This is a genomic window from Mesorhizobium silamurunense, assembly GCF_014843905.1.
GTDB lineage: Bacteria > Pseudomonadota > Alphaproteobacteria > Rhizobiales > Rhizobiaceae > Mesorhizobium > Mesorhizobium silamurunense.
The window spans coordinates 1-57,083 of the sequence record NZ_LPVS01000047.1; the positions used below are offsets into that span (position 1 = coordinate 1).

Annotated in this window: 49 protein-coding genes and 3 pseudogenes (1 of these 52 running past the window's edge); 31 read left to right on the top strand and 21 right to left on the bottom strand. The window is 64.2% G+C overall.

What is annotated here, in order from left to right:
* Nucleotides 1–398: 398 nt before the first annotated feature.
* Both AU465_RS12920 and AU465_RS12925 read right to left on the bottom strand, forming a co-directional pair.
* Nucleotides 399–1,052 (bottom strand): annotated as a pseudogene (locus AU465_RS12920) (site-specific integrase); the annotation flags it as partial.
* Nucleotides 962–1,291, bottom strand: coding sequence for a hypothetical protein (locus tag AU465_RS12925; protein ID WP_192247608.1), 330 nt, complete (start codon nucleotides 1,289–1,291; stop codon nucleotides 962–964). The gene AU465_RS12925 and the pseudogene AU465_RS12920, both read right to left, overlap by 91 nt.
* 109 nt (nucleotides 1,292–1,400) lie before the next feature.
* Between AU465_RS12925 and AU465_RS12930 the strand changes: the two genes are divergently transcribed.
* On the top strand, nucleotides 1,401–1,754 hold the full coding sequence (locus tag AU465_RS12930; protein WP_192247611.1) for a hypothetical protein: 354 nt from the start codon (nucleotides 1,401–1,403) through the stop codon (nucleotides 1,752–1,754).
* Nucleotides 1,751–1,876 carry a hypothetical protein gene (locus AU465_RS37135; protein ID WP_281396756.1) on the top strand — a complete coding sequence of 42 codons (126 nt, stop codon included), beginning with the start codon at nucleotides 1,751–1,753 and terminating at the stop codon, nucleotides 1,874–1,876. The genes AU465_RS12930 and AU465_RS37135 overlap by 4 nt, the downstream gene beginning before the upstream one ends.
* Before the next feature lie 103 nt (nucleotides 1,877–1,979).
* Here the strand turns inward: AU465_RS37135 and AU465_RS12935 are convergent, their stop codons facing one another.
* Nucleotides 1,980–2,159 (bottom strand): hypothetical protein, encoded by a 180-nt coding sequence (locus AU465_RS12935; protein ID WP_192247614.1) that lies wholly within the window; start codon nucleotides 2,157–2,159, stop codon nucleotides 1,980–1,982.
* Between the two features lie 1,009 nt (nucleotides 2,160–3,168).
* Entirely contained in the window at nucleotides 3,169–3,630 is a 462-nt protein-coding gene (locus tag AU465_RS12940; RefSeq protein WP_376774852.1) for a phasin, read from the bottom strand.
* Nucleotides 3,631–3,888: 258 nt separating this feature from the next.
* Between AU465_RS12940 and AU465_RS12945 the strand changes: the two are divergent.
* The 4 genes and pseudogenes from AU465_RS12945 to AU465_RS12960 all read left to right on the top strand — a co-directional run.
* A pseudogene (locus tag AU465_RS12945) lies at nucleotides 3,889–4,212 on the top strand (GYD domain-containing protein); the annotation flags it as partial.
* Nucleotides 4,213–4,347: 135 nt separating this feature from the next.
* On the top strand, nucleotides 4,348–4,770 hold the full coding sequence (locus AU465_RS12950; protein ID WP_192247852.1) for a CBS domain-containing protein: 423 nt from the start codon (nucleotides 4,348–4,350) through the stop codon (nucleotides 4,768–4,770).
* A 567-nt stretch (nucleotides 4,771–5,337) separates the two neighbouring features.
* A complete protein-coding gene (locus tag AU465_RS12955; protein WP_192247619.1) occupies nucleotides 5,338–5,571 on the top strand; it encodes a hypothetical protein in 234 nt (77 codons plus the stop codon).
* 258 nt (nucleotides 5,572–5,829) lie between these two features.
* The gene (locus AU465_RS12960; protein ID WP_192247621.1) at nucleotides 5,830–6,345 is read left to right on the top strand and encodes a hypothetical protein; all 516 of its coding nucleotides are present in this window, start codon (nucleotides 5,830–5,832) and stop codon (nucleotides 6,343–6,345) included.
* A 115-nt stretch (nucleotides 6,346–6,460) separates the two neighbouring features.
* Here AU465_RS12960 and AU465_RS12965 read toward each other — a convergent pair whose 3' ends face one another.
* A complete protein-coding gene (locus AU465_RS12965) occupies nucleotides 6,461–7,894 on the bottom strand; it encodes an aldehyde dehydrogenase family protein (RefSeq protein ID WP_192247623.1) in 1,434 nt (477 codons plus the stop codon).
* A gap of 340 nt (nucleotides 7,895–8,234) precedes the next feature.
* Nucleotides 8,235–8,585, bottom strand: coding sequence for a GNAT family N-acetyltransferase (locus AU465_RS12970; RefSeq protein ID WP_246506060.1), 351 nt, complete (start codon nucleotides 8,583–8,585; stop codon nucleotides 8,235–8,237).
* A gap of 427 nt (nucleotides 8,586–9,012) precedes the next feature.
* Here AU465_RS12970 and AU465_RS12975 point away from each other — a divergent pair, with 427 nt between their 5' ends.
* Nucleotides 9,013–9,987 (top strand): YeiH family protein, encoded by a 975-nt coding sequence (locus AU465_RS12975; RefSeq protein ID WP_192247854.1) that lies wholly within the window; start codon nucleotides 9,013–9,015, stop codon nucleotides 9,985–9,987.
* Here the strand turns inward: AU465_RS12975 and msrC are convergent.
* Complete coding sequence (msrC, locus tag AU465_RS12980) at nucleotides 9,984–10,481, bottom strand: free L-methionine (R)-S-oxide reductase MsrC (protein WP_192247625.1); 498 nt, start codon at nucleotides 10,479–10,481, stop codon at nucleotides 9,984–9,986. The two genes, AU465_RS12975 and msrC, sit on opposite strands and share 4 nt — an antisense overlap.
* A 91-nt stretch (nucleotides 10,482–10,572) precedes the next feature.
* Between msrC and AU465_RS12985 the strand changes: the two genes are divergently transcribed.
* The 6 genes from AU465_RS12985 to AU465_RS13010 all read left to right on the top strand — a co-directional run bounded on the left by AU465_RS12985 (nucleotide 10,573) and on the right by AU465_RS13010 (nucleotide 17,162).
* Nucleotides 10,573–11,001, top strand: coding sequence for an NUDIX hydrolase (locus AU465_RS12985; RefSeq protein WP_192247627.1), 429 nt, complete (start codon nucleotides 10,573–10,575; stop codon nucleotides 10,999–11,001).
* Entirely contained in the window at nucleotides 10,998–11,975 is a 978-nt protein-coding gene (locus tag AU465_RS12990; RefSeq protein WP_192247629.1) for a GlxA family transcriptional regulator, read from the top strand. The genes AU465_RS12985 and AU465_RS12990 overlap by 4 nt, the downstream gene beginning before the upstream one ends.
* 171 nt (nucleotides 11,976–12,146) lie before the next feature.
* On the top strand, nucleotides 12,147–13,445 hold the full coding sequence (locus tag AU465_RS12995; RefSeq protein ID WP_192247631.1) for a M24 family metallopeptidase: 1,299 nt from the start codon (nucleotides 12,147–12,149) through the stop codon (nucleotides 13,443–13,445).
* Nucleotides 13,446–13,471: 26 nt separating this feature from the next.
* On the top strand, nucleotides 13,472–14,149 hold the full coding sequence (locus AU465_RS13000) for an isochorismatase family protein (protein WP_192247633.1): 678 nt from the start codon (nucleotides 13,472–13,474) through the stop codon (nucleotides 14,147–14,149).
* Between the two features lie 6 nt (nucleotides 14,150–14,155).
* Nucleotides 14,156–15,214 carry an alpha/beta hydrolase gene (locus tag AU465_RS13005; protein ID WP_192247635.1) on the top strand — a complete coding sequence of 353 codons (1,059 nt, stop codon included), beginning with the start codon at nucleotides 14,156–14,158 and terminating at the stop codon, nucleotides 15,212–15,214.
* A gap of 307 nt (nucleotides 15,215–15,521) precedes the next feature.
* Nucleotides 15,522–17,162, top strand: a complete 1,641-nt coding sequence (locus AU465_RS13010; RefSeq protein ID WP_192247637.1) for an ABC transporter substrate-binding protein — start codon at nucleotides 15,522–15,524, stop codon at nucleotides 17,160–17,162.
* Between the two features lie 76 nt (nucleotides 17,163–17,238).
* Here the strand turns inward: AU465_RS13010 and AU465_RS13015 are convergent, their stop codons facing one another.
* Nucleotides 17,239–18,324 (bottom strand): LacI family DNA-binding transcriptional regulator, encoded by a 1,086-nt coding sequence (locus AU465_RS13015; RefSeq protein ID WP_192247639.1) that lies wholly within the window; start codon nucleotides 18,322–18,324, stop codon nucleotides 17,239–17,241.
* Nucleotides 18,325–18,559: 235 nt separating this feature from the next.
* On the opposite strand from AU465_RS13015, the gene AU465_RS13020 reads away from it, so the two are divergent.
* The 4 genes and pseudogenes from AU465_RS13020 to AU465_RS13035 form a co-directional block, all read left to right on the top strand.
* On the top strand, nucleotides 18,560–19,354 hold the full coding sequence (locus AU465_RS13020; protein ID WP_312891250.1) for an ABC transporter substrate-binding protein: 795 nt from the start codon (nucleotides 18,560–18,562) through the stop codon (nucleotides 19,352–19,354).
* 99 nt (nucleotides 19,355–19,453) lie between these two features.
* A complete protein-coding gene (locus AU465_RS37140; RefSeq protein ID WP_192247641.1) occupies nucleotides 19,454–20,977 on the top strand; it encodes an amino acid ABC transporter permease/ATP-binding protein in 1,524 nt (507 codons plus the stop codon).
* Nucleotides 20,978–21,052: 75 nt separating this feature from the next.
* Nucleotides 21,053–22,201, top strand: a complete 1,149-nt coding sequence (locus AU465_RS13030) for an NAD(P)/FAD-dependent oxidoreductase (RefSeq protein ID WP_192247643.1) — start codon at nucleotides 21,053–21,055, stop codon at nucleotides 22,199–22,201.
* A pseudogene (locus AU465_RS13035) lies at nucleotides 22,171–22,811 on the top strand (hypothetical protein); the annotation flags it as partial. The gene AU465_RS13030 and the pseudogene AU465_RS13035, both read left to right, overlap by 31 nt.
* Before the next feature lie 41 nt (nucleotides 22,812–22,852).
* Here AU465_RS13035 and AU465_RS13040 read toward each other — a convergent pair.
* Nucleotides 22,853–23,644: a DUF7847 domain-containing protein gene (locus AU465_RS13040; RefSeq protein ID WP_192247645.1), complete on the bottom strand. Its 792-nt coding sequence runs from the start codon at nucleotides 23,642–23,644 to the stop codon at nucleotides 22,853–22,855.
* Nucleotides 23,645–23,792: 148 nt separating this feature from the next.
* Here AU465_RS13040 and AU465_RS13045 point away from each other — a divergent pair, with 148 nt between their 5' ends.
* Genes AU465_RS13045 through AU465_RS13070 form a run of 6 tightly spaced genes read left to right on the top strand, consistent with a single transcriptional unit; the run spans nucleotide 23,793 to nucleotide 29,746 of the window.
* Nucleotides 23,793–24,425 (top strand): DUF4129 domain-containing protein, encoded by a 633-nt coding sequence (locus AU465_RS13045; RefSeq protein WP_192247647.1) that lies wholly within the window; start codon nucleotides 23,793–23,795, stop codon nucleotides 24,423–24,425.
* Nucleotides 24,422–25,636, top strand: a complete 1,215-nt coding sequence (locus AU465_RS13050; RefSeq protein WP_192247650.1) for a DUF4350 domain-containing protein — start codon at nucleotides 24,422–24,424, stop codon at nucleotides 25,634–25,636. The genes AU465_RS13045 and AU465_RS13050 overlap by 4 nt, the downstream gene beginning before the upstream one ends.
* A complete protein-coding gene (locus AU465_RS13055; RefSeq protein WP_192247653.1) occupies nucleotides 25,623–26,579 on the top strand; it encodes an AAA family ATPase in 957 nt (318 codons plus the stop codon). The genes AU465_RS13050 and AU465_RS13055 overlap by 14 nt, the downstream gene beginning before the upstream one ends.
* Complete coding sequence (locus AU465_RS13060; RefSeq protein ID WP_192247656.1) at nucleotides 26,576–27,880, top strand: DUF58 domain-containing protein; 1,305 nt, start codon at nucleotides 26,576–26,578, stop codon at nucleotides 27,878–27,880. The genes AU465_RS13055 and AU465_RS13060 overlap by 4 nt, the downstream gene beginning before the upstream one ends.
* On the top strand, nucleotides 27,877–28,896 hold the full coding sequence (locus AU465_RS13065) for a stage II sporulation protein M (protein WP_192247661.1): 1,020 nt from the start codon (nucleotides 27,877–27,879) through the stop codon (nucleotides 28,894–28,896). The genes AU465_RS13060 and AU465_RS13065 overlap by 4 nt, the downstream gene beginning before the upstream one ends.
* The gene (locus AU465_RS13070; protein WP_192247664.1) at nucleotides 28,883–29,746 is read left to right on the top strand and encodes an RDD family protein; all 864 of its coding nucleotides are present in this window, start codon (nucleotides 28,883–28,885) and stop codon (nucleotides 29,744–29,746) included. The genes AU465_RS13065 and AU465_RS13070 overlap by 14 nt, the downstream gene beginning before the upstream one ends.
* A gap of 21 nt (nucleotides 29,747–29,767) precedes the next feature.
* Here the strand turns inward: AU465_RS13070 and AU465_RS13075 are convergent, their stop codons facing one another.
* On the bottom strand, nucleotides 29,768–30,154 hold the full coding sequence (locus AU465_RS13075; protein WP_192247667.1) for a hypothetical protein: 387 nt from the start codon (nucleotides 30,152–30,154) through the stop codon (nucleotides 29,768–29,770).
* Nucleotides 30,155–30,187: 33 nt separating this feature from the next.
* Nucleotides 30,188–30,874, bottom strand: coding sequence for a D-lyxose/D-mannose family sugar isomerase (locus AU465_RS13080; protein WP_192247670.1), 687 nt, complete (start codon nucleotides 30,872–30,874; stop codon nucleotides 30,188–30,190).
* A gap of 207 nt (nucleotides 30,875–31,081) precedes the next feature.
* Here AU465_RS13080 and AU465_RS13085 point away from each other — a divergent pair, with 207 nt between their 5' ends.
* On the top strand, nucleotides 31,082–32,140 hold the full coding sequence (locus tag AU465_RS13085) for a D-TA family PLP-dependent enzyme (protein WP_192247673.1): 1,059 nt from the start codon (nucleotides 31,082–31,084) through the stop codon (nucleotides 32,138–32,140).
* Nucleotides 32,141–32,143: 3 nt separating this feature from the next.
* On the opposite strand, the gene AU465_RS13090 is transcribed toward AU465_RS13085, so the two are convergent.
* The 8 genes from AU465_RS13090 to hutI all read right to left on the bottom strand — a co-directional run bounded on the left by AU465_RS13090 (nucleotide 32,144) and on the right by hutI (nucleotide 49,838).
* Nucleotides 32,144–32,902: a heme ABC transporter permease gene (locus tag AU465_RS13090; RefSeq protein ID WP_192247676.1), complete on the bottom strand. Its 759-nt coding sequence runs from the start codon at nucleotides 32,900–32,902 to the stop codon at nucleotides 32,144–32,146.
* Between the two features lie 59 nt (nucleotides 32,903–32,961).
* The gene (locus AU465_RS13095) at nucleotides 32,962–34,731 is read right to left on the bottom strand and encodes a glucan ABC transporter ATP-binding protein/ permease (RefSeq protein WP_192247679.1); all 1,770 of its coding nucleotides are present in this window, start codon (nucleotides 34,729–34,731) and stop codon (nucleotides 32,962–32,964) included.
* Nucleotides 34,732–35,102: 371 nt separating this feature from the next.
* Nucleotides 35,103–43,682, bottom strand: coding sequence for a glycoside hydrolase family 94 protein (locus tag AU465_RS13100; RefSeq protein ID WP_192247681.1), 8,580 nt, complete (start codon nucleotides 43,680–43,682; stop codon nucleotides 35,103–35,105).
* 270 nt (nucleotides 43,683–43,952) lie between these two features.
* On the bottom strand, nucleotides 43,953–44,540 hold the full coding sequence (locus tag AU465_RS13105) for a HutD/Ves family protein (RefSeq protein WP_192247683.1): 588 nt from the start codon (nucleotides 44,538–44,540) through the stop codon (nucleotides 43,953–43,955).
* A 4-nt stretch (nucleotides 44,541–44,544) separates the two neighbouring features.
* The gene (gene hutU / locus AU465_RS13110) at nucleotides 44,545–46,215 is read right to left on the bottom strand and encodes a urocanate hydratase (RefSeq protein WP_192247684.1); all 1,671 of its coding nucleotides are present in this window, start codon (nucleotides 46,213–46,215) and stop codon (nucleotides 44,545–44,547) included.
* A 37-nt stretch (nucleotides 46,216–46,252) separates the two neighbouring features.
* A complete protein-coding gene (gene hutG / locus AU465_RS13115; protein WP_192247687.1) occupies nucleotides 46,253–47,071 on the bottom strand; it encodes an N-formylglutamate deformylase in 819 nt (272 codons plus the stop codon).
* Entirely contained in the window at nucleotides 47,071–48,612 is a 1,542-nt protein-coding gene (gene hutH, locus AU465_RS13120; RefSeq protein ID WP_192247689.1) for a histidine ammonia-lyase, read from the bottom strand. The genes hutG and hutH overlap by 1 nt, the downstream gene beginning before the upstream one ends.
* Nucleotides 48,609–49,838: an imidazolonepropionase gene (gene hutI / locus AU465_RS13125; RefSeq protein WP_192247691.1), complete on the bottom strand. Its 1,230-nt coding sequence runs from the start codon at nucleotides 49,836–49,838 to the stop codon at nucleotides 48,609–48,611. The genes hutH and hutI overlap by 4 nt, the downstream gene beginning before the upstream one ends.
* 99 nt (nucleotides 49,839–49,937) lie before the next feature.
* On the opposite strand from hutI, the gene AU465_RS13130 reads away from it, so the two are divergent.
* Both AU465_RS13130 and hutC read left to right on the top strand, forming a co-directional pair.
* Complete coding sequence (locus AU465_RS13130; RefSeq protein ID WP_192247694.1) at nucleotides 49,938–51,293, top strand: formimidoylglutamate deiminase; 1,356 nt, start codon at nucleotides 49,938–49,940, stop codon at nucleotides 51,291–51,293.
* A 14-nt stretch (nucleotides 51,294–51,307) separates the two neighbouring features.
* Nucleotides 51,308–52,054 (top strand): histidine utilization transcriptional repressor HutC, encoded by a 747-nt coding sequence (gene hutC, locus AU465_RS13135; protein ID WP_192247696.1) that lies wholly within the window; start codon nucleotides 51,308–51,310, stop codon nucleotides 52,052–52,054.
* A 47-nt stretch (nucleotides 52,055–52,101) separates the two neighbouring features.
* On the opposite strand, the gene AU465_RS13140 is transcribed toward hutC, so the two are convergent.
* A complete protein-coding gene (locus tag AU465_RS13140; protein WP_192247699.1) occupies nucleotides 52,102–52,446 on the bottom strand; it encodes a RidA family protein in 345 nt (114 codons plus the stop codon).
* Between the two features lie 226 nt (nucleotides 52,447–52,672).
* Between AU465_RS13140 and aztA the strand changes: the two genes are divergently transcribed.
* The 4 genes from aztA (at nucleotide 52,673) to AU465_RS13160 (ending at nucleotide 55,812) form a co-directional block, all read left to right on the top strand.
* Nucleotides 52,673–53,497 carry a zinc ABC transporter ATP-binding protein AztA gene (gene aztA, locus AU465_RS13145; RefSeq protein WP_192247702.1) on the top strand — a complete coding sequence of 275 codons (825 nt, stop codon included), beginning with the start codon at nucleotides 52,673–52,675 and terminating at the stop codon, nucleotides 53,495–53,497.
* Complete coding sequence (aztB, locus tag AU465_RS13150) at nucleotides 53,497–54,372, top strand: zinc ABC transporter permease AztB (protein WP_192247705.1); 876 nt, start codon at nucleotides 53,497–53,499, stop codon at nucleotides 54,370–54,372. Before aztA ends, aztB begins: the two co-directional genes overlap by 1 nt.
* Nucleotides 54,373–54,395: 23 nt before the next feature.
* Entirely contained in the window at nucleotides 54,396–55,325 is a 930-nt protein-coding gene (aztC, locus tag AU465_RS13155; protein ID WP_192247708.1) for a zinc ABC transporter substrate-binding protein AztC, read from the top strand.
* Between the two features lie 148 nt (nucleotides 55,326–55,473).
* Nucleotides 55,474–55,812: a protein tyrosine phosphatase family protein gene (locus AU465_RS13160; RefSeq protein ID WP_192247711.1), complete on the top strand. Its 339-nt coding sequence runs from the start codon at nucleotides 55,474–55,476 to the stop codon at nucleotides 55,810–55,812.
* A gap of 245 nt (nucleotides 55,813–56,057) precedes the next feature.
* Here AU465_RS13160 and AU465_RS13165 read toward each other — a convergent pair whose 3' ends face one another.
* Nucleotides 56,058–56,525, bottom strand: a complete 468-nt coding sequence (locus AU465_RS13165) for an Lrp/AsnC family transcriptional regulator (RefSeq protein WP_192247714.1) — start codon at nucleotides 56,523–56,525, stop codon at nucleotides 56,058–56,060.
* Nucleotides 56,526–56,664: 139 nt separating this feature from the next.
* On the opposite strand from AU465_RS13165, the gene hppD reads away from it, so the two are divergent.
* A protein-coding gene (hppD, locus tag AU465_RS13170; RefSeq protein ID WP_192247717.1) for a 4-hydroxyphenylpyruvate dioxygenase crosses the window boundary here: on the top strand, nucleotides 56,665–57,083 show its beginning. It continues 697 nt past the right edge of the window; only the first 419 of its 1,116 coding nucleotides appear in the window; its start codon is at nucleotides 56,665–56,667; its stop codon lies off the right edge, out of view.

Consider the following 57,083-nt stretch of genomic DNA (forward strand, 5'->3'; position numbering starts at 1 on the left):
ACAAACCGCACACCTCGAAACCCGCGCCCTCCCGCACGAGCGGGTTCGTTCTCTGGCGCAAAACGCGCCGCCTCGGCTGTTCGCTCGGACGTCCGCTTTTGGGATGCGGCTAGGATCTGCTCAACGACTGACATGAGGCGCAAAGCAGCCGTTCAAAAGATAGCACGCTTGGAAGTTTGTGCTGACGCGCTATCTGGCGCATGTACCAGAAGTCGATGCCCTCAAAACTATCCAAAAACCGAATCTAGTGTCCCACTTTGTCCATCAGCAACCGCAATTCGGGCTGAGGCGCGACCCAGAAAGTTCGAAAAGCTTCCAGGAACCCCAGCCAAGTAAAATCAACCACTTAGCGAAATTTAAATGGGCTCTCCAAGCCTCCATGTCGCGTTTGTGTCGCGTCAGGCGCCCAGCAACGACTTTTCCGCCGCCGCCAGTTCCTCCTGATCGTTGGTGCCGGGGAACAGATGGCCGTAGGTGTCGGCCGTCATGACGATGCTGGAGTGGCCCATGCGCGCCTGCACTGTCTTAATGTCCTTGCCCTGCCCGCCGGCATCCTTGGGGTTGATCAGCCAGCTTGCATAGAAATGCCGCAAGGCATGAAGGCCGGTGTATTTCGCGGCCATGATCGGATTGCCTTCCTTGTCGGCCTTCGGCTTTCCATTCCTGTCGAGCGCTGGAACCGTCAGGCCGGCCGCGATCTGTGGCGGGTGTAGGCCGCGTGTCACGATGTTGGCGTGAAACTCGATGTTGCCTTCCCCGTTTGGGAAAACCAGATCGAGCTGGCCTTTCGGGCACTTCAGCTTCCATTCTCGCAAGGTGTTGACGACCATCGGCGCCAGCGGGATCGTACGATCTTCGCCGGCCTCCGATTTGGGCAGGCCGATCGGGTTGTAGCCCTCATTCGTGTATTTCTTCGCGTGGTAGCGATCAGCACGTTGACGGACGTGAAGCTCGCCCGCTTTCAGATCCACATCGCTCCACCGCAGGCCGCGCAATTCGGACGAGCGAAGCCCGGTGAAGATGGCGGTGACAATGAGCGGGCGGTGCCAGCCCTTGCACTGTCCAGATCCGCCAACACGCTCTGTTCATCGCCGTAGAGCTTCTTCACCATTTCCGATTCCGCCATGTCGAGTACGTCGGATGGGATGTCGACGAGGACGCGGGGAGCGGAAAGCACGGCGTCCAGGATTGAGGGATCGAGGCTGTGGACCGCAGCAATCCGCTTCTCCTTCGGCATCGCATTGAGACGCTCGCGGACTTCACGGCGCTGCATCTCGCCGGGTGCGGTCATGAACGCTCAGATGCCTATCCTACAGCCCGTGGGGATGCCTAAGGGCATGGACCCGCGCCAGTGGCGCCAGTCGGTCGAGAAGCGCCTCAACGATCTCCTAGACCGTGCGATGTCGCTGATCACCGCGCTTGACCTGATGGAAGCGGACAGCATCGACTTGGAAGAAGGCGGCGACCTCGAACCGTTGCTAGGCTGGACCGAACGCGGCCCGGTTGCCGGCGGCTCGGATGACGACCGCGAAGGGGATGGTTCCGACCTGGAGGATAGCGGGGACGAGCATGAGGCCTCGCTGGGTTGGACAAACAAGATGGACCAGGACGTTGCGCTGTTTGACGCCCGCTGCGATGACACGTTCTTCGATGGCGAGCGGGACGCGGGCGACGAGCCAGAGCTTGTCCACGATGGCGAAACGATCATGTGGAGCGATGATCTCCAGTCGCAGGAAGCGCTGGTGTCGCTATGAATGACGCTATGAGGGTGACCGAGTTTCTGAAGCTCCTTGCCGCCATGTCGGCCGAGGACAAAAAATGGCTGATCGCCGAATTGAAACGGCTCATAGCGGAGCAAGAGAAGAAGACTGCCTGATGTTAATTGTTCCGCACAAAGAATAGCCCGGCCACCGAAGCAGCCGGGTCAACATGGTGGGCAAGTTGTCCATGACATACGTGCGGACCGCCACCGGGCCATTTTATTTTCTGAGAGGGGAGGAAATCCCGAGTCGTGCGCTTTCCTTGCTGGCGAAGGAGCTAGCTTCTGCCTGAGAATGAAATCCCTTGATGCTTACCACGCCATCTTCGATGACGCGCACATAGTGCCTGTCTCCGATCTCTTCGGTTTCGACGGCAGTCATCCACGGCTGCATGTTCATCAGCCCCGCCCCTTACCCATGGCCCATTGGCAATTGAACATCGTCGCTCGGCAATATTCAACCTAAAAGTGCGTATTGCAATTTCTGCGCCCCGGCACTGATCGACACCTACCGAGTGTGCAACTTGTCCACAGGGCCCGGCGGCTTCGGCTTCCGGGCCTTTTCGTTAGCCCACTCTCCGACTGGACCGCCAGCGCTGTCTCGATGTCGTCACGGGAAATCCCCATGTCGCTTGTCGTCCGGTGAGTCGCCCAGATCGTCCGTTGTCTTCAGCAGCGCCTTCTGATCGGCTCGGCGACCGAACCAATCGACAACGGGACCAGCTACGACAAGAGGAAGGTTCACAAGCATAGGAAGGTTCACAAGCATCGGGGTACTCCCTTCACCGCTGCAGGAAACTGCAGGCAAGCTAGGCCGATGCGTCGATCCGTCTGTGACAAAGCTCACAGACCCGTAGTCTCCTCGTGTCGGGTTCGGCAAAAACTGCCCGGCCACATCGCAGCAGCCGGGCTTTTCCATGTCGCGGCCATGTCGCGTGGAGTTGCCGATAGCGGTTTGTAATCCTTGGAAATCAAGGGAAATCATTTGCAGCATGGCGCGACATGATATGCGTCCCTACCCTGCCATAAGCGTTTGATTTTCAATGATTAAAATCGCTATTTTGGCTGGAGAAATTGCGGACTCTGACTCCGTTAGTCCTGGTTCGAATCCAGGAACCCCAGCCAAAACCGGATGTCCCTTAGACAACGTGGCTCCATGACTTTCATCCGTTGCCGCAGCTGCCGCCGTTTCAGAAAATAAATCAAAAGGTTGCCTGAATTCTGCTCGAAAGTTGCCTTGCTGCCACCCACAGTTCGACAGGATGATAGCGAAGGGCGAACACGAGACTCGCATCATCCAACCGCCACGCGTCCTATGAAATGGACGAAGGCCGGCGCGAGGCGCCGGCCTTCCCTGTGGCGGTCAGCGGAGGAGGTACTGACCTTCGGTCTCCGGTCTCGTGAAGCAGTCAGGCCGCCCTGAGCTCCTTCAAAGCCTTCTCGAAGGCGGACTTGATCGGTTTGGATACGTCCTCAACGGCTTTGGTCGTGACGGCTTGGAGTTCCTTGGCCTGTTCGACGGCCGTTTCAACCTGCTTGCGGACGAAGGCGGTCTGCAGTTCGACGAATTCGGAAGGCGACTTAACGGCAACTAGGGCTTCAAAGTGCGAGAAGGCGGCTTCAGTATTGGCGCGCAGAACGGCAATTGCCTTCAGCGACACATCGCTGCCAACGGCTTTGGCGGTTTCGAAGCTCGACTCGAGAGCCTTCTGGGCGTCTTCAGAGCCCGCCTTGAATTTGGCAAGAACTTCTTTTGACTGTTCGACGCCCTTTTCAGCGGCAGCGCGGAACTCGGCCGTAGCCTTGGACGGATCGAAGGTCGGCAAGGCGGTGCCTTCGACGGCATCAGAGGTTTTTTCAGCGCTCGACATGGTTTCCATCCTTCAGTGGGCAGCCCCCAAAACGCCTCGTTAATTTATGAAACCGACTCTACCCGATAGCAACATTTTTGTGCGCTGCACCATGAATTTCTTCCCGTGCGGTAACCAAGCGCTGAAGGCAGGGCGGCGCCTACGATCGCTGGCTGCTGCTCGCTGGCATGGGCGTCTTTTTTGAACCTGACGCGGCGCTCGTCGTAGAACATCCACATCGTCGACGAGACGGCCCGCCGTGTTCGGCCGCCAGTAGCTATGCCCATGTACCTCTCGCGCTTCAACTATACGGCCGAGACCTGGGCGCGGATGATCAAAAACCCCGAGGATCGACGCAAGGCCACCCGTTCATACATCGAGTCGGTGGGCGGAAAGCTGCACGGGTTCTGGTACGCCTTCGGAGAGCACGGTGGCTGGAATCTGTGGGAGGCCAGATAAACGTGTCGATGACGCGTCTGTCGTGCTTGCCATCGGTGCGGGAGGAGCGCTCAGCTCTTACGAGACCACCGTCCTGCTAGATGTCAAAGAGACATTGGAACCCCTGGGAAGGCGAAGTCGATTCGGTATCGCCCGCCGGGATCGTCAGGCCGCCTTCTCATGTTTCCAGAATCATGTTTCCAGAAAGTGCGTCTGGATGACGACCTCTGGCAGCCAAACCCCATCCGCGGTAACATGAGGCAGAGGGACATTCACCAACCCCAGCAAGGGAGGTCCGTCATGAAAGTCAAAGACGCAATGCATAGGGGTGTCGACTGGGTCAGCCCCGAAACCGCTGTCACCGAACTGGCGAAAATGATGCGAGCCCAGGATATTGGGTCGATTCCCATCGGAGAGAACGACCGGCTGATCGGAATGGTGACCGACCGCGACATCGTCTGCAAAGGACTGGCGGAGGATGGTTTCGACAGCCGCACCGCGACGGCGCGCGATGTCATGACGGCCGGCATTCACTGTTGCCGCGAAGACGACGATCTGGCCAAGGCCGTGCGGCACATGGAGGAACTGAAAATCCGCAGGTTGCCGGTGATCAACAAGAACATGCGGATGGTTGGCATCCTCAGCGTCGGCGACGTCAGTCAGTCGGCGCCTAGGGAACTGGTGTCCGAATACGTCAAGAGCGTTTCCGCCCATCACCACTGAATGGCGGCTCGCTCGTGCTCTCGAGCGAAGGCCTCAACGTGCCGCCGCGCTGGCCACAGCGCGGCGGCAGAAATGTCCGGTCGTCGAGCCCGCCGGCTTCGCCCACGCGATCATATATTAGCGAATTAACGAATCGTAGACCGCGCTGTCCTATTCTGGGACAGCGCGGAGACTACCCATCGGCCGCGCAGGCGGCTCCGGCTTTCAGGCAACCCTACCCCTAGCCGGAGCCGCCACTTTGTACATACCAGTAAAGGTTGAATCAACCCTTACCAAGCACCGTTAATGGTGCATTCCGCCGATCATTAGATTTCGAAGTATCGACCGACCGAGCAGTATTCGTAACGCCAGCGAAGTCGTCATCCGGTTTGGTTTGCCACGCTCGGCCACGATTTGCTTCCGCCTCCAGCGGTGAACCCGCTTGGAGGATTCGTCGGTCATATTAGCAATCAACGATATATTAACAGCTAAGGCGCAACCTTTCCGGATCGGGGACGAGACCCGTCCCCTGATCGACGATCCGGCACTTCATGTGCCGAGACGTTCGACCGATGCGGAGCAAAACGCATGAGCGTCGAAACAGCGCTGGCGCAGCTATTGCGCATGCTTCACCGTCGAGCCTTGAATTTGGCAACCTTGCCAGACGATGAAAGAGACCCGCACTACGACCGCATCCGCCGCTCATGCTGCGGAGCGGCCGAACATATCGGCCAGAGCCCCGACAATGCAGCCATCACGGCCAACAGCATGGTCGAATTCACCCGGGCCATGGTCGGCATCATCGAGGCAAGGCGCGGGTAAGCCGGCGGCGAAGAAGAGCCGGTTGGGCTCTGATGACCCTTCGCAGGGTGGCGGTCGGATCCAGCCAGCGTGCCCAACACCTTTGCCTTACAGGCGGGAAGGAAGGATGACCTGCCCGCCGGCTGGCCTCGCCATTATCTCGTCCATGGCGCCATTACAGCAATTTTTCCCAAGACCTCGAACCCGCCACGCTGCAACGATTGTGGCGGCAATATTCCAGCGTCTTGTCGCAGCTCGCTCATCCCTTGGAGAAAAATCATGACGAGCACAATCTCCTCGTTTCTCGCGGCTCTCGGGTCTGACGGTCCTCCAGCAGACCGAGCCAAAGACATGGACCTGTATGGGTGGCTGGTCGGAAGCTGGGAAATGGACTCGCTCCACCATCTCGACGACGGCACAATCCGGAAATGGGATGGAGAATGCCATTTTGGCTGGGTGCTCGAAGGCCGCGCGATTCAGGACATCTGGATCAGGCCCAAGCGCCCTGCGCCGTCAACCATGTATGGCACGACTTTGCGCGTCTTCGATCCTGGGATCGGTGGCTGGCACATCATCTGGAGTGATCCGCTCAATCAGGATTACTCGCGCCAGATCGGGCGAGCCGAGGGCAAGGACATCGTCCAGATCGGCGATGACTCGCGCGGTCTGCAAACGCGATGGCGGTTCACCGAGATCACCGCCGACAGCTTCCATTGGATCGGCGAGGAAAGATCTGCCAAGAGCGACCCTTGGCAAGTGACGTATGAACATTTCGCCCGGCGGATCAATTCCTGAGCTGGTCGGCTGTGAGTCTGCTGGAACGGCCCAAATAGCGAGGGCGCGGTCGGGACCGCGCCCTCGTCAAATCGTATTGTGGCCGAGGCTTGGCGTCAGCTCTAACGCCTGAACCCTACTCCGCCGCCTCATACCCGGCGATGCCCTTGATCTCGAGGAAATCCTCCAGCCCGTATTCGGCGTATTCGCGGCCGTTGCCGGACTGCTTGTAGCCGCCGAAGGGCAGGCCGGCGTCCCAGGTCGGATAGTTGATGTAGACATTGCCGGAGCGCATGCGGGCAGCGGCCTGGCGTGCCTTCTCGATGTCCTTGGCCTGGATATAGGAGGCAAGGCCGAAGACGGTGTCGTTGGCCTGCTCGATCGCCTGCTCGACCGTGTCGTAAGGCATGATCGACAACACCGGCCCAAAAATCTCTTCCTTCGCGATGCGCATGTCGTGCGTCACGTTGGCGAAGACGGTCGGCCGGACATAATAGCCCCGGTTGAGCTCGGCCGGGCGGCCTGGGCCGCCGGCGACCAGCGTGGCGCCCTCCTCGATGCCGCTCTGGATCAAACCTTGAATCTTGTCGAACTGCAGCTGGCCGACCACCGGGCCGAGTTTCGATCCGGGCGCATCGGCCGGGCCGACGGTGAATTTTTCCGCCGCCGTCCTGGCGTAGCCGGCAGCCTCGTCATGACGGTCGCGCGGCACGAACATGCGGGTCGGTGCGTTGCAGGACTGGCCACTGTTGCCGAAGCAGCCCGCGACGCCCTTGGCGACCGCCTTTGCGAGGTCGACATCCGGGAACAGGATGTTGGCCGACTTGCCGCCGAGTTCCTGGTGCACACGTTTGACCGTATCGGCCGCGGCCTTGGCGACCAGGATGCCGGCCCGCGTCGAGCCGGTGAAGGACATCATGTCGACATCTGGGTGGCTGGCCAAAGCCTGGCCGACGGTCGGACCGTCGCCATTGACGAGGTTGAAGACGCCCTTCGGCACGCCGGCCTCGTCGAAGATCTCGGCGAAGATGATAGCGTCAAGCGGCGCGATCTCCGACGGCTTCAACACCATGGTGCAGCCGGCGGCGAGAGCAGGACCGACCTTGCAGGTGATCTGGTTGAGCGGCCAGTTCCACGGCGTGATCAGGCCGACGACGCCGATCGGCTCCTTGACGATGAGCGAGGAGCCTTTCACGTGGCGGAACTGAAAAGTCTTCAGCACCTCGGCCATCTTTTCCAGATGCGCCTGGCCGACGCCGACCTGGCTGTCCAGCGCCATCTGGCGCGGCGCGCCCATCTCGCGCGAAACGGCGAGCGCAAGGTCCTTGCTGCGCTTCTTATAGATTTCGATGACGCGGTTGAGGATATCGAGACGCTCCTCGACTTCAGTGAAGCCGAATGTGGCGAAGGCGCGCTTGGCGGCGGCCACCGCCTTGTCGACATCGGCTTTGCTGCCCAGCGAGATCTGCGCGAAGACGTCCTCATTCGATGGATCGATGACATCGAAATTGTTGGGCACCACCGGATCGACCCAGGCGCCGTCGATATAGAACTGCAGATTGTGCGACATGCTTTCGCTCCCTGTGGGCCACCCGGCTTCGATTGTGGTGAGGCGATCGTCGTATATCGCCAGAGATAACGATGCGGCAACCGCCCTGTCAAACGCAAGCGGATGTGTGTGTTGAATTCCCGATGCATACCGCTCAAAACTGTGCAGCGGTTTCGGGAAAACGACATCCATCAAGACAGGACTTAAAGCGCGGCGCCTGAATCCGTTTCAGGCAGCGCGATCTAAGGCGCCAACCTCTTGCTCAAATAGACGGTTGTCCCGTTCATGAACGGCTCTTCGCGGTCGATCGCGTAGCCATGTTTGCGATAGAGCCGCACATTGGCTTCGAAGGCGCCGTTGGTCAGCAGCCTGAGCTCCCGACAGCCGGTGCTTCGATAGCCTTGAGCTCGGTCCTGTCGAGCAACAGCTGTCCAATACCCCTGCCCTGCACTTCCGGCGCCACGGCGACATTCTCGATCCAGATATGATCGTCATGCGCCATGGTCTCGATCAGGCCGACGATGCGGCCGTCCTCGATGGCGAGCTCGAACCGGTGCTCATTCAGCGCCTTGTTGTAGTCGGCGCGCATCGGCAGGGGCTCGCGGCCGATCACCGGCACCCATTTGGCATAGGCCGCGCGCACGATGGCCTTGATGGCGGCGGAATCCGCCGGCGCGGCCGGCCGAAACTCGATGGAAGAAACGACGCTCATTCAGACACTCCAAAATGCAAAAAACCCGCCGATCGTTGCGATGGGCGGGCTGGGATGGACGAGCCGGGTGACTTGCTAGCCGGCCCTTGTCTTCACGCAATCAGCTTGCCGCTCCTTCGAACGGCGGCGTCGCTGCGGATTTGCGAAAAAGGCGGCCATGGCGCGAAGCTGGACCGGGAACCGAGACGCTGTCAAGCCGGTCGCGTCGACACGACAGCCGTATCGCCCCGCCTCGGCAATCCGATCGCCCATCCGATCGTTCGTAATAATCGATCATTATAACTCGAATAATTCGTTGGAAAGATCGGTTCTGGAATGGCATTTCCCCGGTACAGTTACCTGGAGAATTCGATTGTCTTTTCTGCCCGTCGCCGCGAACGATCTTCCAAACAGCCTGAATTCGGCCAATTCAGGAAGCAAGAGCCCGATCTGGGCCGGCATCATGCCGGGAATCGTACTGGTGGCGATGATCACCAGCGTGGCCTATTCGGCGCGCAACCTCTCCGGCCTCACGCTGTTCAGTCCGATGATCCTCGCCGTCGTCACCGGCATGATCTATTCCAACGTTCTCGGCACGCCAGCCCATGCCAAGGCCGGCATTGCGTTGGCGCAGCGCCGGCTGCTGCGCTTCGCAATCGTGCTGCTAGGCTTCCAGCTCACGCTCGGCCAGGTGGCCGGCATCGGACTCGGCGGCGTCGGCATCGTCGCAGCAACGCTCGGCGCCACCTTCCTGTTCACCGTCACGCTGGGCCGGCTGATCGGCGTCGACGCCAAGCTCGCGCAACTGATCGCGGCCGGCACCTCGATCTGCGGCGCTTCGGCCATCGTCGCCACCAACATCGTCACCGATGCGCGCGACGAGGACGTCACCTACGCCGTCGCCGCGATCACCCTGTTCGGCACTGTCGCCATGCTCGGCTTCCCGCTGCTGACGCCGTTCTTCGGCCTCAACCAGCACGCGTTCGGCCTGTGGGCAGGCGCCTCGATCCATGAGGTGGCGCAAGTGATCGGCGCCGGCTTCCAGAACGGCACGCTAGCCGGCGAAACGGCGACCGTCGCCAAGCTGACGCGCGTCGCCATGCTGGCGCCGATGGTTATCGCGCTCGGCCTGATGGCGCGCCGCGGCAGCGATGACGCGTCCCCCGCAAAGCCGCCCATGCCGTGGTTCGTGCTCGCCTTCGTCGCGGTCGTGGCGCTCAACAGCTCGGTGGCGATCCCGGCGCAAGTCCATTCGGCGATCGCTTTGGCCGCGCAGGTCATGCTGACCATGGGGCTCGCCGCCATGGGCCTTCAGGCCGACATTTCGGAGTTGCGCTCGCGCGGCCTGCGCCCGCTGATGCTGGCCTTCTCGGCTTTTCTGTTTATCGCCTGCTTCAGCCTGGTGCTAGTGAAGTTCGCCTAATCCTCGAAAGAACTCGCCGCCACATAGATCGCGGCGAGCTTCTCGATGCCGGCCTGGTCTTCCTTGTCGAAGCGGCCAGGCAGCGGGCTGTCGAGGTCGAGCACGCCGAACACGCCGTCGGCATCGCGCAACAACACGACCAGTTCCGAGCGCGAGTCGGCATCGCAGGCGATGTGGCCGGGAAAATCGTGCACGTCCTTGATCAGCATCGACATGCCGAGATCGACCGCCGTGCCGCAGACGCCTTTGCCCACCGCGATGCGCACGCAGGCCGGCTTGCCCTGGAAGGGGCCGAGCACCAGCTCGTCGTCGGACTGCAGAAAATAGAAGCCCGCCCAGTTGAGGTCGGGCACCATCTGGTAGATCAGCGCCGAGGTGTTGGCGGCGTTGGCGATGGAATCGCCCTCGCCCTCCAGCAGGGCTTTCAATTGCGTGGCCAACTCATTGTAAAAGGCCGGCTTATTGCTCGTGTCGATGGCGGTTGCCGCAAACATGCTGGTCGTTTCTCCGTTGCAAGGGCGCTGACGCGCCCGCTACAGTCCCGCCCTCTCTGCCACCAAAGCCGCCGTCGGGAAACAGCCTATCGTGACTTCCAGCCATGCCAAGACGGTCGAGGCCAGAACGATCCGGATCGCCGCCGCCGTGATCCGGGATGACAGCGGCAAGCTGCTTCTGGTGCGCAAGCGTGGCACCAGCACCTTCATGCAGGCCGGCGGCAAGATCGAGCCGGGCGAGGTGCCCGCCGCCGCTCTTGCGCGCGAATTGCGGGAGGAATTGGGCATCGTCGTCGATCCGGCGACGGCCTTCCACCTCGGCTCGTTTTCGGCGCCCGCCGCCAACGAACCGGATGCCCGCGTCGAGGCCGAGCTTTTCGAATTGTCGATCGCCGGCGAACCGATCCCGGCGGCCGAAATCGAGGAGATGATCTGGCTGAACCCGGAGCTGGCGCGCGGCATCGAGCTCGCGCCGCTCACCGCCGACATCGTGCTGCCGCGCTACTGGCGCGAGCCATGACTGCGCGGAACCAGGCAAAACCGTCGGTGGGCGAAGCTCCCCTCACCTTTGCGGTGCTGGTCTTTGCCGGCTTTCCGATGATGGCGTTTTCCTCCATCATCGAGCCGCTGCGCGCCGCCAATATCCTAGCCAAGCGCGAATGCTACCGCTGGATGATCGTCGGCGCGGATCCCGGCACGGTCGAGGCCTCCAACGGCGTCGTCATCCAGCCCGGTTTTTCGGCCGCCGATGCCCCGAAGGCCGACCGCATCGTCGTCTGTTCCGGCGGCGACGCCGACCATGTCGTGGCCGACGAGGCGATGAGCTGGATCCGCAAGAGCCTGCGCGGCGGCGCGCATATCGGTGCCGTGGCGGATGCGGCGTTCTTCCTCGCCCGTGCCGGCCTGCTCGACGGCCATGCCTGCACCTTGCACTGGACCAGCCAGGCCGCCTTCACCGAGGCTTTTCCGGAGATCGAGCTCAGGCGCGATCTCTTCGTCATCGACCGCAAGCGTTTTACGTCCGCCGGCGGCGTCGGCAGCCTCGACATGATGCTGGAGATCATCACACGCGACTACGGCGCCGAGCTTGCGGCGGGTGTCGCCGAATGGTTCGTGCACTCTCCCTTGCGCTCGAGCGTCGACCGCAAGCTGATGCCGCTGCGCCTGCGCACCGGCGTGCAGAACGAGCTGGTGCTATCGGCCATCGCCATCATGGAGGACGCTGTCGAGGAACGGCTCGGCATGGCGGAACTCGCCGCAAGGCTCGGCGTGTCGCCCGACAAGCTCGAGCGCAATTTCCGCGCCGAATTGGATATCTCGCCCAATGGTTATTACCGGCGCCTCAGGCTGAAGCGCGCCGCCGACCTCCTGGCGCATTCGACGCTGATGGTTCGCGATGTGGCTTTAGCCTGCGGGTTTGCTTCGATGTCGAGCTTTGCCCGGGCGTTTCGGGAAGAGCACGGGCATGCGCCGAAGGCGATGCGAAGGCACTAGGTGACTTTTTTCAATATGCCGAGTTCCCTCACACCCTCCAGAGGGGGGTGCTGTCCCGCCAGCGTTGTAGTCGGATGAAACCGCACTGCGCGGCACTCAGCACAACATCTGCGGAATTCCGCACAAGCTCCGGATCCTGCCCGGCTATGTTCGCGGGAAAAGGAGGCCGCCATGAGCATCGTCGTATTCGACCCCGACAGCATCGAGGATGTGGACTTCAAGGACCGCATGCGCCATCCGGCCGCGGCTGATCCCGCCGGCGGCATGTGGTTGTCCGACACCGAGCCGTCCTTCATCGATGCCGACGCGCTGCGCAAGGGGCGGCTGGCAAAACTGCGCGGCTGGATGCGAGAGGCGGGCTATGGCGGCGTCGTGCTGTTCGATCCCTACAACCAGCGCTACGCCACCGGCTCGCGCAACATGTTCGGCTATTTCCTGCGCAACTCGACCCGCTATTTCTTCATTCCGACCGACGGGCCGATCGTGCTGTTCGAATATCCGCAGAGTTACCATGTCTCGATGGTACTCGACACGATCGACGAGGCGCGGCCGTCGAAGCTGGTGTGGTCATCGGTCTCCGGCCGCGACGACGAGACCGCCGGGCCATTCGCCGACGAGATCACCGAGCTGTTGAAGAAGCATGGCGGCGGCTCGATGAAGCTCGGGCTCGACCGCTGCAGCCACCTGCAGGCGCTGGCGTTGGAAAAGCGCGGCTGCGAGGTGAAGGATTGCCAGGGCGAGATCCTCGCCGTGCGCGCGGTGAAGACGCCCGAAGAGGTGAAATGCTTGCAGGTCTCGATGGCCGGCGCCGAGGCGGCGGTCGCAGCGGTGCGCGAGGCGATCAAGCCCGGCGTTTCCGAAAACGAGCTCTTCGCCATCATGTATGGCGAGGTGATCCGCCAGGGCGGCGAATTCATCGAGACCCGGCTGCTCACCTCCGGACAGCGCACCAACCCGTGGTTCAACGAGGCGAGCGGGCGCAAGATCAGGCCGGGCGAGTTGGTCGCGCTCGATACCGACACGATCGGCTGCTACGGCTACTATTCCGATTTCTCGCGCACCTTTCGCTGCGGCCCAGGCAGGCCGACGCCCTACCAGAAGTCGCTGTACCGCATGGCGCACGACCAGGTGCAGCACAACATCGGGATCGTGAAGCCCGGCATGGCTTTTCGCGAGATCGCCGAGAAGGCCTGGAATATCCCGGATCGCTTCGTCGACCAGCGCTACACCTCGGTCATGCACGGCGTCGGCATGCATGGCGAGACACCATTCATCGCGCACGCGATGGACTATGAGACCTATGGCCGGGACGGCATCATCGTGCCCGGCATGGTGGTCAGCGTCGAAAGCTATATCGGCGAGAAGGGCGGGCGCGAGGGCGTCAAGCTGGAGGACGAGATCCTGATCACCGAGACCGGCACCGAGCTGCTCTCGCGCTTCCCTTACGAAGACGAATTTCTTGACAAGTAGCGCCGACGCACAGACAGCACATCCGCATGAAGACGCCCATTTCCATCCGGCGCGGTACGGTGGCCGCGGTGTTCATCGATCTCCAGGAGGAGCATCGCAAGGACAAGCGCTATCTGGTCGAAGGGTTTGGCGACATCCTCGCCAACGTCCAGCGGCTGCAGGAGGCGGCACGGCGCAATTTCGTGCCGCTCTACCATTGGGCCTATATCGTCGATCTCGCCGAGGCGCGCCCATTCCATCCGGTTGATGAGAGCGGCAAGTCGGCCTTCTCCGACAAGGACGACCCGCTGACGGCGATCTGCCATGAGGTGGCGCCGCAAGATAGCGAAGCCATGCTGATCAAGCAGGAGGCGAGCGCCTTCGGCAAGAACGACTTCGCCGAGAAGCTCAAGGCATCCGGCACCGAATGGCTGGTGATTGCCGGCGTGTGGACCGAAGCCTGCATCGACGCCACGGTGAAGGACGCGGTGGCGCGCGGTTTTCGCGTTCTCCTGGTCAAGGACGCCTGCGGCAGCGCAAGCGCCGCCATGCACCAGACCGGCATCCTCAACCTCGCCAACCGGCTCTACGGCGGCGCCGTCACCAACACGCTCGACGCCTGCCGGCTGATGGCCGGCGACACGGTGAGCGTTTGGCAGGTCGAAGGCTCGGTGCCGCTGCGCTTCACCTTCGAGAATGCGGCGCGGCTCTACGCCGAGCTCTGACGGGCGGTGGGCGGTGACCTCTCCGATCCGAGCAGCCGCGGCAAATATGCCGCCCGGCTCGAGCCGGAGCTCTGGGACTATATCGACAGGGTCAACAGCTGGTATCCGCAGGAGATCGTGGCCGCCCCCATCGCCGAGCAGCGCGCGGTCTACAATCAAATGTGCGTGGCGTTCCATCAGGGCCGCCCGGAAGGCGTGACCACAAGCGATGGCCTCATCGCCACGACGGCGCATCCGATCCCGGTACGGCGCTACCGCTTGGCGAACAAAGCGGCAGCGGCGATCGTCCTCTACTACCACGGCGGCGGCTTCGTGCTCGGCGACCTCGACAGCCATGACGACATCTGCGCCGAGATCTGCGCCGGCACCGGCTTCGAAGTGGTCTCGGCCGACTATCGCCTTGCGCCGGAGCACCTGCATCCCGCTTCCTTCGACGACGCGCTGGCGGTGTTCGAGTGGGTCGCGGCGACCGGCGCATTGCCGATCGTGCTTTGCGGCGAAAGCGCCGGCGGCAATCTTGCCGCGGCGGTGGCGCAGGCGACGCGGCAGTATGCCCGGCGCGCCGTCGGCCAGATGCTGATCTATCCCGGGCTCGGTGGCGACGAGACCGGCCGCTCCTATGTCGAGCATGCCGAAGCGCCGCTGCTCACGCTCGCCGATATCGACTTCTACCGCCGCATCCGCTCTGCGCCCGGCCAGTCGGCGGATGACCCGACCTTTTCGCCACTGCGGGACCGCGATTTCTCGGGCCTGCCGCCCACGGTCATCGTCACCGCCGAATGCGACCCGCTTTCCTCCGACGGCGAGGCCTACCGCGACCGCATCCTCGCCGCCGGAGGCCGCGCCTGGTGGCGCGAGGAGCCGCGGTTGGTGCACAGTTTTCTACGCGCCCGCCCGACCGTGCCGCGCGCGGCGGAGGCATTTCAGCGGATTATCACGGATATTGGCGCGCTGGGCGCCGGCGATGGAGCGCTGATCTCCCCCCAAGTGGGGGAGATGGCCGGCCAGAGGGGGGCGCGAAGGATCGCGACCTTTAAGGATCTGATCACTTCGAAATCTGCCTGAGAGGGTAGCTCCAACCCGTTGAGGCGCTGGCGGGACAGCGCCCCCCTCTGTCCTGCCGGACATCTCCCCCACAAGGGGGAGATTGGCTGTGTCTACCCCCTGCGGAACAGCGCACAAGAACTGCGGAAAACCAAACATTTCGCTGCGGAAAGCAGCCCTATCATCGCTTAGCAGGCAACGGCGCCCCGGCGGTCGTCTCCACCCCCGCGTCTGACGGCAACCGGGGCGCCCGTTGGGTTTTCGTGCACGTCGTTGCCGCCAAAAACCGCCGTACGGGCGATATGCACCAACAACAGAGGGAACGACGATGAAATTCATGCTGACCGACAGGAAACTGCACCCGCAAGCCAAGCCGACCGCCGACGATTTCAGAAAAGGCGCGATCAACCGGCGCGAATACCTTGCGCTTATGGCCGGCTTGGGCGTCAGCGCCGCCGGCGCCCTGGCGCTGGGCGGGCTTAGCCCCTCGCCTGCTCGCGCGGAAGAGCCGAAAAAGGGCGGTACACTTCGCGTGGCGATGAACGTGAAGGGCTTCAAGGACCCACGCACCTTCGACGGCGTCGAGATGTCGAATGTCGCGCGCCACTGCAACGAATATCTGGTGCGCTGGAAAACCGACTTCACCTTCGAGCCGTGGCTGCTCGAGAGCTGGGAGACCAGCGACGACGCCAAGACGATCACGCTCAATGTGCGCAAGGGCATCGCCTGGTCGAACGGCGATACCTTCAATGCCGACGACGTGATCCACAATCTCAACCGCTGGTGCGATGCCTCGGTCGCCGGCAACTCGGTCGCGGCGCGCATGGGCGCGCTGGTGAACGCCGACACCAAGAAGCCGATCGACGGCGGCATCCAGAAAGTCGACGACTACACCGTCAAGATAAACCTGCCCAAGCCCGACATCTCGCTGATCGCCGGCATGGCCGACTATCCGGCGCTGATCATGCACCGCTCCTATGAGGGCGATGCGGATCCGAAGAAGGCCTTGGCCATCACAACCGGCCCTTGCGAGCTGGTGAGTTGGGACGCCGAGACCGGTGCTGAGGTGAAGCGCAAGGACAAGCCCTGGTGGAAGGGCGACTTCTATCTCGACGGCATCAAATGGGTCGACTACGGCTCCGATCCCAACGCCATGCTGTCGGCCTTCGAATCCGGCGAGATTGACACCGACCACGAGACGGCTTCCGACGCGGTGTCGCAGACCGACCAGATGGGCTTGCAGAACTCCGAGATCGCCACCGGCTCGACCATCGTCGCACGCTTCAATGTCGGCAACGCCCCCTATGAGGACGTCAAGGTGCGCCGCGCCGCCCAGCTTGCCGTAGACAATGCGGCGGTGCTGAAGCTTGGCCTCGACGGCAGGGGCAAGCCGGCCGACAACCACCATGTCGGCCCCATGCACCCGGAATTCGCCGATATCGGCCCGGCCAAGCGCGATGTCGAGGCGGCGAAGAAGCTGCTCTCCGAAGCCGGCAAGGCCGACCACGAATATGAGCTGATCTCGGTCGACGTCGAATGGCAGAAGACCACCGCCGACGCGATCGCCGCGCAGATCCGCGAAGCCGGCCTCAAGATCAAGCGCACGGTGCTGCCGGCCGCGACCTTCTGGAACGACTGGAGCAAGTTCCCCTACTCCTGCACCGAATGGCTGGGCCGTCCGCTCGGCGTCCAGGTGTTGGCCCTCGCCTACAAATCGGGCGCGGCCTGGAACGAAAGCGCCTATTCGAACAAGGAGTTCGACGAGCTTCTCGACAAGGCGCTGGCAACGCCCGACGCCAACCAGCGCAAGGAGATCATGGCCAAGATCGAGCAGAACCTGCGCGACTCCGGCGTCATCATCCAGCCCTATTGGCGCTCGGTCTACCGCACCTACCGCAAAGGCGTGCATGGCTGCGAGCAGCACCAGGCGCTCGAGCAGCATTTCGAAAAGGTCTGGCTGGAGTCCTGATCCTCCCGGGACCGAGACGGTCGGAGTGGCTCGGCAGAGCCGCGCCGGCCGTCTCGGCATGTTGCGCCCAATCTGGTTAAGATCGGTTGAGGCCCTGCCCGATTGCCGCCGGCGACCGGGCGACCGACATCCGCTCGATGATCGTCGTCGGCAGCACGATCCTTTCAGGCGGCCGGTCATCGCCTTTCAGGCGCCGTATCAGCAGCTCCGCCACGGATTTTCCGAGCGCATAGACCGGCTGGTCGATGACGGTGATGGGCGGCGTCGTCACGCTCGTCCAGTCGGCGTCGTGGAAGGTGATCAGCGATATGTCCCGCGGAATGCCAAGGCCGCATTCGCGGATCGCCTTGAACAGATCGAGCGCCACGACGCTGTCGGAGGCCAGGATCGCCGTCGGCCTATCGGCGCTCCGAAGCAGTTGCAGGAGCACGGCGTGCGCGCTCTCCGACCGCCCGCTGCCGAAATGGATGTTGCGCTCCGCTCCATCGATGCCGGCTTCGCGGCAGGCATCGAGGAAGCCCAGGATGCGCTCGCGCACGGTGGAGGTGTTTATCATCGACGCGGCGCCGCGAAAATCTCCGGACAGCACCGCGGCGGTGACGTAGGCGATCCTGCGGTGCCCGGCTTGCGTCAACATGCGCGTGGCGCGCAGCGCGGCATTGCGGTCATCGACCGTTACCGTGTCGACGTCGAGCTCCGGCAGCGCGCGGTCGAGCAGCGCCAACGGGCAGGCGATCTCCTTGAGATGGGCGATATCTCCAGACTGGGCGGGAGTCACGATCAGGCCGTCGACCTGCTTTGCCATCAGAACGCGGATCGCGCTCTTCTCCGCTTCGACCTCCTCGCCTGAATTGGCCAGGATGACGTTGATGCCTGACAGGCGCGCGACGTCGCTGATGCCGCGCACCGCGAGCGAGAAGAACGGGTTCTCGATGTCGCCGACGATGACGCCGATGCTGCCTGAACGACCGGTCGTCATGCTGCGCGCCAGCTCGTTCGGCCGATAGTCGAGCGCCTTCGCTGCTTCGAGCACCGCGGCGCGCACCGTCTTGCTCACCCGGCCGTAACCGCCCAGCACGCGCGCGGCGGTTGCCTTTGAAACCTTTGCTTCGCGGGCGACGTCGCTGACGGTGATGGAGGGAGCCTTGGGCGCGCGCTTCATTGTGGAAAAATCGCTTTTCAAATTCGTTGACGGATGGTCGTTCCCGTGCCTACAAATGTCAAGAGACCGGTCTCATTCACATTTGAGACCGGTCTCATAAGAAAAAGAACGCCCAGTGGCGTCGGATTCGAGGCCGTATCGAAATTGTTCGCTGCGTCCCCCGCACGGACCGATCTTCAGAGTGGAGAACAACCATGAGCATCAGAGGTCTTTTCACATCGAGCCGCGGCAGCGCATCGGCTCTTTCGTCTTCGCGGTCGCGCTTGTCGCCCTGTCGCTGCCCAAAGCCTGGGCGGCGGACAATCCATATAACCTTATCGATCCCACGACGATCAGCGTCGGCACGATGGGCGACGCCAAGCCCTATGCCTTTACCACGGCCGACGGCAAGTTCACCGGCTTCGATCTCGAATTCTTCCTGAACGTGGTGGGCCGGATGGGCTTCAAGCCGGACCAGGTGACCTTCACCGGGCAGGAATTCTCGGCGCTGATGCCGTCGGTCGCCAACCAGCGCTTCGACGTCGCGGTCGCCGCTATCGGAACGACCGAGCAACGCAAGAAGGCGGTCGATTTCTCCGACGGCTATCTCGCCGGCTATCTGTCGGTGCTGACCTCCGACCCAAAGATCACCTCGCCCGAGGGTCTCGCCGGCAAGCGTCTCGGCGTCGTGCAGGGCACGCTGCAGGAGATCTATGCCACCAAGAACTTCAAGAACACCGACCTGGTGAAATTCCCGGACAACAACTCGGCAATAGCCGCGCTCAACAACGGCACGGTCGACGGTCACTTCCTCGACTACGAGGCGGCAAAACAATATGGCGAGCGCTATCCGGCCCTGAAGATCGCGATCAACATCCCGTCCTTCGATGCTCCCGCGGGCTTCGTCCTGCGCAAGGGCAACGACGCCTTCCGCGAAGCACTCAACAAGGGCATTCACGACGCCATGCAGGACGGCACATGGCGCGACCTCTACCAGAAATGGTTCCCCGGATCGCCGATGCCGGAGCAATATCTGCCCAAGAAGAACTGACCTGCGTAGTGCCGCCGGCGCGAATGCCGGCGGCCCCCAGGCAGGCCGTGAGAGATCGCGCGGGCGGCGGTTGCGCCGCCGGGCAAGGCAGGTTGGCGGATGGATTGGTTAGAAAACCTTCAGCGAAGCTTCTTCGACTGGGACGCGATGGCATCGGTGCTGCCGGCGCTGCTTGCCGTCGGGTTGAAGAACACCCTTATCCTCGCCGCGGCATCGACGGTGCTCGGCATCCTTATCGGCATGGTGCTCGCCGTGATGGGCATCTCGCGCTCCGCGTGGCTGCGCATCCCCGCACGCATCTACACCGACATCTTTCGCGGGCTGCCGGCGATCCTCACCATTCTTCTGATCGGGCAAGGCTTCGCGCGCATCGGCCGCGAGATATTCGGACCCTCGCCCTACCCGCTCGGCATCGTGGCGCTCAGCCTGATTGCCGGCGCCTATATCGGCGAGATTTTTCGCTCCGGCATCCAAAGTGTCGAGAGCGGCCAGATGGAAGCCTGCCGCGCGCTCAGCATGAGCTACGGGCAGGGCATGCGGCTGATCGTGATCCCGCAGGGCGTGCGCCGCGTGCTCCCTGCCCTGGTCAACCAGTTCATCGGCAACGTCAAGGATTCCAGCCTCGTCTACTTCCTCGGCCTGCTGGCCTCGGAGCGCGAGATTTTCCGCATCGGTCAAGACCAGGCGGTGGTGACCGGCAATCTGTCGCCGTTGCTTCTGGCCGGCATGTTCTACCTCATCATCACCGTGCCGCTGACCCATGTGGTCAATCACATCGACAACCGCCTGCGCCTCGGCAAGCAGAAGCCAGGCGGGGTCGTCAGCGGCCTCGTCGAGGTCGGAGAATTGAAGGATACGACGGGCAAGGCCACGCCCACCACGGCACGGCCCGCCATCAAGGCCGGCAGCCTCGAAGTGCGCGATCTCGACATGGCCTATGGCGAGTTGCAGGTGCTGAGAAAGATCCGGCTCAAGGTCGAGCCCGGCACCGTCACCTGCGTCATCGGTCCGTCCGGCTCCGGAAAATCGACGCTGCTGCGCTGCCTCAACCGGCTGGTCGAACCCAAGGCCGGCGACGTGCTGCTCGACGGCGAGAGCATCCTGGCGATCAAACCCGAGACGCTGCGCCGGCGTGTCGGCATGGTGTTCCAGCATTTCAACCTGTTCCCGAACCATACGGCGATCGAGAACGTCATGCTGGCGCTGACCAAGATCAAAGGCATGGCGGGCAGTAAAGCTCGGCGCCTTGCCGAAGCGCGCCTCGCGGAAGTGGGCTTAGCCGCGCGCGCGGACTACCGGCCCAGCCGCCTTTCGGGTGGTCAGCAGCAGCGCGTGGCGATCGCGCGCGCGCTTGCGATGGACCCTGAGGTCATCCTCTTCGACGAGGTGACGAGCGCGCTCGACCCCGAACTCGTCAAGGGCGTCCTCAATCTGATGGCCGATCTCGGCCGGCGCGGCATGACGATGATTGTCGTCACCCATGAGATGGGCTTTGCCCGCAAGGTGGCCGACCAGGTCGCCTTCATGGACGAGGGCCGCATCGTCGAGGTCGGCCCTCCGGCGGAGATCTTCGACAGACCGAAGAGCCCCCGGCTCAAGCAATTCCTCGCCGAGGTGCTGTGAACGATTCTTGTCGCGCCGGCCGGGCTCGGCGCGTCCCCCGAAAACCCAACTGTCCGATTATCGAAAGCTGCATTCATGACTGATAAATCCGCCCTCAAGGTCGTCGTCATCGGCGGCGGCATCTTCGGCGTCTCCACGGCCGTCCATCTCGCCAGGCTTGGCGCGGAAACGACCATCGTTACGGACGGCAGGATCGCCAACGGCGCATCGTCGCGCTCGCTTGCCTGGCTCAATTCGGCGCGAAAGCGCTCGGCAGCGTATCACCGCCTCCGCGTGCAGGGCCTCGAGCGCTACAGAGCATTTGCGGCAAAACACGACTGCGGCACCTGGCTGCGCTTTGATGGCGGGCTCACCTGGGATGCCGACGATGCCGCCAACCAGATCAGGGAAATCTTCCGCCACGAACAGTCGATCGGCTATGAGACGCGACTGCTCGCGCCGGACGACATCGCCGCGGTCACGCCGGGCGTCGACGCAAAGGCCGTTTCGCCTCAAGGCGCCATCTTCAATGCCGGCGAAGGCTGGGTCGACCTGCCGTCGCTCATCGGCCTGCTGCTCAGCGAGTTCCGCGATCGCGGCGGCCGTATTCTCACCGACACCGGCTCCACCGACGTCACGCTCGCCAATGGCCGCGTCAGCGGCGTGAAGACCGCTTCCGGCCAAGTGGTCGATGCCGATGCCGTTGTGGTCGCGACGGGCCCGGCGGTGCCGGGCATGGCGGCGAAGGTCGGCAGGCGTATCGGCGACGGTACGACGCGCGCGCTGCTCGTCTTCAGCAAACCGGTCCCGCATCCGCTGCGCGCCGTGCTGAACACGCCGCGCGTCGCTATCAGGCCCACTCCGAACGGCGCCTTCGCGCTCGACTCCGCGTGGTCCGAAGACGAAGTCATCGTACACGACGACGGTACCTACGAAGCCAAGCCGTCCACGATCGCAGGCCTGCTCGAGGAAGGCTCCAGAGTGCTCGAGGGCAACCCGACGCTTGTCTTGGAGAGCCATCACATGGGGCCGAAGCCAATTCCGGCCGACGGCGAGCCGGTGATCGGACAGTTGACCGGCATTCCCGGCTATCACGTCGTCTTCAGCCACAGCGGCGCGACGCTTGGCCTCGTCGCGGGCGAACTGCTGGCCGGCGAGATCGTCAGCGGCACGCCCAGTCCGTTGCTCGAGCCGTTTCGCCCCTCGCGGTTCGACGCTGGCGCGAAATTGTCGACGAGCCGATGAACGGCGAGCCGGACCTCTATGCGCTGACCGCTGCCTGCAGCACTACGCCAAGGGCGTCGCGCATGCGACATTGCGCGAGTTCGCGGCGGCCGCGCGCGAGCGGGAACGCTTCCACCGGCACATCGAGAGCATTCCGCCTGAGCGCCGCTTCCTCAGCAACCCGACGCGGGCCTCGCTCGCGGTCGGCGCCGCGCTCCTCGATGGCGAACTCGCCTATCACCGGGGCCGGCACGACGAGGCTTACGATCACCTGCGGCGCGCGGTCGAGCTCGACGACAATCTCTCCTACACCGAGCCCTGGGCCTGGATGCATCCGCCGCGCCATGCGCTGGCAGCCCTCCTGCTCGACCAGGGTCACGCAGCGGAGGCCGAGCAGGTCTATCGCGACGATCTGGGCTTGAGCGGCGCCGTGCGGCGCTGCGCCCAGCACCCGGACAATGTCTGGGCGCTGCACGGGCTGGTCGAATGCCTGAAGCGGCGCGGCGAGAGCGACGAACTGCCGGGGTTCCAGAACAAACTCGCCGCAGCGCTTGCCAAGGCGGATGTGCCGATCACCTCGTCCTGCCTATGCCGGACGAGCGTGCGGGCGGGGCATGACTGCTGCCATTGAGGCACGGCCGCCCTCATCCAAGGCAGCGGCCGCGTCATTCGCTACGAGAATATCTCCGCCAGTTCGTCTACGCTGGTGCCTTCCTTGACCTGACGCAGTTCGACATAGCTGACCGCGGTGGCGGTGGACATAACCGTCGACATCACGGCGGAAACCACGGCGCCAATCACGGAGCCGACAATGCCGGCGCCAAAGAGATAGACGAAGGTGCCAAGCAACGCCTGGATGACCATGGCCAATATGAAAAGAATGACGAAAAGGCCGAAGAGCGACCAGCGGTTGCCCTTGGCCAGGGCGCGGCTGCGCGACATCGAGCCGAAAACGCCGCGACGCTCCTGTACCAGAACGGGTATAGATACCGACCAGCCAAGCCACAGAATGATGCCGGGCACCAGCAGCGCCAGGGAGGCGATGCCAGTGCCGAGGGCGACCAAAATTCCGATGCCGACCGTGGGCAAAAGGCACTGAAGGGCAATCTGAACGCTGTCGCCGAAGCCGGGCTTCTTGCCGTTCAGGTCTTCGATTGTTGCCCTGACCAGGGCCGATTGCAGCAGTAGCGACAGAAGGAAATAAACAAGACCGAAGGCAAAGGTGAAGAGCGAATCCCGGATCACCACATTCGGGTCGGCCAGCGCGAGGTTGGACGGATCGACGCCTGCCAGCTTGCTCATCCGAGCTTCATTCCAGAGCTGAAAAAGAAATGTGGGCAGCCCCGAAAAGAGCAGTGCCAACCCGACGCAAAGGCCGATGTTACGCGTAATCACACCGAAAGTGGTGTTGAACACCCTGCCGATCTCGAATCTGCCGGGTTGTCCCAGTGCCGCAGTGGTCATGATATTTTCCCCCTAGTCACCGCGCATCCAATCGGTGACTTCAAAGTAAATTTGCCAAGATTGTCGGGCCACGTCCAGTGCACTTGCAATTGTGTTGGCATATTGCCAGTGTCGGCGCCGAACCGCAGGTTGCAGGGGGAACGCGCGGGTGACAGTCGCACAGCCGGGCACGGCCGATGCCGAATGGCTGGCCAGGATGCACAAGCAGCTGCTGGCGGATGATTCTATCCAGTTTGACCTGCCGGGGCTGGTGCGGCCGGAGCCGCCTGAGTGGCTGAAGCCTTTGCTGGAAGCCCTGGCGAAGATCGGCCCTTACATGATCTATCTGTTCTGGGGCGCGGTGATCATCGGCGTCGCGATCATCGTGTTCCTGCTTGCTCTTGAAGCAAAGGGTGTCGCCTGGCGGCTGCCATGGCGGCGCGCGCGCAAGGAGGACGAGACGAAGGAAGAATGGCGCCCGGATGCCGGTGCGGCGCAGATCCTGCTCTCCGAAGCCGATGCGCTCGCCGCGCGCGGCGAGTACGACGAGGCGGTGCATCTCCTGCTTCGCCGCAGCGTCGCCGACATCGCCACCCGCCTGCCCGATTTCCTGCGCCCCTCGCTGACCGCGCGCGACATCGCCGCCGCGAGTTCCATCCCTTCCCGCCCCCGCACAGCCTTCAGTGAGATCGCGCGCATCGTGGAGGCAGCGCTGTTTGCCCGCCGTCCGGTCGGCGCCGAGGGCTGGCAGCAGGCGCGCACTGCTTATGAGCGCTTCGCCTTCCGGGATGCCTGGGCATGAGCGCGGAGGCAGCCGAGGCAACGCAAGAACCATTCAGCCGCAGGACGTTGTTCTGGGGCATCTTTGCCAGCTTGCTGGCGGCCGCCGGATTCTTTCTCCTCTCGACCTACGCTCCGGATTTCCGCCAGCCCGAAGGCGGCGGCACGCCGCTCTCCAAGGGCGGCACCGGCTATGCCGGGCTTGTCGAGTGGCTGAAACTCACCAACCGGCAGGCGCCGCCCATGGCGCGCGGCGAGAAGGATCTGGAATCCCCTCTGGCGTCCACCTTCCTGTTGATCGTCACCATCGCGCCGGAAAGCGACCCAGCGGCGCTTCAGCGCGTCATCAAGCTGCGCTCGGGCAAGGACACGCTGTTCGTGCTGCCGAAATGGCAGACCATGCCGTTGCTGGGCCATGAAGGCTGGGAGACGAAGGTCGAGCGGTTGCCAAATACCGTCGTCAACGACTGGCTCGGTCGCCTCGCCAAGGCGAAGCTCGGCGAAGGCAAGCCGCCGGTCGATAAGATCGATGTCGAAGGGCGCAAGATCGCCGTGCCCGACGAGCTGCAGTGGGTGGCCGACGCTCACCCGCTGATCGCAGCGGGTGATCGTAAGGCTGTTCTTACCGAGCTCGACAACGAGCCGTTCTACATCCTGACCGATCCCGATCTCATCAACAACGCGGCGCTGAAGGATCCGCAAAAGGCGGCCGCGGCGCTCGACATGATTGCCATGCTGGAGCCCGCCAAGGGCGCGGTGATGTTCGACCTGACACTGCACGGCATCGGCCAGAATTACGATCTCGCCAAGCTCCTGGTCGAGCCGCCCTTCCTGGCGCTGACGCTGTCGGTGCTGACAGCGGCCGCACTTGCCTTCCTGCATGGCCTCGGCCGGTTCGGCCCACCTCGCGCAGAGGGGCGCGCCATCGCCTTCGGCAAGCGGGCGCTGGTCGACACCACGGCGATGCTCTTGAAGCGCGCCGGGCGGATCGAGGGCCTCGGTAATCGCTACGCGGCGCTGATGCGCCAGCGCGCCGCCGCATTGCTTGGCGCTCCGCATGGGCTGCAGGGCGAGGCGCTCGACCGTTGGCTGGATTCCCGCGACAGACAAGAAGCGCAAAGCTTCACCACGCGGTTCAAGGCTGCAAACGATTCCAACACATTGGCCGGAATGCATGAAGCAGCGGAAGAGCTGCATGACTGGACGGCAAGGAGGCTCGGTGAACGTCGATGAAGTGAAGGCCCTGGCAGGCGCGATCAGGGAAGAAGTGGCGAAAGCGATCACCGGTCAACGCGACACGATCGATCTGATGCTGACGGCGCTGTTCGCCGGCGGGCACATATTGCTCGAAGGCCCGCCGGGCACCGCCAAGACCATGACCGCGCGCTGCTTCGCGCAGGCGCTCGGCGTAGCCTATGGGCGTATCCAGTTCACGCCCGACCTGATGCCCGGCGACATCGTCGGCGCCAACATCTACAATTTCCAGACCGGGCAGTTCACGCTGACGCGCGGCCCGATCTTCTGCGACGTCCTGCTGGCCGACGAGATCAACCGCACACCGCCGAAGACGCAGGCAGCCCTTCTGGAAGCCATGCAGGAACACGCGGTCACCTTCGACGGCACCACCCATTCGCTGGGCAAGAACTTCATGGTGGTGGCGACGCAGAACCCGATCGAGCATCAGGGCGTCTATCCACTCCCTGAGGCACAGCTCGATCGTTTCCTGTTCAAGCACCGGGTGAGCTATCCGGACGCGCAGGAAGAGCGCGCCATCATCGTCCACCACGGCGGCGGCTCGGACTCGCACAATATCGAGCAGTACGGCATCAAGGCGCGAACCGGCCGCGCCACACTCGAGGCGGCGCTCGCCACGGTGGGCGACGTCACGCTGGTCGACGACGTCGTCGGCTATATCGCGGCGCTGGTGCGCGGCACGCGCGAGAGCCCGGACCTGGAGGTGGGTGCCAGTCCCCGCGCGGGTGCCATGCTGGCGCGGGCCGCGCGCGCCCGGGCGGCGCTCGACGGCCGCAACTATGTCATCCCCGACGACGTCAAGGCGCTCGCCGTGCCGGCGCTGCGCCACCGCGTCATCCTTTCACCGGCGGCGCAGATCGACGGACGTCTGGTGGAGCAAATCGTTTCCGACCTCGTCGACCAGACGGAAGCGCCGCGTTGATCTATCCAAGCGGCAGAGCGGTCTGGGCAGCAGCGGCGGGGGCGATTCCTGCCTTCCTGATCGCGCTCGCGCTGCCGCATGTCTGGTATCTCGGCCTCTTATGGATTTGCGTGCTGCTCGCCTTCCTGGCGGTCGACGCGGCGGCCGGGCGCGGACGCGCCTCGCTCAGCGCCACGCTGACCGCGCCGCCTCATGTCGGCGTCGGCGGGCGTTTCACGCTTCATGTCGCGGCCGGTCTCGGCGCAAGGACGCGCCGCTTGCAGGCGCGCGTCGGGCACGACCAGCGGCTGGCGCCGGTCAACGGCACGGGCGGCGCGCTGCCCGCGAATGGCGGCACGCTCGACATCGAGTTCGACGCCGTCCGGCGCGGCATCGCCAGCTTCGATCGGCTGTGGCTGCGCTGGCAAGGGCCGTTCGGTCTGATCTGGAACCAGGTCGTGCTGCCGGTGGACCGCAAGGTAGCGGTGCTGCCCGATGTCAGCCGTGCGCGCGACGAGGCGATCACGCTGCTGCAGCGCTCCGCACTTGCCGACGGCCATGCGCAGAAGCGGGCCGGCCAGGGACGCGAGTTCGAGGCGCTGAAGGACTATCAGCCAGGCATGGGCCGGCGCATGATCGACTGGAAGCGCAGCGCCCGCCACGGGAAACTTTTGGCGCGCGAGTTCCGGATCGAAGAGAACAACAACATCGTTTTAGCCATCGACAGCGGCCGCCTGATGTGCGAGCCGGTCGACGGCGTGCCGAAGGTGGACCGCGCGGTGACGGCGGCACTTCTGTCCGCCTTCATCGCGCTGAAGGGCGGCGACCTCGTCAGCCTGTTCTCCTTCGACGCCCGACCGCGCGTCTCCAGCGGCGCCGTGCGCGGCTCGCCGAGCTTCACCATGATCCAGAAGCGGGCGGCCGAGATCGATTACTCGACCGAGGAGACCAATTTCACGCTCGCGCTGACGACGCTTGCCGCGAAGCTCGATCGGCGCTCGCTGGTCATCATCTTCACCGATTTCGTCGACCCGATCAGTGCCGCACTGATGCTGCGCACCGTCGGCCGGCTGACCGAGCGGCATCTGGTGCTGTTCATGCTGATGAAGGACGTCGAACTGGAGACGCTGGCCGACATGGCGCCGGCGACGCCGGAGGATGTGGCCCGCGCGGTGACCGCCGGCGACCTGCTGAAACAGCGGCAAGTGGTGATCGGCAGGCTGAGGCTGCTCGGCGCACATGTCATCGAGGCCGACCACCAGCGGCTCGGCCCGGCGCTGGTCGAGCGCTATATCCAGATCAAGGAGGAAAACCTCTTATGACGCTGCCCGCCGGCACCGATGCGGTCCGCCAGTCGCTGGCAAGCTTCCGCCAGGAGCGAGAGGCCGACTGGAGAGCGTTCGAGGCGCTGCTTGGCCGCGTCGAGAAGCGGGCGCCGCGCGCGCTGTCGGAGGACGAGTTGCTGTCGCTGCCCCTCCTCTATCGCTCGGCGCTGTCCTCGCTCTCGGTGGCGCGCGCGACCTCGCTCGACAGCGCGCTGATCGCCTATCTCGAAGCGCTCTGCCTGCGCGGCTATTTCTATCTCTACGGCGCGCGGCGCTCCTTGAGAACGCGCGTCGGCGACTTCTTCCTGCGCGATTGGCCGGCAGCGATCCGCGACCTCTGGCGCGAAGTCTGGACGTCGGTCGCCCTCACGGTGATCGGCGCCATTGCTGGCTACTGGCTGGTCGCGTCAGACAAGCGCTGGTACGACGCCATCATCGCGCCGAGCCTGGCCGGCGGGCGCAATCCCGATTCCTCGGCCGAGATGTTGCGCAGCGTGCTTTACGGCGATGGCGGCGGCCATTTCCTCTCCGGGTTCGCCGCCTATCTCTTCACGCACAACACACAGGTGTCGATCCTGGCCTTCGCACTCGGCTTCGCCTTCGCGGTGCCGAGCGTGCTGATCATCCTGATGAATGGCTGCATGCTGGGCGCGCTGTTCCAGGTCTATGCCGCCAAGGGGCTCGGCTTCGCACTCGGCGGGTGGCTGTCGATCCACGGCACGACGGAGCTCTTCGCGATCGCGATTGCGGGTGCGGCCGGCATGCGCATCGGCACCAGCATCGCCTTTCCGGGCGAGCTGACCCGCATGGCCGCGGCAGCCCAAGCCGGACGCGTGGCGGCGACCGCCATGGTCGGCGTGCTGGTGATGCTGCTGTTTGCCGGCCTGCTCGAAGGCATCGGCCGGCAGACGATCACCAGCGACGTCGCCCGCTACTCCATCGGCGGCGGCATGCTGACGCTGTGGATCTGCTATTTCTACCTGTTCAGGGTAACGCGACATGGCAACGGCTAGGAACCCGGCCGCGCTCGTGCGTCCACTGATCACGCCGGAGGGCGTGGATCTGCGCGTGAAGCTGGCGGATGCCGGCACGCGGGCTTCCGGATTCCTGCTCGACGTGGTGATCATCGTCGTCGCCGCGGTCGTGGTCAGCCTTGTCGCGATCTTCGGGCTGGGCGGGCTCGGCGCGCAGGAAGCGGAACCGCTCTTCATCGTCTGGATCATCTTCATCTTCCTGCTGCGCAACGTCTATTTCATCGCCTTCGAGGCAGGCCGGCGGGCGGCGACGCCCGGCAAGCGCATGGTTGGCGTCCGGGTCGCCTCGCGCAGCGGCGCCGGTCTCACTCTGGACCAGGTGATCGCGCGCAACCTGATGCGCGAGATCGAGGTTTTCCTGCCGCTGTCGATCCTCGCCGCGCGCGGCGGCGCCGGCGTCGCCGACACGCTGTCGACGATCTTCGGCCTGGTTTGGGCGCTGCTCTTCTCGCTGTTTCCGCTCTTCAACCGCGACCGGTTGCGGATCGGCGACCTGCTCGCCGGCACCTGGGTGGTCGAGGCGCCGAAAGTGGCGCTGCTCGAGGATCTGTCGCTGCGCAAGGATCCGGTCGCGGCCCGCTTCCAGTTCAGCGCCGCGCAGCTCGACGCCTACGGGATCGCCGAACTGCACAAGCTGGAAGAGGTGCTGCGCCGTGACGACTATTTCGCGATGAAGGCGGTGGCGGAAACGATCGGGCGCAAGATCGGCGCCAAGATCGACCCGGTCGATTCAAAAGCCTTCCTCACCGCCTACTACGGCGAGCTACGCGCGCATCTGGAACGCAAGCTGCTGCTCGGGAACCGGAAGGCGGATAAGTACGCGCGATAGGCGCACATTTCTTGCTACAAACTACGACACCAGAAATAAAAACAGGCATATTAAGCTAATGCCCATTATTTGCATAAATCGGACTATCAATGCCTTGCTTTCATTAAATTTTTCTCTTAATCCTTTTTCATGTTCGTTGTATCTTCTATATCCATAGAACATGGCGAATGACATTATGGAAAGAAAAATTCCTCTAATCACATGATCATTTGTAAAGTTATTTTTTCCGTATATAACTATCCATCCGCCAATTCCGTTAATAACCAATGTTGAAACCAAAAATACAGATAGCATCGAAAGGATATATGCCATCTTTAACGTCTTTTGGATGGCGCTTTGTTTATTCATCATTGAACGCCAATTGTCCGCCGGCTGACTCTCGGCAGCCCAACCTCCCGCTGATGCCACAGGCCCGTTTCCAGCTAGCGCAGGGGCCCTCGCCTATCCCACCCACTTCTCGTAATCCGACACCAAGAGGTGCACCGGCGCCACATCCTCCTCGATATTGGAGAAGCGGCCGATCGGCTCGCGGAAGACGTTGTCGGTGAGGTCGTCATTGACGGTCGAGACCTCGCCGATGAGCACGTCCTTGCCCTCGGCCCAGAACGCGTGCCAGACGCCGGGCAGCAGCGTGACGCTCTGGCCTGGATCGAGCTTCAACAGCCCGCCGGCTGGCAATCTGTGGATGGTGCCGTCGACCGGCACCGAGACTTCGGCCTTCGGATCGATGCCGCCATCGCGGTCGTGCATGAACAGTTCCAGCACCAGTTTGCCGCCGCCGCGGTTGATGATGTCCTCGGCCTTGATGTTGTGTCGGTGCATCGGCGACAGCTGGTCCTTGCGCGAGATCATGATTTTTTCGGCATAGAGCATGCCCATGCCGAGCTTCATGTCCTCGTAGCGGCCGTTGCGGACGGTGAATAGGAACAGGCCAAGCTCATCGAACTTCTCCTGGCCGTAATCGGTGATATCCCAGCCGAGACGCGAGCTGAAAATGGCCGAGGAGTCCGCCTTGTGCGCCTTCATCTCTTCCGGGCTCCAATAGGCGAAGGGCGGCATGATGTAGCCGAACGAGCGGATGAAGGCGTCGGCGTCGCGGATGATGTCGTTGATGGTCGAGCGTTTCATGATCCTGTTCCTCCCGGCGCTGCCTGCTGAAATCTGCCCTTCCGCATAGCCCAATGCAGGTCCGCTGTCGACGCAAACTGGCGGTTCTGGCCTCGTGACATCCGGCCGGATCGAGCCCATAAACCCAACCGATCTTTTGATTACGCATGTCTTTGTCCCGAAACCGGTTCCCACTTTCGGGAGACATGCTTTTGAACGGTGATTTTCATGCCAAGCATAGACGACCTCGATACGCCCGCGATCCTTATTGATGCCGCCCGCGCGGAAGCCAATATCGAAAAAGCGCAGGCGCATGCCGACGCGCATGGGCTGAAGCTCAGGCCGCACATCAAGACGCACAAGCTGCCTTACTGGGCAAAGAAGCAGGTCGCGGCCGGCGCCGTCGGCATCACCTGCCAGAAGATCGGCGAGGCCGAGGTGATGGCCGATGCCGGGCTGACCGACATTTTTCTGCCTTACAACATCCTTGGCCGCGCCAAGCTAGAACGGCTGAAGGCGCTGCACGGCCGCGTCACGCTCTCGGTGACGGCGGACAGCCATGAAACGCTGGAAGGACTTGCCGCGACCTTCACCGATACCGGCCACCCGCTGTCCGTATTGGTCGAGTGCGACACCGGCATGGGCCGTTGCGGCGTGCAGAGTCCGGCCGAGGCGGTTGCGCTGGCGAAAGTGATCGACCAGGCCAAGGGCCTCACCTTCGGCGGGCTGATGACCTATCCAGCCGCGGGTCGCGCCGCTGAGGCCGAGGCTTGGCTCAGAAGCGCGCGCGAGACGCTCGCCGCGGACGGGCTTGAATGCGCACGCATCTCCAGCGGCGGCACGCCGGACATGTGGCGTTCGGGCGAGGACAGCGTCGTCACCGAATACCGGCCTGGCACCTACATCTATCTCGACCGCTACCAGGTCGCCAAAGGCGTCGGCACACTCGACGATTGCGCGCTGACGGTGCTCGCCACCGTGGTCAGCCATCCGACGCCGACCCGCGCCATTCTCGACAGCGGCAGCAAGGCGCTTTCGTCCGATACGCTGGGGCTGCCCGATTTCGGCGAGTTGCTCGGCATGCCCGGCGCCCGCGTCACCGACTTGAGCGAAGAACACGGCAACGTCACGCTTTCCGATGGCGCCGGCTTGCGCATCGGCGAGCGCGTGCGCGTCGTGCCCGACCATTGCTGCGTGGTGACGAACTTGTTCGATCAGGTGCATCTGATCGATGGCGACAAGGTGCTGGAAACGCTGCCGGTCGCGGCGCGCGGACGGATGGGGTGACGGCTACTGCCGCTCCGCCTGCCTTGCCGCCACCCTACGCATGGCAATCACCCGGCGGCGGAAGATTTCCGTGCGTATCGCCATCAAGTGCAGCGCGAAGAACAGCACGGTGAAGCCGAGCGCCATGACGGCGAGCGGCCACAGCATCGAGGGATCGATCGTCGGGCCGCCGAGCCGGAAGACGGAGGCCGGCTGGTGCAGCGTGTTCCACCAGTCGACCGAGAATTTGATGATTGGAATGTTGATGAAGCCGACCAGGGTGATGATGGCGGCGGCCCAGGCGGCGCGGCCGGCATCATCCAGCGCGCGCGTCAGCGCGATGATGCCGAGATACATCAGGAAGAGCACGAAGACCGAGGTCAGCCGCGCGTCCCACACCCACCAGGTGCCCCACATCGGCTTGCCCCAAATGGAGCCCGTGATCAGCGCAAGTGCTGTAAAGGTGGCGCCGATCGGGGCGGCCGATTTCAGCGCCACATCGGCCAGCGGATGGCGCCACACCAGCGTGCCGAGCGCCGAGATCGCCATGATCGTGTAGCACATCATGGCGAGCCAGGCGAAAGGCACGTGGATATACATGATGCGCACCGTGATGCCCTGCTGGAAATCCTCCGGCGCGGTGAAGCTCATGTAGAGGCCGACGGCGAGCAGGACCGCGGCAATCGCCGCCAGCCATGGAACGACCCTGTCGGCCAATCCGACGAAGCGTGTCGGATTGGCGAGATCGGTCCAGCCGGCGAGACGTGAGGTGGTGTCGCTCATGCTGCCTTACATAAACCGGCTGTGCATTTGCGGCAATCGAGTGGTGTGTCGCAGGCGCCTTACGCCGCTTCGTTCACCGGGCGGCTGAGGCGGCGGACTTCCTCGTCGTTGAGCAGGCCGCCGGCGCGCAGCAGGCTGGCGAAGCGGCCGTTGCGCAGCGACAGATCGGTGAAGCCGCCGAATTCGACCACCTGGCCCTTGTCCATGAAGACCACCAGATCGGCGTCGCGCACGGTGGTCAGGCGGTGGGCGATGATGAAGGTGGTGCGGTCGCGGCGCAGCTCGTCGATCGCTTCCTTGACCCGGTCCTCGGTCTCGACGTCGAGCGCGCTGGTCGCCTCGTCGAGCACCAGGATCGGTGCATCCTTCAGCACGGCGCGGGCGATGGCGATGCGCTGGCGCTCGCCGCCCGACAGCTGGCCGCCGCGCTCGCCGACGACGGTGTCGTAGCCGCCGCTCTTCGACAGGATGAAGTCCTGCGCTGCGGCAGCGTCCGCGGCGGCGTGGATCTCGTCATTGCTCGCGTCGGCGCGTCCGACACGGATGTTGTCCTCGATCGAGCGATTGAGCAGGCCGGCGTCCTGGAAGACGGTGGCGATCGAATGGCGCAGGGACTTGCGGGTCACCGTGCGGGTGTCGATACCGTCGATCAGGATGCGGCCACTGGCCGGCGTGAAGACGCGCTGCAAGAGGTTGATGAGCGTCGTCTTGCCGGCGCCGGTCGGGCCGACGATGGCGACCGTCTTGCCGGCCGGCACTTCGAACGACACGTCGTCGATGCCGTGGCCGGAGTTGGCGAACTCGAAGCTGACATTCTCGAACCGGACATGGCCGGTGACGTTGGTGAGCTCGCGCAGGCCATCGGGCTCGGCAGCGTCGGCGGCCGAGTCCTCGAGACGGTAGAAGTCCTCGAGCTTGGCGCGTGCCTCGGAGATCTGGTTGGCGAAGGCCGACATCTGGTCGAGGCGGGCGATCAGCAGCGTGGCGAAGCCGGTGAAGGCGATCACGTCGCCGACGCGCAGCTGGCCGTTGGTGACGAGATAGGCGCCGATCAACAGAACGATCATCATCGAGATGGTCGAGGACAGCCGGTGCAGCGCATTGGCGATCGCCCACCAGTCTAGCACAGGGTTCTGCGCGTCGAGCAGGTTCTTGACGTAGCGCCTCAGCGTCGCGGTCTCATGGCCGATGCGGTTGTAGCTCTGCAGCACGGCGACGTTGCTGACGGAGTCGGTCACATGGGCAAACACGGTGTGGTAGTGGCGCTCGACAGCCGCCTGCCCCGCCTTGGTGCGGCGCATGACGAGCCGGCCGATGCCGAGATAGAGCGCGCCGAGCCCGATCAGCACCATCGACATGCGGACGTCCATGGAGAGCGCGGTCGGGATCAGCAGCGCCAGTGCGACGGCTGTCGACAGGTGCTGGCGCATGAATTCGAGCCAGAGGCTGAACAGCGTCTCGACGGCGCGCAGCAGCGTGTGCAGCGAATTGGAGGTGCCGCGCTGGTGATGCCAGGCAAGCGGCATGGTGATGACGCGCTCGAAGGATTCGCAGAGCACTTCCGAGCGGCGGGCATGGGCGAAGCGGTCGGCGCCGCGCGCCACCAGCACAAAGGCGGTAATGTTGAAGACGCCAAGCGCGGCCCAGATAGCGAGCGTGCCGAAAACCGAACCGTGGTTCGAGATGGCATCGATCACCCGGCCGAACAGGATCGGCTCGACGATTGCGACCATGGCGAGCGCCACGTTGGCGCCGCAGATCAGCGCAACGCGCTTCTTGTCAGCCGCCAGATAACCCAGTGCTCGCCAGTAGATTTGCAGAAGTGACACTTCAGCTACTCCGCCAAACTCTTGTTTGTGTTCAATTCCGGAATTGTGCACCGCAGCATTTTTGACACGTACCGGTTAACGCGTCGCAAAACAATGCCCGTCTATCGCTTCCGTTCCCACTTAGCGAACAAAAGATGACGACGGTGCGAAATCTGACGTGATCACCTAACGGTTTGAGATAAAAGGTGAAATGTCAGCCTTGCGGCAAAATAATGGCAGCTGCTTCGCGCTGCCACATTTTTAATCACAAGGCGCTCGCTTAGCCGAAGCTAAAGAGCGTGGAGACGTTGCCCGGCATCATTGCCAAGTAAAACGCCAAGCCTGGCCGCGCATCCCGGAGGACGCGCGGCCTATAAGACAAACCTTTGATTTTACGCAGGTATCTTGACGACGACCTCGGTTTTCTCACCGGCCTTCGGCTCGAAAGACCCCGATTTTGTCTTCGAGCCATTGACTTCGAGCGCGATCGACTTGGTCTTTTTGTCGCGGATTACGCGAACCTTGATCTCGCCGTCGAACATTTTGAGCGTGGCGGCGTAGCCGTCCCAGTGACCGGGCAGCTTCGGTCTAAACGTGATCTGCTTGCCGCGCCGCTCGATGCCCAGAATTCCCTCGACCGCCGCTCGATATAGCCACCCGGCGGAACCGGTGTACCAGGTCCAGCCGCCGCGGCCACCCTTTCCTTCGCCGGCGTAGATGTCGGCCGCCACCACGTAAGGCTCGACGCGGTAGTGCTCGGCAGACGCCTCGTCCGAGGCGTGGTTGACCGGGTTCAGCATCGACAAGCAGCGATAGGCCTCGTCGACGCGTCCCATCTCTGCCAGCGCGATGACGAACCATGTGGCGGCATGCGTATACTGGCCGCCATTCTCGCGCACGCCCGGTGGGTAGCTCTTGATGTAGCCGGGATCTTTCTGGCTGTTCGAGAAGGGCGGCGTGAACAGCTTGACGATCTTGAGCTCGTCGTCGACCAGCATCCTGGTCGCCTGTTCCATCGCCGTGGTCGAGCGGGCCGGATCACCCTCGCCCGACAGCACGCTCCACGATTGGGCGATGGAGTCGATCTTGCACTCATCCGAACTCTTCGAGCCGAGCGGTGTGCCGTCGTCGAAGCTGCCGCGCCGGTACCACTGGCCGTCCCAGGCCGTGCTCTCCAGCGCCCGCTTCAGCAGGTCCGCGTGCTTGGTCCAGGCCTGCGCCCGCTTGTTGTCGCCCTGTCCCTTGGCGACGGGAGCGAAGTCGCCCAGCGTCTTCAGAAGGAACCAGCCCAGCCAGACGCTCTCGCCCTTGCCGCCCTCGCCGACACGGTTCATGCCGTCGTTCCAGTCGCCGCCCAGGATCAGCGGCAGGCCGGCCGGGCTGCTGCGCTTGATGGCGAGATCGAGCGCCCGCGCGCAGTGGTCGTAAAGCGAGGCGGTGGTCTTGGTGATCTCGGGCGTGAAGAAGGCGTCGTGCTCGCCCTCACCGAGCTCCTGCCCGTCGATGAAGGGTATCTGCTCCTTGAGGATCGCGGCATCGCCCGTCACCTCGATGTAGCGGGCGGTGGCGTGCGCCAGCCAAACCACGTCGTCCGAGATCATGGTGCGCACGCCGGCATCGGTGCGCGGCAGCCACCAGTGCTGCACGTCGCCTTCCGGGAACTGCCGGCGAGCGGCGTTGAGGATCTGGTCGCGCGCAAGCTTCGGATCGTGCGCCAGCAAGGCCAGCGTGTCCTGCAGCTGGTCGCGGAAGCCGAAAGCACCGCTCGCCTGGTAGAAGGCCGAGCGCGCGCGGATGCGGCAGGCCAGGCTCTGGTAGGGCAGCCAGTGGTTGACCATGGCGTTGAGGGCCGTGTCCGGCGTCTCGACCTGGATGGTGTCGAGGAAGCCGCGCCAGACGTGCTCGTTATCGGCCAGACGCTGGTCGAAATCCTTATCCCTGTGGGTCTGCACCAGGGCGCTCGCCTCGGCGACCGTGGCGGCGTCGCCGAGCAGCCATATCAGCGTCACGTCGCCGCCGGCTGGGATGTCGATGTCGCTGGCGATCACCGCGCAGGGATCGTCGCCAGCCTCGACGCGGCCGGACAAGGCAGCCCCGCCAAGCACGGCCTGCGGATATTCGGTCGTGCCGTGCCTGCCGATGAACTCTGTGCGGTCGGCGGTCACCGAATGGACGGGCGCCGCCGCGGCGAGGAAAGCCACCCGTTCGCCGAAGTCGAGACCATAGGGGTTCTGCGCCAGCATGGCGCCGGTCGCGGCGTCCCAAGTCGGCACGATGGTCGCCGCCGTGCGCGAGCGATGGCCGCCGAGCACCCACTCGGCATAGGCATAGACGCGCAGCCTTGCCGGCGCCGAGCCGGTGTTCTGGATGCGAAGCCGGGTGATCTTGACCGGATCCACCGGGTCCACCACCTGCGTCAGGTCCATGGACAGCGCCCCGCGCTTCGAGCGGAAGGTCGAGAACCCCTGCCCATGCCAGGTCTCGTAGGTCATCGAGGGATCGCGCACCACCGCGGCCATCGGCGAGAACGCCTTGCCGCTCAGATGGTCGTAGATATAGAAGCCCTCGCCCGGCCGGTTTGACACCGGATCGTTCGACCACGGCGTCAGCTGGTAGTCGCGGCTGTTGCGGCTCCAGGTGAAGCCGGCGCCTTCGGCCGAGATGTGGAAGCCGAAGGACGCGTTGGAGATGACGTTGATCCAAGGCTGAGGTGTCGTGCGGCGCCCGGTCAGCCGCGTCACGTAATGGCGGCCGTCGCCGTCGAAGCCGCCGAAGCCATTCCAAAGGCCGAGGCCGGTGCCGTCGGCGGCGATATCGGCCCCTCCCCGGCTTGCCGGCGTCGGCTCAGGCAATGCCGACGACGGCTGGCGGGTCGGAATGCCTTCCGCCTGCAGCAAGACGTCACGGGCCTGCAATGCCGCCGTCTCGGCCCGCTCGAGCTGGTCGAATATGGTGCCGTTGCGGGTATGGAGCGCGACGCGCGCGACCGACAGCAAGGTCTTGTAGGTGGGCTCGTCCATGAGGTCGCGGCGCACGGCGAAGATGTGCTGGCGAGGCCCAAGCTCGCGGCCACGCAGGCGGCTGTTCTCGCACAGCGTTTCCACCGCGCGCTGCAGGTCCTGCACGTAGGAGGATGCCTGCTCGTTGACGACGACGAAGTCGATCATCATGCCGCGGGCACGCATATATTCCTGGAAGCGCAGCGCCTGGGCGACGATCTCGAGATCGGCGACATCGCCGATGCGCACGAGGAAGATCGGGAAATCGCCGGAGATGCTGGTCGGCCAGAGGCTCGACTGGCGGCCGAGGCCCGAGGCGATGGATTCGGCCGGCAGGCGCAGGAACGGATCGGGGTAGATCAGATAGCGCGCCAGCTTCTGCACATTGGCGGCATCGGTCAGGCTGAGGCCGAGATGGCGCGTCTGCACCTGGCTGCGCGTCCAGGCGAGCATCGCCTGGCGTGCGAAGCTTTCCTGGTGGTCGAGGCGGCCGATCGCCTCGTCGAGCTCGCCGCGGTTGGCGCCGACGACGGTCCAGAAGGTGAGCGAGATCTTCTTGTTGGCCGGCACGCGCACCTGGCGGCGGAGCGCCGCCACCGGGTCGAGCGTGAAGCCCTGGTTGCCGGAGAGCCGGGCGCCGGGATCGAAGGCGGCAGCGTCGGCGATGGTGCGGCCACGGCCGATGAAGGCACGCCGGTCGGTCTCGGCCTCCGCATCACGCGAGGGCCCCGACGGATCGGTGACGAAGTGCACCATGGTGAGGTCGGGCTCGTTCTTGTCACGCTTGCGCCTTGTGGCGAAGATGGCGCCGTTGTTCGCCGCGATCTCGGTCTCGACAAACATCTTCGAGAACGCCGGATGGGCGTTGTCCGATGCCTCGTTGCCCAGCACCAGCTCGGCGAAGGAGGTCACCTCGATATGCCGGTCTGTGGCCCCGTCATTGTAGAGCGTGATGCGACGGCCCTCGCCATTGCCTTCGGAAATGACGATGCATTCGACCTCTGAACGCAGCGAGCCGACCGACTTGGTGAAGCTCGCCTTGTCGTCGGCAAACAGCGTCTGCACGCGCTCGTTCTCGGCGCGCTTCGGCTCGGCGGTCGCCGACCACCAGTCGCCAGTCGCGGTGTCGCGCAGGAAGATGTAGGAGCCCAGGCGATCTTCGCTCGGGTCCGGCTGCCAGCGGGTGACGGCAAGCTCGCCGAAGCGGCTGTAGCCGGAGCCGGTGGCGGTGACCATGACCGAGTAACGGCCGTTCGACATGACATTGGTCGCGCGCAGCGCCTTGATCGGGTCGAGGATGATGCGGCTGTCCGGGCTCTCGGTCTCGGTCTCGTCCTTGGAGCGCTCGTCGGCCTCGGTCCTGACGGTAGCGGCCGGAATGTCGCGCGGCGCCTTCTCTTGCAGCAAGAGTTCCGCCGACTCGATCACCGGATCGCTGTGGAAACGCTCGCGCAGCCGGCCCTCGAAGATGGCGTCCGCCACGGCGGCGATCGACATGCCGGAATGGTGCGCCATGTAGTTCTGGACGACGGCATGGTCGGTGCCATCCGGCACGCGCTGCGGCGTGAAATCGACCGCGTCGTAATAGCCGTGGCGGCCGAGCGCGCCGATCGAGCGCAGCCGCAACAGATTCTGCACCGCCTCGCGCGGATTGAACTGCGCCGCCAGGATGGTGGCGTAAGGCGCGATCACCGTGTTCTGGCCGAGGCCGCGTTTCAGGCCGAGGCCGGGCACGCCGAAATTGGTGTACTGGTAGGTGAGCTCGCGGTCGCGGGCATTGTAGGCCGCTTCCGAAATGCCCCAGGGCACGTTCTTCGAGCGCGCATACTGGATCTGGCGCTTGATGATGAGCTTGCTGGTCTGGTTGAGGATCGAGCCCTGCGGCTCCTTCATCACCAGCGGCGGCATCAGATACTCGAACATCGAGCCCGACCAGGACATCAACGAGCCCTTGAAGCCGATCTCGACGATCGGCCGGCCGAGCCGGAACCAGTGCTCCGTCGGCAGGTCGCCCTTGGCGATGGCGAACAGGCTGGTCAGCCGCGCTTCGGAAGCGAGCAGGTCGTAGCAGCTCTCGTCGAGCTGGTGCTCCTCGACGCGGTAGCCGATCGACAGGAGCTTGCGCTCCTGCCGCATCAGGAACGAGAAATCCATCTCGAAGGCATAGCGGCGGCAGCGCCCGCGCAGCGCGAGCAGCTTGGTGCGGAGCGCCGTGACTGCGCTTTCGTCATTGTGCGAATCATGCACATGCGCCTCGCAGGTCGCCTCCAGCCTTGCGGCCCAGTCGGCGATGACGTCGCTCTTCGGCGATGCCGCCTCGACGTGAATGGCGGTGGCGAGCTTGCGTATCTCGCCGGCCAGCACCGCGAGGTTGATGGTGCGGATCGAGGCCATCTCGGGCTGCGCCTTGATGGTCATCACCGCCCGGCGCATGCCGTCGAGGCGGTCGGCGAGCCGCTGGCGCAGCGGCCTCAACTGCCGGCGGTCGTCGGGCAGTTCCTCCAGGCTCTCGTCGAGGATGGTGACGGTGTCGAGGATGCCCTCGAAATCGCCCTGCAGGTGGACGGAAGGCGCTTCGGCCCATTCGGCGCAGGCCGCGGCCACCGCGACCAGATGGCCGGCAAGGTTGCCGCTGTCGACCGCCGAGATATAGAGCGGATAGAGCGGCTTCAGCGTCGTGGTGTCGTACCAGTTGAAAAGGTGCCCGCGATCGCGCGGCATGTTCTCGATGGTCGTCATCGTGGCGTCGATGCGGGTAATGGCATCCGACAGGCTGATCCAGCCGAAATCGCGCGCCGACACCACCGAGAGCAGGTAGACGCCAATATTGGTCGGCGAGGTGCGCGGTGCCACCACCGGCGCCGGGCTTTCCTGGAAATTGTCGGGCGGCAGATGGTGATGCTCGGCCGTCACGAAGGTCTCGAAATAATGCCAGGTGCGCCGCGCCACGGTGCGCAGCGCATGGATGTCGGACGCCGAAATGCGCAGCCTGTCCTCGGTTTCGGCCGAGCGGCTGATCCAGCAGGCGACCGCGGGCGAGCCGATCCAGAAAATCGCGAAGAAGAAGGCGACAAACGCGCCGGTGGAATCGGCGAGCACCGGAATGGCGAGGCCGACGGCGCCGATGATCACGGCGCCATACATCATGCTGTAATAGGCGCCGAGATCGCTGCCGCCGCTCTTGTGCGCCTGCGAGGCGGTGCGCCACTCCAGAAGGTTCTGGCGGCTGACGAAGAGCCGGTAAAGCGTGCGGATGATGGCGTCGCCCATCATCCAGGCGAGATGCGCCATCAGCAGCACCTTCAGTGCCACCAGCGCGGTGCCGAACACCGTGTCGCGGGCAAGCGCCGAGAAATGGCCGCGCGGCGTCTGGTCGCCGCTCTTCGGCAGGATGCCGTTGACGATGTCGAAAGTGGGCGCCATGAACAAGCTGAGGATCATCAGCGCCTGCCACTGCGCAGCCTGCGTGAAGGGCAGCAACGTCCAGCCGGCGATACAGGCCATCACCCAGAAGATCGGGGTCAGCGAGCGGCGGAGGTTATCGACCATCTTCCAGCGCGACAGCGCCGGAACGCCCGAGCGCGGGTCGAACATGAAGCCGAGCAATTGCCAGTCGCCGCGCGCCCAGCGGTGGTGGCGCGAGGCGTCGACCGAGTAGCGGGTCGGATAGTCCTCGACCAGCTCGACGTCGGTGACCAATGCCGCGCGCGCGAGGGCGCCTTCGAGCAGATCGTGGCTGAGAATGGTGTTTTCCTCGATGCGGTTCTTCAGCGCCGCCTCGAAGGCATCGACATGATAGAGACCCTTGCCGGTGAAGGAGCCGTCGCCGAAGACGTCCTGATAGACGTCGGAAACGGCGAAAACGTATGGGTCGAGGCCACGATTGGCCGAGAAGACGCGCTGGAAGAAAGAGGCATCGTCGCCGCTGGTGAGCGAGGCGGTGATGCGCGGCTGCAGGATGGTGTAGCCCGCGGTGACGACGCGCTTCGCGGGATCGAAATGCGGACGGTTCAGCGGATGCGCGAGCTTGCCGACAAGGCTCGAGACAGCGTCGCGCGTGGTGCGCGTGTCGGCGTCGAGCGTCATCACATAAGTGGTTTTTTCCGGCAGCGGCATGTCGAGCGGTAGGAAGGTGGTGTCGCTGTCGCCGCGCAGCAGGAGATTGAGCTCGTGCAGCTTGCCGCGCTTGCGTTCCCAGCCCATCCAGCAGCCCTGCGCCTGATTGTAGAGGCGGCGGCGATGCAGAAGGTAGAAGCGCGGGGCGCCTTCGGACGGGTAGCGGGCGTTCAGCCTGGCGATCTCGTCGCGGGCATATTGCAGGATCTCGATGTCGGCTGCGTCGATCTCGGTCTTGGAATCCGGCCAGTCGGACAACAGCGCGAAATGGATCTCTTCCGCGGTGTTGGCGAGATGATGCACCTCGATGTTGCGGATGTTTTCCTCGACGTCGTCGCGCGAGCCGATCAGCGAAGGCACCACGACCAGCGTGCGCGCTTCGGCGGGAATACCGTGCTTGTAGTCATAGCCGACGAGCCGCGTCGGCTTGAGGAAGAGAGCCACGACGGTGTTGAAGAAGGCCAATGCGCCCTCGCTCGCCGGCACCGCGAACAGCGCCAGCATCAGCGTGATGGACTCCGCCGAGAGACCGAGATTGGCAAGCGCCTTGCCGGACAGCACAAGCAGGAGCACCGTCAGCAGGAAGACGGGCACGACGATTCCCAGCCAGCCCGCAGCGGCGAAGGCGCGCTTGAATGTCACATTGATCGGCGGCCGATAGCCGATCGCCTGTTCCAGCTCAGGCCGGCGCGGTCCGACCAGGAAGAAGCCGACATCGGTATGCACCGTGGGGTCGGCGGTTTCCGGCACGCCGGACGCGTCGGTGACGCCCGGAACATGGCCGGCGAGCTCGATCGCCTTTTCGGCGACGCGGAATTCGGACAGGTCGGAGCGGCGCGCGAGCTGCTCGATCGCGGTGCGATACTGGTCGCGCGAGAAGAAATCGAGCGCGGCGAAATCGGTCTTCTCGCGCAGCAGCGTGTCGATGCGGCTGACGCCCTCGAACCAAACCGTCCAGTCGACGTCGTTGATGAGGCGCAGGCCGCGGATGATGTTGCCGGTGGTGACATTGCCGCTGGAGAGCGTCTGATGCTCGGAGATGATGATCTCCTCGGCATCGGAGCCGGTCTTCTCGAGCTCGCCCTCCAGCCATTCCAGGGCCCGGCCGGCATTCTGCGAGCCGTCGCGCAAGCGATAGAGGAGCTGGGTGGCGAAAGTCGTGTCCTGCGCATGCGCGGCGTACGTCGACAGGATCCTGGTTCGGTCGGCGTTGTCGTCGGTCGCCAGAACGCGGTCGGCGACCTCGTTGGCGATGTGGCGCATCTGACGCGTGCGCTCGACCCGCACGGCGATGCGGCGAAGGTTTTCGATCAGCACAAAACGCAGCAGCGACGGCAGCGCCCAGAGCTCGCCGATCTTCAGCGGCTCGACCGATTGAAAGCCCTCGACGATCGCCTTGAACATCGTCGCCGAGACCGCGCTGTCGGAGTGCTCGACATAGCTCCAGGCGACGACGAAGGCGCGCGGCAACACGGTCCCGTCGGCAAGCTTGAGCGTGGGCAACTGGCGGTAGAAACGGCGCGGCAGGTCGCGCTTGACCTGGAAGATGGTCTCCTCGACCAGATAATTGTTGTCGAGCAGCCACTGCGCCGCCGGCGTGATCGTCTCGCCCTTGGCCTGGGCGGCATTGGTCGAACGGTAGACTTCGAGAATCTTCTTGGCGCTGTCGCGGATGCGGGCCTGGAATTCGAACGGCGCGAACCCGAACAGGTCCCTGACTTCTCCTTTGGCAAGCGCGACGCCCAGCGCCCGCAGCCGGTCCTCAGGCAAGAAGTTGGAGCGTATCGGCGCTTCCGTCACGCTCGGGAAGCCGGCGCTCGTGAATTCGATCTTGGCGGGGTTCGTCTGAATGTTCATTGAATATTCCGTAAGGCGGGGCGCGATGCGGCGTCACCGCCACGGCAATGGCCCTAAAACCGGTTCAAATGCAATTGGTTGCATGTCAGGTCCGGTCGAAAGTTTTTTCGCGCTCCATGACAGGGGCGTCCCCTTTCGACAACTCAAGGGCGAACGCCCCTCGCTTCCCGCCCCGGTTTCGATCAGGGAAAGGATTCAGGCTTTTTCGTGGTGCATGCAAGTGGTCGGGCGATATTTCGCCCGCGTCGCGATCATGTTTGGCAACAGCCGTTAATCGTTGGCGGCGGTGGCGTGCAGACGGATCACAAAAAGCAGCCCTTGCCCTTCAGGCTGCAGCCGCAATTTCGGGCCGCTTCGGTCGCACAGAAGCGTATCGAGCGGACCGAGGCTCAAGACACTGTCGGCAAAGACTTTCACGCCGCCAACGGCCGGGAGAATGAGAGTTGTGCCGGCACTCTGCTCAATCCTCGTTTCGCCCGAGGGCGACAGACGCTCGACCGTGTGGGTCATGCGGCTCCGGCGGGTCATGACGTTGAGATCGGTGATCGGGCCGCCGACTAGGGCGGCACTGGTCGGCACGTCGCCGGCAAAAGATAGCGGCTCCGACGATGTCGTGAGCCGCGCCGGCGGCTTGCCGTCAATGTCGAGCACGATGCCGTCGCCTTCCAGCACAGACAGCGTGCGGTCTATGCCGGCAAAGCTCGAAAAAGGCCCGCTCGTCTCGACGCGGGCCATCGAGATACGCCAGTCGAAATCGTCGAGGCCTGCGCCGTCAGGCGAGACGGCGATCTCGGTGGTCGTGCCGCCGCCATTCTTCCACGGCATGACGCGGTAGCCGGCGGCGCGAAGGATGCGCATTGCTTCAGCCCAATATGCCCGGCAGGTTGAGCTGGTGCTCCCTGGCGCACTGCACGGCGATCTCGTAGCCGGCATCGGCGTGGCGCATGACGCCTGTCGCCGGGTCGTTCCACAGCACGCGCTCCAGACGCTTGGCCGCGTCCGGCGTGCCGTCGGCGACGATCACCATGCCGGCATGCTGTGAGAAGCCCATGCCGACGCCGCCGCCGTGATGCAGCGACACCCAAGTGGCACCGGAGGCGGTGTTGAGCAACGCGTTGAGCAGCGGCCAGTCGGAAACGGCGTCGGAGCCGTCCTTCATCGCTTCGGTCTCGCGGTTGGGCGAAGCGACCGAACCGGAATCGAGATGGTCGCGGCCGATGACGACCGGAGCCTTGAGCTCGCCCTTGGCCACCATTTCGTTGAAGGCAAGGCCGAGGCGATGGCGGTCGCCGAGGCCGACCCAGCAGATACGCGCCGGCAACCCTTGGAAGGAGATGCGCTCGCGCGCCATGTCGAGCCAGTTGTGCAGATGCCTGTTGCCGGGGGTGAGCTCGCGCACCTTGGCGTCGGTCTTGTAGATATCCTCCGGATCGCCTGAGAGCGCGGCCCAGCGGAACGGGCCGATGCCGCGGCAGAACAGCGGGCGGATATAGGCCGGCACGAAGCCCGGGAAGGCGAAGGCGTTCTCGAAGCCTTCGTCCTTGGCGACCTGGCGGATGTTGTTGCCGTAGTCGAGCGTCGGCACGCCGGCATTCCAGAACGCCACCATCGCCTCGACATGCTCACGCATCGACGCGCGGGCGGCCTTCTCGACTGCCTTAGGGTCCGAGACACGCTTCTCGCGCCACTCGGCCATGGTCCATCCTTTCGGCAGGTAGCCGTTGATCGGATCGTGCGCCGAGGTCTGGTCAGTGAGGATGTCGGGGCGGATGCCGCGCTTGAACATCTCCGGCACGATCTCGGCGGCGTTGCCGAGCAGGCCAACCGACTTCGCCTCGCCGGCCTTGGTCCAGCGCTCGATCATTTCCATGGCTTCGCCCAGCGTCTCGGCCTTCTCGTCGAGGTAGCGGGTGCGCAAGCGGAAATCGATCGAATCCGGGTTGCATTCGATGGCGAGGCAAGAGGCGCCGGCCATGACTGCGGCGAGAGGCTGGGCGCCGCCCATGCCGCCGAGACCGCCGGTCAGGATCCACTTGCCCTTGAGATTGCCGCCATAATGCTGGCGGCCGGCCTCGACGAAGGTCTCGTAGGTGCCCTGCACGATGCCTTGCGTGCCGATATAGATCCAGGAGCCGGCCGTCATCTGGCCGTACATCATCAGGCCCTTCTTATCGAGCTCGTTGAACTTCTCCCAATTTGCCCAGTGCGGCACGATGTTGGAGTTGGCGATCAAGACACGCGGCGCGTCCTTGTGCGTGCGGAACACGCCGACCGGCTTGCCGGACTGCACCAGCAACGTCTCGTCCTCGCCGAGCGTCTTCAGCGAAGCTGCGATCCGGTCGAAGTCGTTCCAGGTGCGCGCCGCACGGCCGATGCCGCCATAGACGACGAGCTCGTTCGGGTTCTCGGCGACCTCCGGGTCGAGGTTGTTCATCAGCATGCGCAGCGGCGCTTCGGTCGTCCAATAGCGGGCGTTCAGCTTGTCGCCGCGGGGGCTGCGCACTTCGCGGATGTTGTGGCGGGGATCGGTCATGTCGTCACTTCCCTTTCGATGAGGTGCGGCGGGCGCGTCAGCGCGCGGCCCAGGCGATCGCGGTTTCGAGAATGGTTTTCAGCGTGGCACGGATCGGCGCCGCATAGGTCGCGTCGTAGGGAACCGGCCAGTTGTCCGGCGCGCCCTTTTCATCGGGCTCACGCATGTAGCCTCGGTTGGAGAGCTCCATCTGCAACGCATGGACGCCGTTCTGCGGCTGGCCGAAGCTTCTGGTGATCCAGCCGCCCTTGAAGCGGCCGTTGGCCACCCAGCTTTCGCCGGTTGCGGCGAGGATCGCGGTCACCTTTTCCTGCAACGACGGGTCGGTGCTTTTGCCATCATTGGTGCCGAGATTGAACACTGGCAGCGTGCCTTCGAACAGGCGCGGCAATACCGAGCGGATCGAATGGCAGTCGTAGAGCACGATCTTTTCGTGCATGCTGCGCAGCCGGTCGATCTCGGCCCGCAAGGCGGCATGATACGGTACGAAATAAGCCTCGCGGCGCTGGTCGATCTCGGACGGCGTCGGCTCCTCGCCCATCCGGTAGAGCGGGTCGCCGTCGAACGTATCCGTGGGACACAGGCTGGTCGTCGCCTGTCCGGGATAGAGCGAGACGCCGCACGGATCGCGGTTGACGTCAACGACGGTGCGCGAGATGGCGGTATGGACGACCGTGGCGCCAAGGTCAGCGGCGAAGTCGTAGAGCTTGTCGATCCACCAGTCGCAGTCGCGGCGGCCAAGCCAGGTCGAGACCAACCGGCCGTCGAGGCCGGCGAGATCGATGCCGGTGTGCGGGATCGAGACCAGCAGAGGCGCCCTACCGCGTGTGATGGTGAGCCAGGAAGGCGTGGCCATCAAACTGCCCCTGCAATCGAAGGGAGCGCCACGGCACTCGCCGCGTTCACCGCGGCGCCACTGCGCACCATGGCGATCGCCTTTTCCATGTCGGGATGGAAATGCCGGTCGTTGTCGAGATGCGGCACCTCTGCCCGGACCAGCTTGCGCACGGCTTCCAGAGCATCGCTCGAAGCGAGCGGCGCGTGGAAATCGCAGCCCTGCGCGGCCGCCAACAACTCGATGCCGATGACGGCCGTGGCATTTTCGATCATCCCGAGCAGCCGGCGCGCACCGTGCGCGGCCATCGAGACATGGTCTTCCTGGTTGGCCGAGGTCGGGATGGAATCGACGCTCGCCGGATAGGCCTTCTGCTTGTTTTCCGAAACGAGCGCGGCCGCCGTCACCTGCGGGATCATGAAGCCGGAATTCAGGCCCGGCTTCGGCGTCAAAAAGGCCGGCATTCCGGAGAGCGCCGGATCGACCAGCATGGCGATGCGACGCTCCGACAGCGAGCCGATCTCGCAGACGGCAAGCGCGATCATGTCGGCGGCGAAGGCCACTGGCTCGGCGTGGAAATTGCCGCCCGAAAGCGCGGTATCGTCCTCGGCGAAGATCAGCGGATTGTCGGTGACGCCGTTGGCCTCGGTCTGAAGCGTATCGGCAGCCTTGCGCAACACGTCGAGCGCGGCGCCCATCACCTGCGGCTGGCAGCGCAGGCAATACGGGTCCTGGACGCGCTCGTCGCCGACGCGGTGCGACTCCCGGATGACGCTGCCGGCCATCAGATTGCGCAGCGCATCCGCCGTCTCGATCTGGCCGCGATGTTTCCTCAACAGGTGGATGCGCGGGTCGAAGGGCGCGTCGGAGCCACGGGCGGCATCGGTCGACAGCGCGCCGGCAACCAGTGCCGACTGATAGAGCGTTTCGGCCTCGAACAGGCCGGCGAGCGCGAAAGCCGTCGAGAACTGCGTGCCGTTGAGCAGCGCCAGCCCCTCCTTGGCGCCGAGCGTCACCGGCTCCAGCCCGTGCGAGACGAAAGCGACCTTGGCCGGGAAGCGGCCATGCGGGGTAAAGCATTCGCCGACGCCAATCATGACGGCCGTCATATGCGCGAGCGGCGCGAGGTCGCCGGAGGCGCCGACAGAGCCTTGGGTCGGCACCACCGGGATGACGTCATTGGCGAGCATCCCCTGAAGCAAGTCGATGGTCTCGGCGCGCACGCCGGAAGCGCCCTGGGCGAGGCTCGCCAGCTTCAGCGCCATCATCAGGCGCACCACCGCGACGGGCATCGGATCGCCGACACCGGCGGCATGCGAAAGCACGATGTTGCGCTGGAGCGTTTCGAGGTCGGCTCCGGGAATGCGGACGCTGGCGAGCTTCCCGAAGCCGGTGTTGATGCCATAGACCGGCTCGCCCTTTGCGAGGATGCGGGCGACCGCTTCGGCGCTGGCCTTGATCTTCGGCCGGCAGGCATCGTCGAGCTTCGGCACGGCGCCGCGGTAGATGGCGCGCCAATCGGCAAGCGACGCGCTGCCGGGCTTCAAGGTCAGTTCGGTCATTGTCCTCTCCAGATACGGGCATGGAGCGGGTTGAAGCCCATGCGGTAGACGAGTTCGGTTGGGCGCTCGATGTCCCAGATGGCGAGGTCGGCCGATTTGCCGGCTTCGAGCGTGCCGGTCTTGTCGAGAAGCCCCAGCGCACGCGCCGCCTCACGGGTGACGCCGGCGAGGCACTCGTCGACAGTCAGGCCGAAGAGCGTCGCGGCCATGTTCATGGTGAGCAGCAGCGAGGTGAGCGGCGAGGTGCCGGGGTTGCTGTCGGTGGCGACCGCCATCTTCACGCCATGCCGGCGGAACAAGTCGACCGGCGGCTTCTTGGTCTCGCGGATGAAATAGTAGGCGCCGGGCAGGATCGTCGCGACCGTGCCGGCCTTGGCCATGGCGGCCGCACCTGCTTCGTCGGTGTATTCGAGATGGTCGGCGGAAAGCGCATCATAGCGGGCTGCAAGCGCGGCGCCATGCAGGTTCGACAGCTGGTCGGCGTGGAGTTTTACAGGCAGGCCGAGCGCTTTCGCCTTGTCGAAGACGCGCGCGATCTGTTCCGGTGAGAAGGCGATGCCCTCGCAAAAACCGTCGACTGCATCGGCGAGGCCTTCGGCGGCAACCGCCGGCAGGATGGTGCCGGAGACGAGATCGATGAAAGCGTCCTTGTCGCCCTTGGCTTCCGGCGGCAACGCGTGGGCGGCGAGACAGCTCGTGCGGATCGTCACCTTGCGTTCGCCATCGAGGCGGCGCGCGGCGCGCAGCGACTTCTTCTCGTTGTCGAGGTCGAGGCCGTAGCCTGACTTGATCTCGACGGTGGTGACACCTTCGGCCATCAGCGCGTCGAGGCGCGGCAGTGTCTGGGCAACGAGCTCATCTTCGCTCGCGTCGCGCAGCGACTTCACGGAGGAGACGATGCCGCCCCCTGCCCGCGCCACTTCTTCATACGTCGCGCCCGCCAGCCGCATCTCGAATTCATTGGCGCGGTTGCCGGCGTACACAAGATGCGTGTGGCAGTCGATCAGGCCGGGCGTGATCCAGCGGCCCTCGCAATCGACCGTCTCGGCGCCTTGCCCGAATGAGGCCGGCATATCCGCTTCCGCTCCGGCATAGACAATGAGCCCGTCGCGCGCGGCGACCGCGCCCTTTTCGACGATACCGAGGCCCGCCAAGCCTTCGGCCATGGTCGCCAGGCGCGCGTTGCGCCAGAGACGAAGGCCGCCCTGTCTATTCTCTCCACCCATCATCTTTTCCATTTGAAAGGATGGCGATTATGTATATACATATTGGAGCGCGACGCAAGTGGTAATGTCGCTCGGGCATTCAGATTCGGGAGTTTGGACGTGACGGCGATCTTTGCGGTACAGGCGCTGCTGCCCGAGGGCTGGCGAGGCAATGTGAGGATCGCTGTGGACGGCGGCCGCATCGCAACGGTCGAGACCGGCGCCTCCGCGCAGACCGGAGACGAGCGCCATGCCATTCTCCTGTCGGGCATGCCCAACCTCCACAGCCACGCCTTCCAGCGCGGCATGGCGGGGCTGGCCGAGTTGCGCGGTCCTTCGGCCGACAGTTTCTGGAGCTGGCGCGAGGTGATGTACCGTTTCGCGCTGTCGATGACGCCGGACCAGGTCGAGGCGGTCGCCGCACAGCTCTATGTCGAGATGCTGGAGGCCGGCTTCTCGCGCGTCGGCGAGTTCCACTATCTGCATCACGACCGCGACGGGAAGCCTTACGCCAACATCGCCGAGATGGCGGAGCGCATCGCGGCGGCGGCTGCCGAGACCGGCATCGGGCTGACGCTGCTGCCGGTCTTTTACGCACACTCCGCCTTCGGCGGCGCGGCGCCGGACGAAGGCCAGCGGCGATTCATCAATGATGTCGAGCGGTTCGGGCGTTTGCTTGAGAAAAGCCGCGAGAGCGTATCGAAGCTGGAACAGCCTGTCGTCGGCGTCGCGCCGCACAGCCTGCGCGCGGCGACGCCGGACGAGCTCAACGCGGTCGCGGCGATGGCGCCGGACGGCCCGATCCACATCCATGTCGCCGAGCAGGTGAAGGAGGTCGAGGATTGCGTCGCCTGGTCGGGCGCGCGGCCGGTCGAGTTCCTGCTCGGCCATGCCCATGTGGATGAGCGCTGGTGCCTGATCCACGCCACGCACATGACCGAGCCCGAGACGATCGCCATGGCCAATAGCGGCGCGATCGCCGGCCTCTGCCCGATCACCGAAGCCAATCTTGGCGACGGCACCTTTGCCGCGCCGCTGTTCATCGAGCATGGCGGCCGCTTCGGCGTCGGCTCCGATTCCAACGTGCTGATTGGCCTGCCGGATGAGCTCAGGCAGCTCGAATACTCTCAGCGCATTACCCACCGTGCCCGCAACGTGCTGGCGCGCGCCGGCGGCTCCACGGGGCGCGCGCTTTTCGACGCCGCGCTTGATGGCGGCGGCGTCGCGCTCGGCGCCGGTCCGTTGCGGATTGCCGCCGGCTGTCCCGCCGACCTCGTCTCGCTCGACGGCAATCATCCTTCGCTTGCCGGCAAGTCCGGCGATGCGATCCTCGACGCCTGGATCTTCGCCAATGGCAGCAAGGTCGATTGCGTCTGGGTGCATGGCAAAAAGCATGTCAGTGGCGGCAGGCATGCGAAGCGCGAGGCGGTTGCCAAGCGGTTCCGCGACGTGATGACCGCGCTTTCGCAAGGCTGAGCAGGAAAAGCCCGATGAGCCTGGTTGAAACAGATGACGTGGAAGGTGGCGAGAGCATCTCGCTGCATCAACGCATCCTGTCGGACATTCGGGAGAAGATCCTCTCAGGTGCCTGGGCGCCCGGTCATCGCATCCCCTTCGAGCACGAACTGACGGCGCAATATAATTGTTCGCGCATGACGGTGAACAAGGCACTGTCGCAGCTCGCCAAAGCCGGACTGATCGAGCGCCGCCGCCGGTCAGGCAGTTTCGTGCGCCAGCCGCAGTCGCAGGCGGCGGTGCTGGAACTGCACGACATCAGGATCGAGGTCGAGGCGCTCGGCCTGCCCTATCGCTATGAGCGGCTGGAACGCCTGAAGCGGCGCAGCAGCGCCGAGGACCGGTCGCTGCTCGGGCTTTCCGCCCCGGGTCCGGTGCTTGCGCTGGAAGGCCTGCATTTCGCCGGCGAGCGGCCGTTCGCGCTCGAGCAGCGCCTGATCAATCTTTCAGCCGTGGCCGGGGCCAGCGAGGAAGCGTTTCTTGAAATCGCGCCAGGCCCCTGGCTGATCGGCCGCGTGCCGTGGAGCGAGGCCGAGCACCGCATCCGCGCCATGGCGGCTGATGACACTATCGCCGACGCGCTCGACATCGACCCCGGCGCGCCCTGCCTGTTGGTCGAGCGCCGTACCTGGAGCGCCGAGCACCCGGTCACCCATGTGCGCTTCATCTATCCGGCGGAAAGCCACACGCTGGTGGCGAGGTTCACCCCGTCGCAGGGATGAGTGATCTCCCCCCTTGGGGGGAGATTGGCAGTTCCGGCGCCGCGCCCTTACAGCGCAGCCGTAACGATAATCTCGACCAGATACTCCGGGCCGGCGAGCTTGGCTTCGCCGGTGGCGCGGGCCGGCGTGTGGCCCTTCGGCACCCACTTGTCCCACTCGGAATTCATCTCGGCGAAGGTGCCCATGTCGGCCAGCCAGATGATCGCCTGGACGATCTTGGTCTTGTCGGTGCCGGCCTTGGCCAGCAATTCGTCGATCGTGTTCAGGATGTCGCGAGTCTGCGAGGCGACGTTGCCGCCGGGTTCGCCAACCTGGCCGGCCAGATAGACGGTGTTGCCATGGATGACGATCTGGCTCATGCGCGGGCCGACATCGATGCGACGAATGCTCATGGGAGGTTCCTTCATTATGGGAGTCGTGCTTCTTTAGAGTCCGTGCCGGCTCCGGGCAAGGCCACCGGACGCGAAACCAATTGAGCCAATTTCCGACCCGGGCCTCGTCACGGACACGCCGAGTTGACCGGCCGAGACACAATTCCGCCGGTCTGCCGTGTTGACTAATGTAATAACATCACATATCGACGGTGCACTCGATTTAGGGGACCGCCCGGAACGTCTGATGACAAATGCCTGCCTGACCTTCCGCGACCTGACGCTCGGCTATGGCAGCCACCCTGCCATTCATCACCTCGATGGCATCGTCGAAAAGGGCTCGCTGACCGCCGTGGTCGGCGCCAACGGCTCGGGCAAGTCGACGCTGATGAAGGGCATCGTCGGCGTGCTGAAGCCGATGGAGGGCGCGGTTGTCCGCGCGCCCGGCGTGCGCACCGCCTATCTGCCGCAGCAGTCGGAGCTCGACCGCAGTTTTCCGGCGCGCGTCGTCGACCTTGTCTCGCTGGGTCTCTGGCCGAAGCGCGGCATGCTCGGCCGCTACACCAGGGAGGATCGCGAGTCGGTCGGCAAGGCGCTGATGGCGGTCGGCCTCGGCGGTTTCGAGACGCGCCCGATCGACACGCTCTCCGGCGGCCAGCTGCAGCGCACGCTGTTTGCCCGCGTGCTCCTGCAAGACGCCGACCTGATCCTGCTCGACGAGCCGTTCAATGCGGTCGACGCCAAGACCGTCGGCGACCTCATCCAGTTGATAAAACGCTGGCATGGCGAGGAGCGCACGATCATGGTCGTCGTCCACGACCTCGATCTCGTCCGGCAGAATTTCCCGGAAACGCTGTTGCTCGCCCGCCAGCCCGTTGCCTGGGGCGACACAAAAGAGACGCTGCGGCCGGAAAACCTGCTCAAGGCGCGGCGCTTCCACGAGGCTTGGGAAGAGAATGCGCCTTGGTGCGAGCCGAGCGAGCACGATCACGGCCATGACCATGGGCATGATCACGACCATCATGATCACGCGCGCACGCATGATCATGGCTCCGGACCGAGGGCTGCGTGATGGACTTCCTCTACGGCCTGTTCATCGCGCCCTTCGCCGATTTCGCCTTCATGCAGCGGGCGCTGTTCGGCTCGCTGATGCTGTCGCTCGGCGCCTGCCCTGTCGGCGTCTTCCTGATGCTGCGGCGCATGAGCCTGTCGGGCGACGCGATGGCGCATGCGATTCTGCCCGGCGCTGCCGCCGGCTTCCTGCTCTATGGGCTCGAAATCCTGCCGATGACTATCGGCGGACTGATCGCCGGCATCATCGTGGCGCTCGGCGCGGGCGCGGTCTCGCGCTTCACCATCCAGCGCGAGGACGCTTCGATGGCGGCCTTCTATCTCATCTCGCTTGCGGTAGGCGTGCTGATGGTGTCGATCCGCGGCTCCAGCGTCGATCTGATGCATGTACTCTTCGGCACCGTGCTGGCGCTCAACAACGAGGCGCTGACGCTGATCGGCGGCATCGTGGTGGTGACGCTCGCCAGCCTTGCGATCTTCTGGCGCGCGCTGGTCGCCGAATGCCTCGACCCGCTGTTCCTGCGCTCGGTGAGCCGCATGGGCAGCCCGGTGCACTTCATCTTTCTCGGCCTCGTCGTGCTCAATCTCGTCGGCGGCTTCCAGGCGCTAGGCACTCTGCTCTCGGTCGGATTGATGATGCTGCCGGCGGCCGCTGCCCGCTTCTGGACGGTGCGCGTGGAACCCATGTGCGTGCTGGCGGTGCTGATCGGCTTCGCCTCCTGCATCGCCGGACTGCTTCTGTCCTATCATGCGTCGCTGCCATCCGGCCCGGCGATCATCCTTTCGGCCGGCGTCGTCTATTTCTTTTCGATCGTGTTCGGCTCGCGCGGCGCATTGCGCGCCCGCATCGTGCATCACCGCCACCGGACCGCCTGACCCCAACCAAGGAGACCTTCCCAATGCTGAAATCTTTTCGTGCCGCCCTGGCGATGAGTGTTATAGCATTAAGCGCCTTCGCAACCTCATCGGCCTTCGCGGCGCCGCTCAAGGTGGTGGCGAGCTTCACGGTCATTGCCGACTTCGCCAAAAATGTCGGCGGCGATCGCGTGGACATCACCACCATCGTCGGGCCGGACGGCGACGCGCATGTCTATGAGCCGAGCCCGGCCGACGCGGTGTCGATGGCGAAGGCCGATGTGGTTCTGGTCAACGGCCTGCATTTCGAGGGTTTCCTGCAGCGCCTGGTCGATGCCAGCGCCACTAAGGCCGAGATCGTGACGCTGACCAAGGGGGTAACGCCGATCGATTTCAAGCCGGAATTCGCCGATGCGGACGCAACCGAAGGCGCCGGCAAGACCGTCACCGACCCGCATGCCTTCCAGTCGATCGCCAATGCCAGGATCTATGTGAAGAACATCGCCGATGCTTTTTGCACGGCGGACACCGCAGGTTGCGACAGCTACAAGGCCAATGCCGCCGCCTACACCACGAAGCTCGATGCGCTGGAAGGCGAAGTGAAGGCGGCGATCCAGTCTATTCCCGCGGCGAAGCGCGTGGTCATCACATCGCACGACGCCTTCGGCTATTTTGAGCACGAATACGGGCTGACGTTCCTGGCGCCGCAAGGCATTTCGACCGATTCCGAGCCTTCGGCCGCAGACGTCGCCAAGTTGGTCGAGCAGGTGAAGCAGAACAAGGCGGCGGCGATCTTCATCGAGAACATCACCAATCCGCGGCTGATCGAGCAGATCGCCGGCGAGACCGGCATCAAGGTCGGCGGCACGCTTTATTCGGACGCGCTGTCACAGCCGGACGGCCCGGCCTCGACCTATATCGACATGATGCACAACAACATCACGCAGATCAAAGGCGCCATCCTCGGCAGTTGAGCTGACATGGCCCAACCGGGCCGCAAGCGGCCCGGTTGGATTTTCCGGCCCGCACTCTCTATTTGGCGGAGAAAATCCGCCGCCACGGATTGCCGCCCTTGCCCCGGAGTGGCATGACTGCGGCAAAGAAGATTGCGAGGACAAGACGATGGAATATCGCCAGATCAGCGACGACTATTCGGTCTCCGGCCAGATCCAACCCGAGGACATCGCCGCCATCAAGGAAGCCGGCTTCAGAAGCGTGATCTGCAACCGGCCGGATAACGAGCAGCCGGGCCAGCCCTCGGCCGACAGCATCAAGGCGGCGGTGGAAGCCGCCGGCCTTGCCTTCCGCTACATTCCCGTCATCAGCGGTCAGATCACCATGGACAATGTCGAGGACCAGGCCGTGGCGCTGGACGAACTAGAAGGCCCGGTCTTCGCCTATTGCCGCTCCGGCGCGCGCTGCACCAATCTTTACGGGCTGATCCAACAGCAGAAGGGCTGAATTGTTCTTTGAGCTGTGACGGAGCCAAAATACGCCCGCCGTGATCCTTCGCGCCCCCCTCTGTCCTGCCGGACATCTCCCCCACAGGTGGGGAGATTGGCAGTTTCCGCGCCTCGCTCGATCTTGCAACGCCTGAGGTTGGCGAAAGCCGGCGTGACGTCCGATCTCCCCCCTCGTGGGGGAGATGTCCGGCAGGACAGAGGGGGGCGCTGTCCCGCCAGCGTATGAAAGAAAACCTGACGCTACTAGATCGGCAGCGCACCCGTCTCCTTCAGCGTTTCCAGCACGATCGCGGTCTTCACATGCTGTACCGATTCATGCGGCAGGAGCACGCCGTTGACGAATTCCGACAGGGATTTGAGATCGGGCGTCACCACCTTCAGGATATAATCCATCTCGCCGGTCAGCGCGTGCGCCTCCTGCACCTCGGGCAGGCGCGCCACCAGTTCGCCGAAGCGGCGGGCATTGTCGCGGTTGTGGGTGGCCAAGGTCACCGAGATGACGTTGACCAGCGAAAAGCCCAGACGGTCGCGGTCGAGCACGGCGCGGTAGCCTCGGATATAGCCGTCCTCCTCCAGCCGCTGGCGGCGGCGCGAGCACTGCGAGGCAGAGAGATTCACCCGCTCCGACAGATCGTTGTTGGTGAGCCGCCCGTCGCCCTGCAGGAGCGCCAGTATCTTGCGGTCGAATTGATCGATGCGCTCATCGTCCACGGATTTTCCTCCAAATGCGCACGTTCTGCGCATAAATTGATCATTTCAAGCGTTTGAATGCAAGCACCGTGCGGCCGGCTGGGACTATGATGGGATAAACATGGTCAAGTACGGCCAGAACAGCTTTCGGAGGATTGCCATGGGCCCCTTCCCGCACGACGCCCCACCTGCAAAAATCAGCAAGGCAAACCCCGCCGGCACCGACGGTTTCGAATTCGTCGAGTTCGCGCATTCTGAGCCGGCGAAGCTCGCCGAGCTTTTCACCCGCATGGGTTATGTCGCGGTGGCGAAGCACCGCAGCAAGGACATCACAGTCTGGCGGCAGGGCGACATCAACTATGTCGTCAATGCCGAGCCCGGCTCGCATGCGATGAAGTTCGTCGACAAGCACGGCCCCTGCGCCGCCTCGATGGCGTGGCGGGTGGTCGACGCAAAGCACGCTTTCGACCATGCGGTATCGAAGGGCGCGACGCCCTATGAGGGCACCGACAAGGCGCTCGACGTGCCGGCCATCGTCGGCATCGGCGGCTCGCTCCTCTATTTCATCGAGGCCTATGG

Excerpts from the sequence above, each read along its gene's own strand:
- AU465_RS12925 (WP_192247608.1), bottom strand. The coding sequence starts at position 1,291 with ATGACCGCACCCGGCGAGATGCAGCGCCGTGAAGTCCGCGAGCGTCTC.
- AU465_RS12930 (WP_192247611.1), top strand. The coding sequence starts at position 1,401 with ATGTCGCTGATCACCGCGCTTGACCTGATGGAAGCGGACAGCATCGAC.
- AU465_RS37135 (WP_281396756.1), top strand. The coding sequence starts at position 1,751 with ATGAATGACGCTATGAGGGTGACCGAGTTTCTGAAGCTCCTTGCCGCC.
- AU465_RS12935 (WP_192247614.1), bottom strand. The coding sequence starts at position 2,159 with ATGAACATGCAGCCGTGGATGACTGCCGTCGAAACCGAAGAGATCGGA.
- AU465_RS12940 (WP_376774852.1), bottom strand. The coding sequence starts at position 3,630 with ATGTCGAGCGCTGAAAAAACCTCTGATGCCGTCGAAGGCACCGCCTTG.
- AU465_RS12950 (WP_192247852.1), top strand. The coding sequence starts at position 4,348 with ATGAAAGTCAAAGACGCAATGCATAGGGGTGTCGACTGGGTCAGCCCC.
- AU465_RS12955 (WP_192247619.1), top strand. The coding sequence starts at position 5,338 with ATGAGCGTCGAAACAGCGCTGGCGCAGCTATTGCGCATGCTTCACCGT.
- AU465_RS12960 (WP_192247621.1), top strand. The coding sequence starts at position 5,830 with ATGACGAGCACAATCTCCTCGTTTCTCGCGGCTCTCGGGTCTGACGGT.
- AU465_RS12965 (WP_192247623.1), bottom strand. The coding sequence starts at position 7,894 with ATGTCGCACAATCTGCAGTTCTATATCGACGGCGCCTGGGTCGATCCG.
- AU465_RS12970 (WP_246506060.1), bottom strand. The coding sequence starts at position 8,585 with ATGAGCGTCGTTTCTTCCATCGAGTTTCGGCCGGCCGCGCCGGCGGAT.
- msrC (WP_192247625.1), bottom strand. The coding sequence starts at position 10,481 with ATGTTTGCGGCAACCGCCATCGACACGAGCAATAAGCCGGCCTTTTAC.
- AU465_RS12990 (WP_192247629.1), top strand. The coding sequence starts at position 10,998 with ATGACTGCGCGGAACCAGGCAAAACCGTCGGTGGGCGAAGCTCCCCTC.
- AU465_RS12995 (WP_192247631.1), top strand. The coding sequence starts at position 12,147 with ATGAGCATCGTCGTATTCGACCCCGACAGCATCGAGGATGTGGACTTC.
- AU465_RS13000 (WP_192247633.1), top strand. The coding sequence starts at position 13,472 with ATGAAGACGCCCATTTCCATCCGGCGCGGTACGGTGGCCGCGGTGTTC.
- AU465_RS13010 (WP_192247637.1), top strand. The coding sequence starts at position 15,522 with ATGAAATTCATGCTGACCGACAGGAAACTGCACCCGCAAGCCAAGCCG.
- AU465_RS13015 (WP_192247639.1), bottom strand. The coding sequence starts at position 18,324 with ATGAAGCGCGCGCCCAAGGCTCCCTCCATCACCGTCAGCGACGTCGCC.
- AU465_RS37140 (WP_192247641.1), top strand. The coding sequence starts at position 19,454 with ATGGATTGGTTAGAAAACCTTCAGCGAAGCTTCTTCGACTGGGACGCG.
- AU465_RS13030 (WP_192247643.1), top strand. The coding sequence starts at position 21,053 with ATGACTGATAAATCCGCCCTCAAGGTCGTCGTCATCGGCGGCGGCATC.
- AU465_RS13040 (WP_192247645.1), bottom strand. The coding sequence starts at position 23,644 with ATGACCACTGCGGCACTGGGACAACCCGGCAGATTCGAGATCGGCAGG.
- AU465_RS13050 (WP_192247650.1), top strand. The coding sequence starts at position 24,422 with ATGAGCGCGGAGGCAGCCGAGGCAACGCAAGAACCATTCAGCCGCAGG.
- AU465_RS13065 (WP_192247661.1), top strand. The coding sequence starts at position 27,877 with ATGACGCTGCCCGCCGGCACCGATGCGGTCCGCCAGTCGCTGGCAAGC.
- AU465_RS13070 (WP_192247664.1), top strand. The coding sequence starts at position 28,883 with ATGGCAACGGCTAGGAACCCGGCCGCGCTCGTGCGTCCACTGATCACG.
- AU465_RS13080 (WP_192247670.1), bottom strand. The coding sequence starts at position 30,874 with ATGAAACGCTCGACCATCAACGACATCATCCGCGACGCCGACGCCTTC.
- AU465_RS13085 (WP_192247673.1), top strand. The coding sequence starts at position 31,082 with ATGCCAAGCATAGACGACCTCGATACGCCCGCGATCCTTATTGATGCC.
- AU465_RS13090 (WP_192247676.1), bottom strand. The coding sequence starts at position 32,902 with ATGAGCGACACCACCTCACGTCTCGCCGGCTGGACCGATCTCGCCAAT.
- AU465_RS13100 (WP_192247681.1), bottom strand. The coding sequence starts at position 43,682 with ATGAACATTCAGACGAACCCCGCCAAGATCGAATTCACGAGCGCCGGC.
- AU465_RS13105 (WP_192247683.1), bottom strand. The coding sequence starts at position 44,540 with ATGCGCATCCTTCGCGCCGCCGGCTACCGCGTCATGCCGTGGAAGAAT.
- hutU (WP_192247684.1), bottom strand. The coding sequence starts at position 46,215 with ATGACCGATCCCCGCCACAACATCCGCGAAGTGCGCAGCCCCCGCGGC.
- hutG (WP_192247687.1), bottom strand. The coding sequence starts at position 47,071 with ATGGCCACGCCTTCCTGGCTCACCATCACACGCGGTAGGGCGCCTCTG.
- hutH (WP_192247689.1), bottom strand. The coding sequence starts at position 48,612 with ATGACCGAACTGACCTTGAAGCCCGGCAGCGCGTCGCTTGCCGATTGG.
- hutI (WP_192247691.1), bottom strand. The coding sequence starts at position 49,838 with ATGGGTGGAGAGAATAGACAGGGCGGCCTTCGTCTCTGGCGCAACGCG.
- hutC (WP_192247696.1), top strand. The coding sequence starts at position 51,308 with ATGAGCCTGGTTGAAACAGATGACGTGGAAGGTGGCGAGAGCATCTCG.
- AU465_RS13140 (WP_192247699.1), bottom strand. The coding sequence starts at position 52,446 with ATGAGCATTCGTCGCATCGATGTCGGCCCGCGCATGAGCCAGATCGTC.
- aztA (WP_192247702.1), top strand. The coding sequence starts at position 52,673 with ATGACAAATGCCTGCCTGACCTTCCGCGACCTGACGCTCGGCTATGGC.
- aztB (WP_192247705.1), top strand. The coding sequence starts at position 53,497 with ATGGACTTCCTCTACGGCCTGTTCATCGCGCCCTTCGCCGATTTCGCC.
- aztC (WP_192247708.1), top strand. The coding sequence starts at position 54,396 with ATGCTGAAATCTTTTCGTGCCGCCCTGGCGATGAGTGTTATAGCATTA.
- AU465_RS13160 (WP_192247711.1), top strand. The coding sequence starts at position 55,474 with ATGGAATATCGCCAGATCAGCGACGACTATTCGGTCTCCGGCCAGATC.